The 57,671-nt window shown below is 30.9% G+C and carries 52 protein-coding genes and 1 pseudogene (2 of these 53 running past the window's edge); 47 read left to right on the top strand and 6 right to left on the bottom strand.

The window, feature by feature from the left end:
• The 7 genes from CLOPA_RS19050 to CLOPA_RS19015 form a co-directional block, all read left to right on the top strand.
• A protein-coding gene (locus CLOPA_RS19050; RefSeq protein WP_015617060.1) for a class I SAM-dependent methyltransferase crosses the window boundary here: on the top strand, positions 1-376 show its 3' portion. It extends 251 nt beyond the left edge of the window; only the last 376 of its 627 coding nucleotides appear in the window; its start codon lies off the left edge, out of view; it ends in the stop codon at positions 374-376.
• 171 nt (positions 377-547) lie between these two features.
• Positions 548-1,693, top strand: coding sequence for a bifunctional cystathionine gamma-lyase/homocysteine desulfhydrase (locus tag CLOPA_RS19045; protein WP_015617059.1), 1,146 nt, complete (start codon positions 548-550; stop codon positions 1,691-1,693).
• Between the two features lie 46 nt (positions 1,694-1,739).
• Positions 1,740-2,648, top strand: a complete 909-nt coding sequence (locus CLOPA_RS19040; RefSeq protein ID WP_015617058.1) for a PLP-dependent cysteine synthase family protein — start codon at positions 1,740-1,742, stop codon at positions 2,646-2,648.
• A gap of 369 nt (positions 2,649-3,017) precedes the next feature.
• Positions 3,018-3,773, top strand: coding sequence for a 5'/3'-nucleotidase SurE (gene surE, locus CLOPA_RS19035; RefSeq protein WP_015617057.1), 756 nt, complete (start codon positions 3,018-3,020; stop codon positions 3,771-3,773).
• Positions 3,774-3,832: 59 nt separating this feature from the next.
• Positions 3,833-4,252: a putative ABC transporter permease gene (locus tag CLOPA_RS19030; protein WP_015617056.1), complete on the top strand. Its 420-nt coding sequence runs from the start codon at positions 3,833-3,835 to the stop codon at positions 4,250-4,252.
• 771 nt (positions 4,253-5,023) lie between these two features.
• Entirely contained in the window at positions 5,024-5,497 is a 474-nt protein-coding gene (locus CLOPA_RS19020; protein ID WP_015617055.1) for a hypothetical protein, read from the top strand.
• Between the two features lie 167 nt (positions 5,498-5,664).
• The gene (locus CLOPA_RS19015; protein ID WP_015617054.1) at positions 5,665-7,707 is read left to right on the top strand and encodes a thioredoxin domain-containing protein; all 2,043 of its coding nucleotides are present in this window, start codon (positions 5,665-5,667) and stop codon (positions 7,705-7,707) included.
• Positions 7,708-7,900: 193 nt separating this feature from the next.
• On the opposite strand, the gene CLOPA_RS19010 is transcribed toward CLOPA_RS19015, so the two are convergent.
• Both CLOPA_RS19010 and CLOPA_RS19005 read right to left on the bottom strand, forming a co-directional pair.
• Complete coding sequence (locus CLOPA_RS19010; RefSeq protein WP_015617053.1) at positions 7,901-9,115, bottom strand: MFS transporter; 1,215 nt, start codon at positions 9,113-9,115, stop codon at positions 7,901-7,903.
• 488 nt (positions 9,116-9,603) lie between these two features.
• Positions 9,604-9,945 (bottom strand): winged helix-turn-helix transcriptional regulator, encoded by a 342-nt coding sequence (locus CLOPA_RS19005; RefSeq protein WP_015617052.1) that lies wholly within the window; start codon positions 9,943-9,945, stop codon positions 9,604-9,606.
• A 328-nt stretch (positions 9,946-10,273) separates the two neighbouring features.
• Between CLOPA_RS19005 and CLOPA_RS19000 the strand changes: the two genes are divergently transcribed.
• The 11 genes and pseudogenes from CLOPA_RS19000 (at position 10,274) to CLOPA_RS18960 (ending at position 18,767) form a co-directional block, all read left to right on the top strand.
• Positions 10,274-10,597, top strand: a complete 324-nt coding sequence (locus CLOPA_RS19000; protein ID WP_015617051.1) for a putative quinol monooxygenase — start codon at positions 10,274-10,276, stop codon at positions 10,595-10,597.
• Positions 10,598-10,604: 7 nt separating this feature from the next.
• Positions 10,605-11,003: an SDR family oxidoreductase gene (locus tag CLOPA_RS18995; RefSeq protein ID WP_080648348.1), complete on the top strand. Its 399-nt coding sequence runs from the start codon at positions 10,605-10,607 to the stop codon at positions 11,001-11,003.
• 65 nt (positions 11,004-11,068) lie between these two features.
• Positions 11,069-11,275: pseudogene (locus tag CLOPA_RS25685) on the top strand (radical SAM protein); the annotation flags it as partial.
• Positions 11,267-11,557, top strand: coding sequence for an acyl-CoA thioesterase (locus tag CLOPA_RS26280; RefSeq protein ID WP_278246065.1), 291 nt, complete (start codon positions 11,267-11,269; stop codon positions 11,555-11,557). The pseudogene CLOPA_RS25685 and the gene CLOPA_RS26280, both read left to right, overlap by 9 nt.
• Positions 11,545-11,670, top strand: coding sequence for a hypothetical protein (locus CLOPA_RS26560; protein WP_278246003.1), 126 nt, complete (start codon positions 11,545-11,547; stop codon positions 11,668-11,670). The genes CLOPA_RS26280 and CLOPA_RS26560 overlap by 13 nt, the downstream gene beginning before the upstream one ends.
• 440 nt (positions 11,671-12,110) lie before the next feature.
• Positions 12,111-13,238, top strand: a complete 1,128-nt coding sequence (locus CLOPA_RS18985) for a 4-hydroxybutyrate dehydrogenase (protein ID WP_015617050.1) — start codon at positions 12,111-12,113, stop codon at positions 13,236-13,238.
• A gap of 72 nt (positions 13,239-13,310) precedes the next feature.
• Positions 13,311-14,159 (top strand): transketolase, encoded by an 849-nt coding sequence (locus CLOPA_RS18980; protein ID WP_015617049.1) that lies wholly within the window; start codon positions 13,311-13,313, stop codon positions 14,157-14,159.
• 14 nt (positions 14,160-14,173) lie between these two features.
• On the top strand, positions 14,174-15,163 hold the full coding sequence (locus tag CLOPA_RS18975; RefSeq protein WP_015617048.1) for a transketolase family protein: 990 nt from the start codon (positions 14,174-14,176) through the stop codon (positions 15,161-15,163).
• A gap of 14 nt (positions 15,164-15,177) precedes the next feature.
• Entirely contained in the window at positions 15,178-16,212 is a 1,035-nt protein-coding gene (locus tag CLOPA_RS18970; protein ID WP_015617047.1) for a zinc-dependent alcohol dehydrogenase, read from the top strand.
• Between the two features lie 174 nt (positions 16,213-16,386).
• Entirely contained in the window at positions 16,387-17,058 is a 672-nt protein-coding gene (gene rpe, locus CLOPA_RS18965; RefSeq protein ID WP_015617046.1) for a ribulose-phosphate 3-epimerase, read from the top strand.
• Between the two features lie 275 nt (positions 17,059-17,333).
• Complete coding sequence (locus CLOPA_RS18960; RefSeq protein ID WP_015617045.1) at positions 17,334-18,767, top strand: aldehyde dehydrogenase family protein; 1,434 nt, start codon at positions 17,334-17,336, stop codon at positions 18,765-18,767.
• A 356-nt stretch (positions 18,768-19,123) separates the two neighbouring features.
• Here CLOPA_RS18960 and CLOPA_RS18955 read toward each other — a convergent pair whose 3' ends face one another.
• Positions 19,124-20,761 carry a PucR family transcriptional regulator gene (locus CLOPA_RS18955; protein ID WP_431602557.1) on the bottom strand — a complete coding sequence of 546 codons (1,638 nt, stop codon included), beginning with the start codon at positions 20,759-20,761 and terminating at the stop codon, positions 19,124-19,126.
• 524 nt (positions 20,762-21,285) lie between these two features.
• Between CLOPA_RS18955 and CLOPA_RS18950 the strand changes: the two genes are divergently transcribed.
• The 19 genes from CLOPA_RS18950 to CLOPA_RS18860 all read left to right on the top strand — a co-directional run bounded on the left by CLOPA_RS18950 (position 21,286) and on the right by CLOPA_RS18860 (position 46,098).
• The gene (locus CLOPA_RS18950; protein WP_015617043.1) at positions 21,286-22,719 is read left to right on the top strand and encodes an aldehyde dehydrogenase family protein; all 1,434 of its coding nucleotides are present in this window, start codon (positions 21,286-21,288) and stop codon (positions 22,717-22,719) included.
• 85 nt (positions 22,720-22,804) lie between these two features.
• Entirely contained in the window at positions 22,805-23,974 is a 1,170-nt protein-coding gene (locus CLOPA_RS18945) for an MFS transporter (RefSeq protein WP_015617042.1), read from the top strand.
• A 14-nt stretch (positions 23,975-23,988) separates the two neighbouring features.
• A complete protein-coding gene (locus tag CLOPA_RS18940) occupies positions 23,989-26,352 on the top strand; it encodes a pyruvate formate lyase family protein (RefSeq protein WP_015617041.1) in 2,364 nt (787 codons plus the stop codon).
• An 11-nt stretch (positions 26,353-26,363) separates the two neighbouring features.
• Positions 26,364-27,287, top strand: coding sequence for a glycyl-radical enzyme activating protein (locus CLOPA_RS18935; RefSeq protein ID WP_015617040.1), 924 nt, complete (start codon positions 26,364-26,366; stop codon positions 27,285-27,287).
• Between the two features lie 54 nt (positions 27,288-27,341).
• Positions 27,342-27,791, top strand: a complete 450-nt coding sequence (gene rpiB / locus CLOPA_RS18930) for a ribose 5-phosphate isomerase B (protein ID WP_015617039.1) — start codon at positions 27,342-27,344, stop codon at positions 27,789-27,791.
• A 78-nt stretch (positions 27,792-27,869) separates the two neighbouring features.
• Entirely contained in the window at positions 27,870-28,820 is a 951-nt protein-coding gene (gene pfkA, locus CLOPA_RS18925) for a 6-phosphofructokinase (RefSeq protein WP_015617038.1), read from the top strand.
• Between the two features lie 407 nt (positions 28,821-29,227).
• Positions 29,228-31,648: a glycyl radical protein gene (locus CLOPA_RS18920; RefSeq protein ID WP_015617037.1), complete on the top strand. Its 2,421-nt coding sequence runs from the start codon at positions 29,228-29,230 to the stop codon at positions 31,646-31,648.
• Between the two features lie 112 nt (positions 31,649-31,760).
• Positions 31,761-32,666 (top strand): glycyl-radical enzyme activating protein, encoded by a 906-nt coding sequence (locus CLOPA_RS18915; RefSeq protein WP_015617036.1) that lies wholly within the window; start codon positions 31,761-31,763, stop codon positions 32,664-32,666.
• Between the two features lie 225 nt (positions 32,667-32,891).
• Positions 32,892-34,106, top strand: a complete 1,215-nt coding sequence (locus CLOPA_RS18910) for an MFS transporter (protein WP_015617035.1) — start codon at positions 32,892-32,894, stop codon at positions 34,104-34,106.
• A gap of 123 nt (positions 34,107-34,229) precedes the next feature.
• Positions 34,230-35,357, top strand: a complete 1,128-nt coding sequence (locus CLOPA_RS18905) for a glycerol dehydrogenase (RefSeq protein ID WP_015617034.1) — start codon at positions 34,230-34,232, stop codon at positions 35,355-35,357.
• A gap of 162 nt (positions 35,358-35,519) precedes the next feature.
• Positions 35,520-35,804: a putative quinol monooxygenase gene (locus CLOPA_RS18900; protein ID WP_015617033.1), complete on the top strand. Its 285-nt coding sequence runs from the start codon at positions 35,520-35,522 to the stop codon at positions 35,802-35,804.
• Between the two features lie 520 nt (positions 35,805-36,324).
• Entirely contained in the window at positions 36,325-36,567 is a 243-nt protein-coding gene (locus tag CLOPA_RS18895) for an acyl carrier protein (protein WP_015617032.1), read from the top strand.
• Positions 36,564-38,030 carry an AMP-binding protein gene (locus CLOPA_RS18890; protein ID WP_015617031.1) on the top strand — a complete coding sequence of 489 codons (1,467 nt, stop codon included), beginning with the start codon at positions 36,564-36,566 and terminating at the stop codon, positions 38,028-38,030. The genes CLOPA_RS18895 and CLOPA_RS18890 overlap by 4 nt, the downstream gene beginning before the upstream one ends.
• Before the next feature lie 33 nt (positions 38,031-38,063).
• On the top strand, positions 38,064-39,176 hold the full coding sequence (locus CLOPA_RS18885; protein WP_015617030.1) for an acyl-protein synthetase: 1,113 nt from the start codon (positions 38,064-38,066) through the stop codon (positions 39,174-39,176).
• Positions 39,173-40,468 (top strand): acyl-CoA reductase, encoded by a 1,296-nt coding sequence (locus CLOPA_RS18880; protein WP_015617029.1) that lies wholly within the window; start codon positions 39,173-39,175, stop codon positions 40,466-40,468. Before CLOPA_RS18885 ends, CLOPA_RS18880 begins: the two co-directional genes overlap by 4 nt.
• A 561-nt stretch (positions 40,469-41,029) precedes the next feature.
• On the top strand, positions 41,030-42,475 hold the full coding sequence (locus CLOPA_RS18875; RefSeq protein ID WP_015617028.1) for a sigma-54 interaction domain-containing protein: 1,446 nt from the start codon (positions 41,030-41,032) through the stop codon (positions 42,473-42,475).
• 292 nt (positions 42,476-42,767) lie between these two features.
• Complete coding sequence (locus tag CLOPA_RS18870) at positions 42,768-44,225, top strand: 4-hydroxyphenylacetate 3-hydroxylase family protein (RefSeq protein ID WP_015617027.1); 1,458 nt, start codon at positions 42,768-42,770, stop codon at positions 44,223-44,225.
• A gap of 11 nt (positions 44,226-44,236) precedes the next feature.
• Entirely contained in the window at positions 44,237-44,515 is a 279-nt protein-coding gene (locus CLOPA_RS18865) for a NifU family protein (protein WP_015617026.1), read from the top strand.
• Positions 44,516-44,787: 272 nt separating this feature from the next.
• Positions 44,788-46,098, top strand: coding sequence for an acetyl-CoA hydrolase/transferase family protein (locus CLOPA_RS18860; RefSeq protein ID WP_041711609.1), 1,311 nt, complete (start codon positions 44,788-44,790; stop codon positions 46,096-46,098).
• A 349-nt stretch (positions 46,099-46,447) separates the two neighbouring features.
• Here the strand turns inward: CLOPA_RS18860 and CLOPA_RS18855 are convergent, their stop codons facing one another.
• Together CLOPA_RS18855 and CLOPA_RS18850 are read right to left on the bottom strand one after the other, a co-directional pair.
• Complete coding sequence (locus CLOPA_RS18855) at positions 46,448-46,849, bottom strand: hypothetical protein (protein ID WP_051115670.1); 402 nt, start codon at positions 46,847-46,849, stop codon at positions 46,448-46,450.
• Positions 46,850-46,876: 27 nt separating this feature from the next.
• Positions 46,877-47,227 (bottom strand): winged helix-turn-helix transcriptional regulator, encoded by a 351-nt coding sequence (locus CLOPA_RS18850; protein WP_015617024.1) that lies wholly within the window; start codon positions 47,225-47,227, stop codon positions 46,877-46,879.
• Between the two features lie 208 nt (positions 47,228-47,435).
• Between CLOPA_RS18850 and CLOPA_RS26275 the strand changes: the two genes are divergently transcribed.
• The 3 genes from CLOPA_RS26275 (at position 47,436) to CLOPA_RS24570 (ending at position 48,436) form a co-directional block, all read left to right on the top strand.
• Positions 47,436-47,645, top strand: a complete 210-nt coding sequence (locus CLOPA_RS26275) for a nitroreductase family protein (protein WP_242834229.1) — start codon at positions 47,436-47,438, stop codon at positions 47,643-47,645.
• Positions 47,646-47,711: 66 nt separating this feature from the next.
• Positions 47,712-48,104 carry a nitroreductase family protein gene (locus CLOPA_RS26270; protein WP_242834228.1) on the top strand — a complete coding sequence of 131 codons (393 nt, stop codon included), beginning with the start codon at positions 47,712-47,714 and terminating at the stop codon, positions 48,102-48,104.
• Positions 48,105-48,268: 164 nt separating this feature from the next.
• The gene (locus tag CLOPA_RS24570; protein WP_015617023.1) at positions 48,269-48,436 is read left to right on the top strand and encodes a small, acid-soluble spore protein, alpha/beta type; all 168 of its coding nucleotides are present in this window, start codon (positions 48,269-48,271) and stop codon (positions 48,434-48,436) included.
• Positions 48,437-48,608: 172 nt separating this feature from the next.
• Here CLOPA_RS24570 and CLOPA_RS18840 read toward each other — a convergent pair whose 3' ends face one another.
• Positions 48,609-49,367: a class I SAM-dependent methyltransferase gene (locus CLOPA_RS18840; protein WP_015617022.1), complete on the bottom strand. Its 759-nt coding sequence runs from the start codon at positions 49,365-49,367 to the stop codon at positions 48,609-48,611.
• Positions 49,368-50,103: 736 nt separating this feature from the next.
• Here CLOPA_RS18840 and CLOPA_RS18835 point away from each other — a divergent pair.
• The 7 genes from CLOPA_RS18835 to kdpA form a co-directional block, all read left to right on the top strand.
• A complete protein-coding gene (locus tag CLOPA_RS18835) occupies positions 50,104-51,396 on the top strand; it encodes an ABC transporter substrate-binding protein (RefSeq protein WP_015617021.1) in 1,293 nt (430 codons plus the stop codon).
• A gap of 156 nt (positions 51,397-51,552) precedes the next feature.
• On the top strand, positions 51,553-52,401 hold the full coding sequence (locus CLOPA_RS18830) for a carbohydrate ABC transporter permease (protein ID WP_015617020.1): 849 nt from the start codon (positions 51,553-51,555) through the stop codon (positions 52,399-52,401).
• 25 nt (positions 52,402-52,426) lie between these two features.
• On the top strand, positions 52,427-53,263 hold the full coding sequence (locus tag CLOPA_RS18825; RefSeq protein WP_155241942.1) for a carbohydrate ABC transporter permease: 837 nt from the start codon (positions 52,427-52,429) through the stop codon (positions 53,261-53,263).
• A 112-nt stretch (positions 53,264-53,375) separates the two neighbouring features.
• A complete protein-coding gene (locus tag CLOPA_RS18820; protein WP_242834342.1) occupies positions 53,376-54,350 on the top strand; it encodes a LacI family DNA-binding transcriptional regulator in 975 nt (324 codons plus the stop codon).
• Positions 54,351-54,605: 255 nt separating this feature from the next.
• Positions 54,606-55,982: a glycoside hydrolase family 32 protein gene (locus tag CLOPA_RS18815; RefSeq protein WP_015617017.1), complete on the top strand. Its 1,377-nt coding sequence runs from the start codon at positions 54,606-54,608 to the stop codon at positions 55,980-55,982.
• 545 nt (positions 55,983-56,527) lie between these two features.
• The gene (gene kdpF / locus CLOPA_RS26870; protein ID WP_080648392.1) at positions 56,528-56,605 is read left to right on the top strand and encodes a K(+)-transporting ATPase subunit F; all 78 of its coding nucleotides are present in this window, start codon (positions 56,528-56,530) and stop codon (positions 56,603-56,605) included.
• Between the two features lie 69 nt (positions 56,606-56,674).
• Positions 56,675-57,671, top strand: the 5' portion of a protein-coding gene (gene kdpA, locus CLOPA_RS18810; protein ID WP_015617015.1) for a potassium-transporting ATPase subunit KdpA. Its footprint extends 677 nt past the window's final position; 997 of the gene's 1,674 nt are visible here — the first part of the coding sequence; the start codon lies at positions 56,675-56,677; the stop codon falls past the right edge of the window.

The raw sequence follows: 57,671 nt of genomic DNA, 5'->3' as shown, positions 1-57,671 counted from the left end.
AAAAAATGTATATCCATTAAAATCCTCTCTTGATAATATAGCTCTATTTGATGAATCTTTAGATGCTGTATTTATAAATATGGCTTTGCATCATATACGTGATGCAGAAAAAGCTGTAAATGAAATGGGGAGGATATTAAAAAAGGGGGGAAGCGTAATTATATCTGATGTTATGGAGCATAATGGTGAATGGGCAAGAGAAGAGATGTTTGATGAATGGCTTGGTTTTTCAAATGCCCAAATAACTAAATGGCTTAAAAAGTCAAATTTTGAAAATATTAATATAGACAATACAGATTTAGTTTGTAAGGGATACTCCAGCAAGGGTGAATACACCCAAACAGGTATATTTATTGCCTCTGCAATTAAATCATAGTGAAAAATAACTAGTTAAGTATGTTAGTCTATTTTGCATCATATTCTATAAACAGAGACTTTTGTGGTTAAAATTTGTTTTCTGCTTGATACGAAATAGACTCACCATATTTAATATGTAATTTATCTTAAGATATCTAAATTTTAAAATACAGGGAGGAAGAAATTAATTATGAAGATTGAATCATTGGTAATTCACGGAGGAATAGATGGGGACGATAAGACAGGTGCAGTAAATGTTCCAATTTATCAGACCTCAACTTATAAGCAGCCAAGCTTTGGACACAATACAGGATATGAATATTCAAGAACTGGTAATCCAACAAGAGAGGCACTAGAAAAACTTATAGCAGATTTGGAACATGGATATGCAGGTTTTGCTTTTGCTTCTGGTATGGCTGCAATTACAGCAGTTATATCTTTATTTAAAACTGGAGACAAGGTAATAATATCTAACAATGTCTATGGGGGAACCTTTAGAGTTTTAGATAAAGTTTTTAATCATTTCAATATAGGATATAAAATTGTTGATACTACAGATTTAGAAGCAGTAAAAAATAATGTAGATGAAAATGTAAAAGCAATATATATAGAGACACCAACAAACCCACTTATGGATATAACTGATATAGAGGGTATATCAAAAATAGCAAAAGAAAAAGGAATTTTTACTATAGTTGATAACACTTTTATGACTCCATACCTTCAAACGCCAATCGATTTAGGTGTAGATATAGTTGTTCATAGTGCTACTAAATATTTGGGAGGACATAGTGATGTTGTTTCTGGCCTTGTAGTAGTAAATAGTGAGGAATTGGCTGAAAAATTACATTTTATTCAAAACTCTACGGGGGGAGTATTAGGACCTTTTGATTCTTTCTTGTTAGTAAGGGGAATAAAAACTTTGGCTGTAAGAATGGACAGACATAATGAAAACAGTAAAGTAATTTCAGAGTATTTGAGAAATAGGGAAGAAGTAGAAAAAGTCTACTATCCTGGATTTGAAGATCATCCAGGTCATGATATTCAGAAGAAGCAGGCAAAGGGATATGGTGGGGTAATATCCTTTGTATTAAATGATAAAATTGATTATAAGAAATTTTTGTCAAGCTTAGAGCTAATTACCTTTGGTGAGAGCCTTGGTGGAGTGGAATCTTTGATATGTCATCCAGCTTCCATGACCCATGCAGCAATTCCATATGATATAAGACAGGAAGTTGGAATTGTAGATAATTTAATAAGATTATCTGTTGGAATAGAAAATTCTCAGGATTTATTAGAAGATTTAACTGCAGCCTTAAAAGAAAGCAGCATATAAGATATTGTAAATTTTTCATATTTTATTATAAAGAAGGGATAAAATCGTGAAATATATAGAGGATATTAGAGATCTTATAGGAAATACTCCAATTATAAGGATTAATCATATAGTAAGAAAAAAAGGAATTAATATTTTTGCTAAACTGGAAACAAATAATCCAGGTGGAAGTGTTAAAGATAGAATAGGCGTTTATATGATAGAAGATGCGGAAAAAAAAGGACTTTTAAAGCCTGGTTACACAATAGTAGAAGCAACAGCTGGAAACACAGGAATAGGGGTGGCACTTGCTGCTATCAATAAAGGCTATAATGTTATTTTTGTTGTACCAGAAAAATTTTCTATAGAAAAGCAGACACTGATGAAAGCATTAGGTGCTAAAATAATAAATACACCAAGAAAAGATGGAATGCTTGGAGCGGTTGCAAAGGCAGATGAACTACTAAATACTATTGAAAACTCTACAAGTTTGCGACAATTTGAAAATGGTACAAATCCACTTGCCCATTATGAAACTACCGGACCTGAAATATATAGAGATCTAGATGGTAAAATAGATTATTTTGTAGCAGGAGCAGGAAGTGGTGGTACCTATACGGGTATTGTAAAATATTTGAAGGAAAAGAATTCAAATATTAAAGGGGTATTAGCAGATCCAGAGGGTTCAACTATGGGTGGGGGCATAGAAGGATGTTATGACATTGAGGGTATAGGAAATAATTTCATACCACATACTATGGATATGGAATTAGTAGATGAAATCATAAAAGTGAAGGATAAAGAAGCTTTTGACATGGTGAGAGAGTTGGCACTTAAAGAGGGTATTATAGTTGGAAGCTCATCTGGAGCAGCTATGGTGGCCGCATTAAGGCTTTCAGAAAAAATAGATAGTGGAAACATCGTAACAGTTTTTCCAGACAGAGGAGACAGATATTTCAGTAAAAATATTTATTAATACATTTTAAAGAATGACCTATTTGTAGCAATAAATTTTAAAGAAAAAATAATTTATTTTAAAGTAGTCATGTGAAAATAAATAGCAAGTCAAAGATACCAGGTGTATCCACTAGTTATTTATAATGACTCAATCATGGGGGAAATTTAAATATATATAAATAACTGTTTTAATTTATTTAAAGCAGTTATTTTTGTGTTCAAATGTTTATATATACAATATTATAATAATATCTGAAATATTATTTTGGGATGGTTAATGCTCTATGGAAAAATTATTTAATTTAATAAATTAATTGATTTTAGCACAAGAGTTCTTTAATATTATAATTATAATATTTCCAATCAATTAACTCGGAGGCTTGAAAATATGAGATTATTACTAGTGAATGATGATGGTATAAATGCAAAAGGGCTTCATACTTTAGCAAGAGAACTTGAAAAATATTATGAATTAACTGTTGTTGCACCAGATAGTGAGAGAAGTGCTTGTGGGCATTCTATAACTATTTCACAGCCTTTAACAGTAAAGAGAGTAAAAATAGATGATTTAAAATCACCAGCTTATAGTGTTACGGGAACTCCAGCTGATTGTGTGAGAATAGGAATGGTTAAATTAGTAGATAAAGATATTGATATGGTGGTATCAGGAATAAATATAGGAGCTAATTTGGGAAATGACATACTTTATTCAGGTACGGTATCTGCTGCCATTGAAGCTGCCATTAATAATATACCTTCTGTGGCAGTATCTGTCCATGCTGATAAAAATTTTAAAAATTATTCTACTGCTGCAAAGTATGCAAAAAAAATTTTAAATTTGGCAGAAAAAAATAATTCATATAAGGATGTAGTTTTAAATGTAAACGTGCCTGGATTAGTAGAAAATAATATAAAGGGAATTAAAATATGTAGAATTGGTGGCAGAGTTTATAATCATAATTATGAAAATATTAAAAAATCTACTGATACGGCAAGTTTTATGCTAAATGGAAAAATCAATCCCCTTCATGAAGATGATACTGATGTACACTTTTTAAGGGAAGGGTATGTTACATTGACACCACTACATTATGATTTGACAAATTTTAAGATTCTCAAGGATGTAGAGAAATGGATAAAATAATTTAAAAAATTATTTTTATTATTTAGAATATTTTATGGATAAATACAAAATATATATTTATGATAAAAAAATTCTTAATATATGGATTCTTAGGACTAAGTGCCGAAATATTCTGGACGGGATTTGGATCACTTATGAGAGGAGATATCAAGCTTACAGGATACACTTATATATGGATGTTCTTCATATATGGATTGGCTGTTTTCCTTGAGCCCATGCATGATATGATTAGAAGTTGGCCCCTTGTATTAAGGGGAGGCGTTTACATGGTAGTTCTATTTTCTATTGAATATTTAAGCGGCTGGCTTTTAAGAGACATTATAGGGGTATGTCCATGGAATTACGGCAATGGTCCATTATCTATTAATGGGTTAATTAGACTGGATTTTGCACCTGTCTGGTTTTGCTGTGGTCTTGCTTTCGAAAGAGTCCACGATACTATTGATAGGTTATTTTTTTTACTGGGAGCTCATGGCTAAAAATTACTAATCTACTAATGAAAACACTATATTTTTAAAGTGTTCATGATCTGAAAACTTTCAATAATACTTTTTAAAACATGTAAAAATCCTATTCTGTTTAATATTTTATATCAAACGGAATAGGATTTTTTTATTTTTTAGGATTTATGCGATGACTAGCCGCTGTAAAACTCCACCTCCTAAAGGTGGAGTTTTACAGCAACATGTCTCTGGATAATTCATCTAAAATTAGTGGGTTTACAAACTTCCACTAAGTAAGATTCATTGATACTTTATAAGTGATCTAATTGCTTCATAAAATATATATAAAACGTGATGTTCCCACCAAATGTTTTGTTTCATAATCACAAATAGTTCCATTATCTAAAAAACAGTTGAAATAACCTCCATTTTTGTAATCCATACATCTTGGATAATAAAAGTTGAGAATGCTGTAAACTTGACCTTTTAACCACTCAGGATCTTGAAAATGGAAGCTTGACCTTGATTGAGCGCTCAATGTATCACCTCTTTAATATTTTGCATACAATAAGTATATTCTTATACTAATAAATGTATTCATTAATTAAAATAGCAATCTACAAAAGCTGTGATAATAAAATGTCAGTAAATTAGAAGGTAAATGAATTCTTTAATTAGTCATGAAATACTAGAGGGTTAACAGAAATAGACCTCAAAACAGTTATCAAATAGAGGGATTATTGGAATAATATAGAAATAAAGAAAGAGAATATCAATAAATAAATTATAGAGAAGGAGATAAATAAAATGAAAATAGGTACGAAAGAATTATTCAGTACAGTGGAATTAAAAAATATATTAACAAAGTTTCAAAATAAGATAAATAAGCAACTAGAGAAAAAATCAAAATATGAAGAAGAGATAAAAACACTTCAAAATAAATTGGAAAAAGCTATTGAGAAAAATATTTTAGAAGGTAATAATGAAGTTGAGATTACAAGGATCACAGCCCGTATTACCAACACTAAGATATTATTAAATATTGTAGATGACAGTATAAATAATATAAAGAAGGTAAGAGCAGAAAGACTTGCTGAAGAATTACCTGCTGCTAAATATTCAGATGAAGTACCAGATATGATTGAAAGAAATAGAGAAGAAGCAAATGCTGTAGCTAACAGAGGTAAAGTGGCAGAAGAAATGGTACAAATTGCTGATTGTAATAAATTGGAGGATGTAGACTTAGAAAATTTTTTAAAGGCGTTGAAGGTAAGTGAGTAATAATAATCCGGAAGATATTTTAAATATCTGGCAGAATTTACTGGTTATATAAAAGATAGGACATTAGTAGAGATTACCTCGCTAGTGTCCCTTTTTTTTAATTTTGGGGACTGAAAACAATTATCTAGGTTATACTATAACCAAGAATAAATAAAGGAGGTGGTGTTATGAACTCAAATAGTAAGCCTAATAGATTGATTAATGAGAAGTCGCCATACCTACTTCAACACGCTTATAATCCTGTAGATTGGTTTCCTTGGGGTGAAGAAGCATTTCAGAAAGCAGAGAAAGAGAATAAACCAGTATTTCTTAGTTTAGGTTATAGTACTTGTCATTGGTGTCATGTGATGGAAAAGGAATCCTTCGAAGACAATGAAGTAGCAGAATTACTAAACAAATATTTTGTAGCAATTAAAGTTGATAGAGAGGAAAGGCCGGATATAGATAATATCTATATGTCAGTATGTCAGGCTATTACAGGCAGCGGCGGATGGCCTCTTACAATTATTATGACCTCAGATAAAAAGCCATTTTTTGCAGGGACATATTTACCTAAGAAAACTCAATATGGGCATATGGGACTTATGGAGTTATTAGATAAAATAAATGCAATGTGGATAGAGAAAAAAGATGCATTATTAGAATCTAGTAATAACATTGTTGAATTTTTACACAATCAGACAGTGGATAATAAAAAGGGTGAAATTAGTGAAAATATAATAGAAGAGACCTATAATTCATTAAGAAATAGTTATGATCCAGTATTTGGTGGATTTAGTAGTGCACCTAAATTTCCAACACCTCATAATTTAAGTTTTCTTTTAAGATATTATAAAGTAAAAGGTGATAAAGAGGCATTGGAAATGGTAGAGAATACGTTAGATTCAATGTATTCTGGTGGAATTTTTGATCATATAGGCTTTGGATTTTCTAGATATTCGGTGGATTCAAAATGGTTAGTACCGCATTTTGAAAAGATGCTCTATGATAATGCACTTTTAGCTATTATATATACGGAAACCTATCAATTGACTTATAAAAATAGGTATAAAGAAATAGCTACAAAGATAGTAGATTATATATTAAGAGATATGACTCATGAAGAGGGAGGATTTTATTCTGCGGAAGATGCTGATTCAGAAGGGGTGGAAGGAAAGTTTTATATATGGGATAAAACGGAGATAGAGAATGTTTTAGGAGAAGAGGCTAGTTTTTTTAATGAGTATTATGAAACTAAAGAGAAAGGTAATTTTGAAGATAAAAATATAATTAATTTAATAGGAGAAGATTTAGAAGAACTTGAGAATGAAAAGATTAAGAATAGATTGAAAGAATCAATAGAGAAACTATTCAACTACAGAGAAAAAAGAGTACATCCACACAAAGATGATAAAATACTCACAGCATGGAATGGACTTATGATAGCAGCTATGGCATATGCTGGAAGAGTGTTTCAAGTAGAAAAATATAAAGAGGCGGCAGATAGGGCTATAAACTTTATCTTTAATAATCTGGTTAATGAACAGGGGAGATTGTTATGCAGATATAGAGAAGGAGAAGCTGTTAATTTGGGATATTTGGATGACTATGCCTTTTTAGTGTTTGGATTAATTGAAATGTATGAAACAACTTTTGAATCATCTTATTTAAGAAAAGCTATAGAACTAAATGATGATATGCTTAAATACTTTTGGGATGAAGAAAATAGTGGATTATTCTTTTCCGGTAAAGATAGTGAAGAGCTCATTTTAAAATCAAAAGAAATATACGATGGGGCTATTCCATCTGGAAATAGTGTGGCAGCAATGAATATCATAAGGTTATCAAGAATAACTGGAGACAAAAAACTAGAACAAAAGGCTGGGGAAATTTTTAATACCTTTGCAGAAAAGATAAATGAAATACCAGCAGCTCATATAAATACAATCTCTGCTTTCTTGACTAGTATAACTCCAGAAACACACGTGGTTATTGCAGGCAACATAAATGATAATAATACAAAGGCTATGATTAGTGAAATAAATAAAAAATTCTTACCTTTCTCCGAAATTATATTTAATGATGAAAGTGAAGAAATTTATAAGCTTATACCTTTTATAAAGAATAATATAATGGTTAAGAATAAAACTACAGCTTATGTTTGCAAAAATAATTCATGTTTAGCTCCAACTAATGATTTGGAAGAATTTCATAATCTGATAAGCAAATGAGAATGTATATTTTATTTTTTATCCATCATTAAGTTTTTATATATTCCTTCATTTACGATTAATGACTAAATCTTTAAAATATTTTAGGCACTTAAAATAGCTAATATATTTTAAGTGCCTAAGTTATTATCTAGAGAAAACCACTCGCTAGCAATATATAATGATGTATAAGTTTAGCTTTCACTTGAGAACTCTATATACTTGATTTAGATTCTAACCTTATACTAACTAATGTAAGAAAAACAGCTCCTAATACCATCAAAGCACCAATCCAAGGAGTTGCAAGTAATCCTAAGGAATTTACTACAATACCGCCTATAAAAGCACCTAAAGCTATGCCTAAATTGAAGGCTGCTATATTAATAGCAGAAGCCACATCTACTGCAGAAGGTACATATCTTTTAGCAAGCTGAACAACAAAAGCTTGAAGACCAGGTACATTCATGAATGCAAATAATCCCATTATCATAACTGTTATTGTGCCAGCAACTTTAAAAGGGGCAGTGAAAGTTAGTATGAAAAGTACAATAGATTGAATAATAAACATCCAGAATAAAGCTTTTATAGGACTTTTATTAGCAGCTTTTCCTCCAATAGTGTTACCAATAGCGATGGCAATACCATATACTAGTAAAAGTAAACTAACTGAACTAGGGGCATACCCTGTAACTCTCTCTAATATAGGACTTAAAAAAGTAAATGTAACAAAAGTACCACCATAGCCTAATGCTGTTATGAGAAAAGCTAGAAGTAAACGTCCATTTGTTACTAGTTTTACTTGAGCTTTAAAAGAAACAGGTAAAGCTTCCTTTAAATTTTTAGGAACTAGGATTGAAGTGGAAACTAATGCTATAAGACCTAAGATCGCTACACACCAGAAGGTAGACCTCCATCCAAATTGTTGTCCGATATAAGTTCCTAAAGGTACTCCTGTTACTGTAGCTATAGTTAAACCTGTAAACACTAGTGCAATGGCACTGGCCTTTTTATTTTCAGGTACTAAATCAGAGGCAATTGTAGAAGCTATGGAAAAAAATACTCCATGAGAGAAAGCCGTAACTATACGTGCTATAAGTAGTAAACTAAAGCTGCCGGATAAAGCGGCAATAATATTACCAGCAACAAACACAATCATTAAAGAAATCAGCAATGATTTACGAGACATTTTACTAGTTAATGTTGTTAATATAGGAGCACCAAAAGCCACTCCAAGTGCATAACCGGATATTAAGAGTCCAGCTAAAGTAATAGATACATTTAAATCTCCTGATACAGAAGGTAGTAGACCAACAATAACAAATTCAGTAGTTCCTATACAAAATGAACTTATGGCTAATGCTATTAGTGCAAGAGTACTATTTTTTTTATTTGAACTTACATTTATATTAGAATTAAAATTTGTTTCCATAATATCTCCTCCATAATAATTTCTATATTTTCCAATTGACTAGATATACTTTAAAGGGCCCTTTTAAAAGTTATCCAGTAAGTTAAATTATAGTTTATCCGATGACTACCATCCGTAATACTCCCATCTTCTATCAAAGTGGGAGATAACGGTTGCTACGTCCCTGGATAACGATTTCTAAGTTTTAGATGGAGAAAAAAACTCCACCTGAAACAAAGAACTCTGTTTATGTATGTTATTGTGGCATATAGTTTTAAAAATATAAAGAACGCACTTTAAGGTAAGGTACTAACTGGAGAGTATGAATTTTGATAACAAGAAGGATATCTAAGATAAAAAAATTGAAATAAAAAATAAAGCATATTTATATATGCTTCTTAATAAGTGATTTTTAGAAACTAAATTTTTTATGTAACCATTTTAGTTTTTAAGAAATTTGTAATTAAAAAGACTGTTGACATATTATGTATGCCAACAGTTTAATGGTATTATTCACTCTCTTTTTTAGAATCAGGGAAATGTTTAATAGACCAGCTTTCTACTATTTTTAGAGCAGGAACTATTTCGTTTCCTTTTTCAGTAAGATTATATTCAACTCTTGGAGGAACTTCTGGATATATGGTTTTAGTAATAAATCCGTCTTCTTCAAGCTGTTTTAACTGTTCATTCAGAACTTTTTGACTTACATTTCCAGTAATTCTTTGAAGTTCAAGAAATCTTTTAGAACCTTCAGATAAATGGCAGAGTAATACAGCTTTCCATTTGCCTCTTATGAGTTCAAAGCCCCAATCTAAATGACATACATATTCCTTATCTTTGTAATTTATCAAATATCAATCACCTACCACTAAAAAATAAATTTACATTGTAACTATATTATAATATAGATTTATAGAATTTCAAAACAAAGTATAAATGTGTGCTTCCTTTAAAATTCCATAACTTACTTCTATGTAAGTTATCTTACCCTAAAGTGCCTACTTGTTATCTGTTATTTTCGAAAATATAATTAGTAATAAAAGTATATATTTTTATTGAAATTGAATCTAAATATTTAGATTTAGGCGCAGTGTGGCTTGGAGTCTACCCAGAGAAAAGTAGATATAATCAAGAGAAAATTCATTTAAATGAATGGTAAAAAGAAAGGAAGCTGTTTTTATGATTAAAATAGTTGCTGAATGCTATGTTAAAAATGAAAATGTTCAGGAGTTTAAAGAGATTTGTTCTAAAATGATAGATTTAACAAGAAAAAATCAGCCAGGGAACATAAGGTATGAACTTTTTGAGAGAAATTTAGACATAGATATGTTTGGTATTGAAAAGCTTGATGGAGTAACAATGTTTTCTTTTATAGAGGAATGGAAAGATTTAGATACATTAAAGGGTCATTGTGATTCCGATTATTTAGCTGAGTTATTGCCTAAAATGAAAGCAACCTTAGCAAAAGATATGAGGTTGACATTATATAAATTGGTAAAATAGAAATTGAATATTCCAAGGAAAGATAATAAATATATCTAGTGAAGCTGGACTAAGACCAAATAAAGATTTGGTACATTATTCAACAACTAAGGCAGCTATATTAGGTTTAACAAGGGGTATGGCAGAAACAACAAAGGGTTCAAATGTGACAGTAAATAGTGTATTACCCGTAACCACATGGACAGAAGGAATAGCTAAATATTTTGAGGAACTGGCAAAGAAAAACGGAAATAGCATAGAACAAGAAAAAATTAACTATTTTCAAAATGGTAATGACAGAGACTCATTACTTCAAAGATTTGTAACTGTAGCAGAAGTTGCAAAGACAGTTCTATTCGCAGCAGCTAATGATGGGGTAAATGGTAATTCTATATTAATTGATGCTGGAGTTATAAAACATATTTAATTTTATCTTAAAGTTACATATATTTTTTATTCTTTTGCTCTAAAAATCTTATAACTTACTTTATTGATGAAGAAACCGCAGATAGATTAAAAAAATTAGGAAATGTAATACCTATGTTGTCTATAGATGGTTCAGAAGAAGACACAGATGAAAGAAGAGGAAAAGGCATTTACAAGAAAGTAATGCATGCTATGGAATTACTTAATGAAAGAGGAATATTGTTTGGAGTGTCTACAGCAGTTACAAGAAAAAATATTGACACTGTGTTAAATGTAGCTGGACATGTATTTGGAGGAGAAATATTAAAACTTATGGATTCCGTAGCCTATGCGGTAGCTACAAAGCATGCAGAAAGTAATGTGGTTACAGCAAGAATTGATGAAATCATGTTCCATAAACCAGTGTTAATAGGTACGGTAGTAAAATGCAAAGGAAAAGTTGTTTTCACAGGTAGAAGCTCAATGGAGGTATATATTTCTATTGAAATTGATGATATACAAAATGGAAGAGTTTGTATAATGCTCTATCAGCCTACTTTACTATGGTGGAAGTAGATGAAAATAATAAACCTAAAGAAGTACCAAGATTAGAACTAAGTGATGAAGAAGAAATAATAGAATTTAAAAAGGGCATAGAAAGATATGAGGAAAGAAAGTTAAAAAGATAAAAATACTCCTTCAGCCATTGGCTAGATATAACTTTTTTGAAGAAACGGTTCATGAAGTCCTTGAAAAATAAAACCGCACCTTAATTCAATTTAAGGGTGCGGTTTTATTTTTTTATTTAATTTTAAATTATAATATAGATTTACAAAATTTGAAAATAAAGAGGATATATTTTTTATAGGATATCTACAGATATATATCTAATTTAAAACCAATTGCACGAGTTTATTTTGGGCTTAAGAGATAGGATATGAAAATAGTGTAATCAAGATAGATATAATAACTAAACCTTTTAATGTAAAATATTTAGAATATGAACATTCGTACAATAAAAAATCATTAATATTATATTATTGTCCGATGTAAACGTATCTAGCAGGTAATATAATTATTTACATAAAGAGATATATCAATTGAAAACAAAACAAGGGAGAAGATGTTTATGTTATTGTTCAACTGTAAACCCAAAATTCATAATTTTGAAGCATTTAGAGAATTTGCTGAAGAATTTAATATAGGTGAAGGGGATCTTGTATTCACTTTAGGTTCTCTATATGAACCCATATTTAAACCATTAAATTTAAAATGTAACTATATACTCCATAAACATGGTCTTGGAGAACCAACAGATGAAATGGTAAAGACCATATTTGAAGAAGCTGAAAAGTTCAACTATAAAAGAGTTATAGCTGTTGGAGGAGGTACTATAATTGATATAGCCAAATTAATGACTCATTCAGATATATCTAAAGATATAAATTTATATGATCTCTTTACAAAAAAAATTCCTTTTAATAAAAACAAGGAACTGGTTATTGTTCCAACTACTTGTGGAACAGGTAGTGAGGTTACCAATATTTCAATAGTAGGCTTTGTGGAGAAAAATACAAAGTTTGGATTAGCCATTGAAGAACTTTATCCCGATGATGCTGTATTAATAACAGAATTATTAAAAACCTTACCTTTCAATCCATTTATAACAAGTTCTATTGATGCTTTAATACATTCTATAGAATCTTATTTGGCACCAAGATCTAATCCTTATACAGAATTATATAGTTTAGAAGCAATTAAAATTATATTAGAAGGATATTTAAAAATACTTGAAAAAGGTAAAGATTACAGAAATGAAATTATGAATAATTTTGCCATAGCTAGCAATTATGCAGGAATAGCTTTTAGTAATACAGGAGTCGGCGCCGTACATGCTATATCCTATCCGCTAAGTGGAAAATATCATGTAGCACATGGAGAAGCAAATTATCAATTTTTAACAGAGGTTTTAAGAACTTATTATAAGATAAATAGTAAAGGAAAAATCAAAGAATTAAATGCCTATATTTCAAAAATTTTAAATATTAAAGAGGATGCAGAGGTAATATACGATAAAATAGATGAAATATTAGGGGGATTTTTACACAAGAAAAAGCTTAGTAAATACGGTATGCAGCAAAATGAAATAGATGATTTTTCAAAACTGGTAATTGAAACTCAACAGAGATTACTTAATAACAACTATGTTCCTTTTGATAAGGAAATTGTATCTTCTGTATATAAAAATTTATTCTAACAGAATAGCAAATTTTAAAATAATAATAATAAATTCAATAAGAATGATATAAAAATTAAGGGGTGAAGAAAAATGTTAGTTAAAAATAAAGTTAAAGAATTAAATATTTTTGCTACAAGAATGAGAATAGAAACTATAAGACAAATTGCTACAAGAGGTTTTGGCCATATTGGTGGGGCTATGTCAATATGTGATGTGTTATCAGTTTTATATGGTGATGTCATGAAAATTGATCCTAAAAATCCTAAAATGGAGAATCGAGATTGGTTTATATGCTCTAAAGGACATGCAGGACCAGCAGTATACTCTGCTTTGGCTTTAAGAGGTTTTTTCCCAGTAGAAGAGCTTAAAACGTTGAATCAACATGGAACAAATTTCCCTAGTCACTGTGATAGAACAAAAACTCCAGGAATTGATGTAACCACAGGTTCTTTAGGGCAGGGATTGTCTGCAGCAATAGGAGTTGCATTAGGACACAGACTGGATAAAAAAGATAACTATGTTTATGTAATATTAGGTGATGGCGAGTGTGATGAGGGACAAGTATGGGAAGCAGCATTATATGCAGCTCAAAAGAGAACTAGTAATTTGATTGCATTTGTAGATTATAACAAACAACAAATAGATGGATATACAAAGGATGTAAATGATTTAGGAGATATGCGTGAAAAATTTGAAAATTTTGGCTGGTACTCATTAAGTATAGATGGTTCAAATGTAGAAGAAATAGAGGAAGCAATTCAAAAAGCTAAGGAACAAAAGGAGAAACCTTCAATGATAATATTAAATACAAGAAAAGGTGAAGGCTGCAGTTTTGCTGAAAATACTTTAAATAATCATCATGTAAATGTATCAATGGAACAGGGAAATGAAGCTATTAAAATATTAGAAAAAAAATTAAATACTTTAATAAATAATTAAGGATGGTGAAAATTATGAGTATGAAGACTATGAGTATAATATTAGCAGAGGAAAATGTAGCAGATTCAAAAGCTATGAGGGATGCTTATGCAGAAACTCTTATAGATTTAGCAGAAAAGGATGAAAGAGTAGTAGTCCTAGATGCAGACTTGATGTCATCTATGGGTATGAAACCTTTTGCTAAAAAGTATCCGGAAAGAACTTTCAATGTAGGTATAGCTGAAGCAAACATGATAGGAGTAGCTAGTGGATTGTCTTTAACTGGGAAAATACCTTTTGCACATACTTTTGGGGTTTTTGCGTCAAGAAGAGCTTGTGATCAAGTTGCTATATCTGGATCATATCAAAAAGCAAATATAAGAATAGTAGGGAGTGACCCTGGAATTACAGCAGCTTACAATGGAGGCACACATCAAACCTTTGAAGATTTAGGTATAATGAGGGGTATCCCTGAAATGACTGTTATGGAGCCTACAGATGTTACTATGTTAAAGGATATTTTAAGACAAGTTAAAGATAAATATGGAATGTACTATATAAGACTTGTAAGAAAAACTTCCACAAAAATATATGAAGAAGGATCAACTTTTGAAATAGGAAAGGCTGTAGAAGTAGCTGAGGGAAATGATGCTACAGTAATAGCATCAGGTTTATTAGTAGCTGAAGCTATAAAGGCAGCAAAAATTTTAAAGGATAAAGGTATATCTATTAGAGTACTTAATATGTTTACTGTAAAACCTATTGATAAAGAAGCTATTATAAAAAGTGCAAGGGAGACTGGTGCTATTGTAACAGCTGAAAATCACAATATATTAAATGGTCTTGGATCAGCAGTGGCAGAAGTACTGGGAGAAAATATACCTGTACCTATGGTGAGAATAGGAATGCCGGATTGTTATGGAGAAGTTGGATCAGTAGATTATTTGAAGGATAAATATGGATTGAATTTTTCTAATATAGTGGAGCAAGTAGAAAAAGTTATAAAGAGAAAAAATATTAAATAATGGGGGTTAATTATATGAAAGCAGCAGTTATTGAAGATTTTAATAATATAGTTATGAAAGAGGTACCAGAACCAGAATTGGGATATGATGAGGCTCTAGTAAAGGTTGAATATGCTGGAATCTGTGGCACAGATGTTCATATATTTTCAGGACATCATAAGCAGGCTAAACCACCATTGATACCGGGTCATGAATTTGTAGGAAGATTAGCTAAGGTTAATACTGATAAACCCATAGATTTTAAAATAGGGCAAAGAGTTGCAGCACAGCCTTTAACTGGCTGTGGTAAATGTGAATTATGTATCCAGGGAAGAGATAATGTTTGTGTAGACTTAAATATATTTGGTGTTCACAGTAATGGATGCTTTGCAGAATATATAAAGGTACCTTTAAAAAAGGTTTATGCAGTACCAGAAGATATAGATCCTAAAATTGTAGCATTAGTAGAACCTTTAGCCGTAGCTATGCATGATGTTAGAAGAAGTAATTTAATGGTAGGTCAGACAACATTAATAATAGGTGGAGGACCTATAGGTATCTTAATAGCTATGGTTGCAAAACTTAACGGTGCATCCAAAGTGGTTATAAGTGAAATAAATGAAAAACGTATTAAATTTGCTGAAGATATGGATATGGGATTTGATATGATTAATCCTTTGAAAGATGACGTAGATGGAAAAATTAAGAATTTAACTGATAATATGGGATTTGATATAGTCTATGAAGTTTCAGGAGTTCAGGCAGGAGCAGATTTAATGACTAAAGCTGCTAAAATAGGTGGAACTATAATGATGATAGGCATCCCAAGTAAAAATTATAATGTAGATACAGGAGCTATAACTTTAAAAGAACTAAAAATGGAAGGAGTAAGAATACATGCACAAATAAATTTTGCAGCTGCATTGGATGTCATTATTAACAATGTATTTAATGATAAATTAAAGAGACTTATAACTAATGAATTTAGTATAGAGAATATAAAAGAGGCTATGGAATTTTCTATAAATGACAAAGATCACTTTAAGGTTTTATTGAAAATGGATAAATAGAAATAACTTACTAGTAGTTGTAATTATATAATTATAACTACTAGTATCAAAATATTATGGGCTAACATCACAGAAAACAGTAGACACTATAAAATCTTTATTTATATAAACAGAGTTCTTAGTAAATATAGTCTATCGAAGAACGTGTACTAGTTCATATGGAGGGGACAAATAATGACTTTATTAATAAATCCTTCATTGCTATCAGCAGATTTTTGTAATTTGGAAAGAGATATAAGAATACTTGAAGAAAGTAATATAAAAGCTATTCATATTGATGTTATGGATGGAAACTTTGTATCTAATCTAGCTTTTGGAGTAGATCAAATTAAAGCTATTAATAGAATTACTAATATGAAACTAGATGTGCATCTCATGATAAATAATGCAGAAAGATATATAGAAACTTTTGTTGAAGCTGGAGCAGATTGCATTACAGTGCATGAAGAAGCTTGTAATCATCTATATAAGACAATACAGCATATTAAAAGCTTTGGAATAAAAGCAGGTGTTGCGTTGAATCCATCAACTAATGTTGATAATTTAAGGTACGATTTTAATTTAGTAAACAAAGTACTTATTATGACTGTAGAACCAGGATTTGGTGGACAAAAATTTATAAGTTGTATGAAAGAAAAAATTGTAGATACAAGAGTTATTAGAGATAAAAATCTGTACGACTTTGAAATACAGGTAGATGGTGGAATAAATTTTGAAAATATTATGGGAGTAGTAAATTGTGGAGCTACAAATATTGTCATAGGTTCAGGGATTTTTAATGGTGGTAATATAAAAGAAAATATAAATAAATTTCATAGTATTCTTGATCCTAGCTGTATAGTTTAGGTGAACGTGGAATTAAAAGATATAGATAGCTTTATTTATACTAAGATTACTTAATATAGATTAAATTTAAAGGTCATTAAAACTGATAATAAATTTATAATGTATAATAATTTTAAAAGTTGTAGAATTGCATATAAAAATCTATTAAAAAGTATTAGAATAATAATTGTAGAATTTAGTAGTATATTTTAGGAATCTTTGAAAAGGTTTTAATTAGGGAAGAGATAAGGTGTTTAAAAATTCAGAATAGTTGAATAAAAACGGAGGTTTGTATTATGAAGATGATTATTAATGGGGAAAAGGTTAATTCAAGTGATGAAAAGGTAATACAGGTTTTAAATCCTGCTACACAAGAAGTTTTGGATACTGTACCAAGTGCCACACCGGAAGATATACAAAAAGCTATACAAGCTGCTCAAGGTGGTAAGAAGGTTTGGGGACAGACACCGTTATATGAACGATCTACAATACTTAAAAAATATGTTAAATTGCTGGAAGAACACAAATCAGAACTATCAAAATTAGAATGTAGTGAAACTGGTAAAATAATAAAGGAATGTGAAGGAGAAGTAGGTACAGCCGCAAAAATATTTACAGGCTTTATCGAAAGAGCCAATCACCTATGTGGTGAAGTAATGCCTGATTGTCAATCAGAATGTGGTAAAGATTTAATATTTACAAGAAGAGAACCCTTAGGAGTAATTGCCTGCATAGTACCATTTAATTATCCCGTGGAATTATTCTTTCATAAAGTAGCACCGGCTCTTGTAATGGGAAATGCAGTTATTATAAAGCCAGCTACGGATAATCCTCTGACAGCTATAAGGCTTGTGGAGCTTTTATTAGAGGCAGGGGTACCTAAAGGTGCAGCGCAAATAGTAACGGGAAGAGGTTCTGTAGTAGGAAATCACCTTATAGAGAGTCATAATATAAATGCTGTTAGCTTAACAGGAAGTACTGAGGTTGGTATTGAAGTAGCTGAAAGATCATCAAAATATCTCCATAATGTATTTTTAGAGCTGGGTGGAAACGATGCCATGATAGTATTGGAGGATGCAGACATAGATTTTGCAGTAGAGGAAACTATCCTTGGGAGAATAACAAATACTGGACAGACTTGCTGTGCCACAAAGAGAGTAATTATTAGTAATAAAGTTAAGGAAGAGTTTACAGAGAAACTTATAAAAAGACTTGAAAAAGTAAAAAGAGGAAATCCAGCTGACTACAGCACAGATATAGGATGTTTGATAAGTGAAAGAGCAGCTATAGATATTGAAAAACAAGTTAAACATACAATTGAGCAGGGTGCAAAATGTGTATACGGAGGAACTAGAAACAAAGCCTTTTTTGAACCTGCTGTATTGGTAGATGTAACACCAGATATGGATATAGCTAAAGATATGGAGATATTTGGGCCGGCAATACCTATAATTGGTTTTGACACTGAAGAAGAGGCTATTGAAATAGCAAATGCACCTATATATGGTCTTCATTGTGGAATTGTAACTAAGAATACCAAAACAGCTATAAATATAGCGTCAAAAATCCAAGTGGGAAATGTTGTAATAAATGGAACAGGAAACTATAGACATACAGATATGGCTTTTGGTGGAACTAAAATGACTGGTATAGGAAGAGAGGGAGTCCAATATACTCTAGAAGAAATGAGCAATGTAAAGAGTTATATATTAAAGAACATTTTTAATTAATATAAATTTTTGTAATATAGGTAGTATATACTCCATCGGAAAAGTTTTGGAGATATGTATTATCAAATTTAAGTATAAGACATGGAGACAAATCAATAAGAAAATGATAAAGTTTTTTTGTAAATAGCCTTTCATGTCTTTATTAAAATATAGTTATAAGTGTACTGCATGCCAAGAACGTCCTTATAAAATGGTCGTTTTTGACATGCTATTTACATTTGCTACTGAAATTATTCTATGAATAGTGTTTTGGTATAAATAACTACTTTTAGAATATGTTATATATATTTATGTACATCTGTATTATATATTTTGTGTATAATTTGTAATACAGGTGTATTTTAATTTATAATTATTTAGTCAGTAATAGATTTATTTATAAATGGTAAAAGCTTTAATGAAAGCTCCAGTTCTAATAAATCGTTTTCTGAAGTTATATCTATACAGCACAATTCTTCTATCTGTTTTAATCTATATCTTATGGTATTGTGATGAAGGTTCATTTCTTTTGCACAACTTCGAAAGCTTCTATGGCATTCAAAAAAATTTTTTAAAGTTGTAAGTAATTCAGAATTATTTTTTTTGTCAAAAACCATTATGGGATCTATATATTTATTGGCAAAGTTTTGGATGTCTTTATTGATGCCAGGATTACTCAATATAGAGTAAATTCCAAGATCATTAAAATTTATAATAAAGTTATTATCAAAAAATTTTTTGTAAGAATCAAATGCTCTTACTGCTTCGTTGTAGCTTGTCTTAATTCCATCTATGGAAGTATGGTATGTGCCTATTCCAAAACTAAAATTATTTATATGGAAAAAATCTTCAAATTCCTTTTTAATTTTTATAATTTTTAATTTTGTATTTTTATAATTTTCCATAGGAGAAATATTCTTGTTTACAGGATTAAATATAATGTAGTTTCCATTGAACTCAAAGGCACTTAATACTTTATATTTAAGATTAATGTTATTTTCAATAAATGTGTAAACCTTATCTAAATCTTCATATTCAGATATAGGTAGATTTTTAGATACAATTACTATATAGTCCTTATATAAATCTATATTTAGTTCATTAGATTTATATAACAAAGTGTTTTTATCCATAATCTTATTAGTAACTAATTGTAGTAAAAATTTGTTTTGTCTTGGACTAAATTTTCTATTAGAGTTTAGAAATCTATTTACATAAGATTGAACGCAAATCACAATATATTGTAACAGAGATATATCTTCAGGTTTAAGTTCATCATTCTTTTCATAGAGAAACATGTAACCATAACAACTCATTTTGTGATTTAAAGAACAAAATAAAATTGATTGGTTTTCAAAAATAATTCTTTTAATATTATTTATTATAAGATTATTTTGTGTATTCTGAAATTTTTCAATTAACTCTGTTATTGATACTTCTGATATAGGAGATTTGGGGGGATAGCTAGCAGATATATTATTGTAATTTATATATATATAACAGGGTATATTAAAAATTTTATATATGTGGTTAGCAATTTCGTCAAAACTATTACTATTTAATATAGTATCCGATAATGTGGTCATTTTATTTAAAATATCTTTATTTGTTCCCAATTGTGTTATGTGCATTAAATGGAGGAGAGGAGAAAAAAAATCATACCATCCATATTCATTGGGAATATACATTAGAGGGAAATTGTGAGTATTACAAAAATCTATAGTTTTCTGTGAAATTTCATCTATATATCTATTTCTTTTAATTCCTAAAGCACAAACACCTCTATTGTATAATTCCTTTACGATTTTGTATTGAAGTTCAGGATTGTCCTTAAACATGTATCCTGTAGTCATAAGAAATTCATTTCTTTTTACAAAATGAAAGGAATCTGGAGCTTCAAGTACTCCAAATTGGTCTATTGGACGCTCTAAACCATTAGAACCTGCAATTACCTTTGATTTATTAAGTGGATGTAGTTTTAAAGCTTCATTTAAAATAATCTGCAAAATAATCACTTCCTCAGTAATGTATAATTAAATATTTATCCGATAACTAGTCGCTGTAACACTCCACCGCACTCTGTGAAAGTGATTCACACCAAATTAAAATTTGGGTTCTCTACTTTTCTATAAGGTGGAGATGACAGCGACACGTTCATGGATAATTCATCTAAACTTAAGTTGGAGTACAAACTCCAACTAAGTGAGATTCATTGATAAAGCATGAATGAAAAGGAATACAATAATTAAATTATGAAGTTATTAATTATTTTTGTCAAGCTTATAAAAATGAGCACAGTTAAATTATGAAATTTACTCAAATGACTAGTAAAAATATGAAGGTTATGAACTGTACAAATGTATAATAATAATTGAAAAAAATTGTAAAATTGGTCATATAAAAATCTATTAAAAGGTCCTAAAATAGTAATTGTAGAATTTAATAGTATACTTTAAGATTCTTTGAAAAGGTTTTAGTCAAGGTAAAGATAAGGTGTTTAAAAGTTCAGAATAATTAAATAAAAATGGAGGTTTGTGTTATGAAGATGATTATTAATGGGGAAAAAGTTAATTCAAGTGATGAAAAGGTAATACAGGTTTTAAATCCTGCTACACAAGAAGTTTTGGATACTGTACCAAGCGCAACACCGGAAGATATACAAAAAGCTATACAAGCTGCTCAAAGTGGTAAGAAAGTTTGGGGGCAGACACCGTTATATGAACGATCCACAATACTTAAAAAATATGTTAAATTGCTGGAAGAACACAAATCAGAACTATCAAAATTAGAATGTAGTGAAACTGGTAAAATAATAAAGGAATGTGAAGGAGAAGTAGGTACAGCCGCAAAAATATTTACAGGCTTTATCGAAAGAGCCAATCACCTATGTGGTGAAGTAATGCCTGATTGTCAATCAGAATGTGGTAAAGATTTAATATTTACAAGAAGAGAACCCTTAGGAGTAATTGCCTGCATAGTACCATTTAATTATCCCGTGGAATTATTCTTTCATAAAGTAGCACCGGCTCTTGTAATGGGAAATGCAGTTATTATAAAGCCAGCTACGGATAATCCTCTGACAGCTATAAGGCTTGTGGAGCTTTTATTAGAGGCAGGGGTACCTAAAGGTGCAGCGCAAATAGTAACGGGAAGAGGTTCTGTAGTAGGAAATCACCTTATAGAGAGTCATAATATAAATGCTGTTAGCTTAACAGGAAGTACTGAGGTTGGTATTGAAGTAGCTGAAAGATCATCAAAATATCTCCATAATGTATTTTTAGAGCTGGGTGGAAACGATGCCATGATAGTATTGGAGGATGCAGACATAGATTTTGCAGTAGAGGAAACTATCCTTGGGAGAATAACAAATACTGGACAGACTTGCTGTGCCACAAAGAGAGTAATTATTAGTAATAAAGTTAAGGAAGAGTTTACAGAGAAACTTATAAAAAGACTTGAAAAAGTAAAAAGAGGAAATCCAGCTGACTACAGCACAGATATAGGATGTTTGATAAGTGAAAGAGCAGCTATAGATATTGAAAAACAAGTTAAACATACAATTGAGCAGGGTGCAAAATGTGTATACGGAGGAACTAGAAACAAAGCCTTTTTTGAACCTGCTGTATTGGTAGATGTAACACCAGATATGGATATAGCTAAAGATATGGAGATATTTGGGCCGGCAATACCTATAATTGGTTTTGACACTGAAGAAGAGGCTATTGAAATAGCAAATGCACCTATATATGGTCTTCATTGTGGAATTGTAACTAAGAATACCAAAACAGCTATAAATATAGCGTCAAAAATCCAAGTGGGAAATGTTGTAATAAATGGAACAGGAAACTATAGACATACAGATATGGCTTTTGGTGGAACTAAAATGACTGGTATAGGAAGAGAGGGAGTCCAATATACTCTAGAGGAAATGAGCAATGTAAAGAGCTATATATTAAAGAATATTTTTAACTAATATAAATTTCAATATTAATATAGGACTAATATACTCCAGCGGAAAAATTTTGGAGGAAATAAGTTATTAAATTAGGGGGTGGATTATGGAAGTAAAGCAGCAAAAAGTCAAAAATTGGCCAATAGTGTTACTGCTGGTGCTTATGTATATAGTAGTTGCAATGAGTGATAACTTTAAAGGAATTTTTGTGCCCTTTTTCAAAGGTGAATTTAAAGTAAGCAATACGGAAATTGGATATGTATTAACTGCAAGTTTGTTTGCATATGCAGTATTTCAATATATAGGAGGCATCCTTATTGAAAAATATGGTTACAAGAAGATAATTGCATCTGGCTTTATTAGCAGCATAGTAGCATTATTAATCTTAATTAATTGTCCGAGTTTTTTGGTACTGATTGTAGGCATGTTTTTATTAAATGCAGGTATGGCAATGTTTAATATTGGTGTAAATACATTGGGACCGGTTCTTACAGTTGCATCTACTGCAATATTAATGAATTTTATTAATTTTTCATATGGTGCAGGTAATACGGCGATTCAAAAAATATCAGGAAATCTTTTAGCAGCTGGTATCCCCTGGAGGAGTTTCTATATCTTTATGTTAGTTGCTGCAAGTGCTTTATTCATATATCTATTGGTTATTAAAATACCATATAAGCCCAAAGTAGAAACAATACAGTGGAATAAGAAAGATTTATTTTCCAACAAGATGCTTTATCTTTACATTGGAATATGCGGTCTTTATCTTGCAGCAGAGTATGGAATTGGAAACTGGTTTGTAAATTATATGAATGAATCCTTTAAGTTTACTGCAGATAAAAGTGCCTTCTATGTGGCTTTGTTCTTTGGATGTGAGACTATCGGACGTTTATTTGGCGGCTTTATTGTAGATAAACTAGGGCATTTAAAGAGTATACTTATTTATGGAGTGATTGCAACTTTAATGTCATTTCTAGGCATCATAATGGGTGAACAAGGATTATTGATTTTTGGTTTAGCAGGTTTTGCTTATTCTATTATTTTTCCAACAATTATTACAACAATCGGTAGAGTATTTAAGGAAGCTACATCTTATGCAACTGGTTTAATACTGATGTGTGGAACTTTGATTGCCATGTTAGCCAGTATGGGAATAGGATTACTTAATGATATAATTGGTGCTCAAAAAGCATTTTATGTTATTGCAGCAGCTGTTGCATTAACAACAATATGTGCTCAAATAATTAATAAAAATATTTTAAAAGAAAACGATTAAAGGAGGAATATGTTATGCTTACAAAAAGACTTGAAAAAATAAAAGAAAGAATTTTCACAAAAGAATTCAAAGATCCTGGAACATGGTATTTTAACGGTGTAAACGTTTTGACAGACGAAAATATTAATGAACCTATTGTTGTACGTAAAGGTATGGCAACACGATATATGGGCGAAAATTTACCAGCCTATATAAAGCATGATGAATTGATTGTTGGTAATCCCAATATGAACAGTGTAGGGTTTGGTACAGTACTTCCTATTTATGCAACAGAGGATGAGCTTAGAAAAGCTAAGGAGTACAAGATGAATGAAAATTCTGTATGGGGTCATCATCCACCACACTGGGAGAAGGTTCTTAAGATTGGATTTGTAGGGATTATAGATGAAATAAAGTCAGCTATGGACAAAATTTATGAAAGTGATATTCCAGACCAGTTAGCTATTGATGAGTATAGAGCAATGCTGATTGCTATAGAAGGTGCTATAAGTTTTGCAAATCGTCATGCAGAGGAAGCACTAAAAGCAAGTTCATTGGAAACAAATCCAATTCGTAAGAAAGAGCTATTTGAAATATACAAGGTATGCAGTCGTGTTCCATATCACCCAGCAGAAACACTACATGAAGCAACCCAAGCCTATTGGTTCGCGTATTGTATGGTAAATAGCGGCGGCGAATATGTTCCTCTTGGACGTGTGGATCAACATCTATATCCATATTATAAAAGTGATATAGAAAAAGGTATTATTACAGATGAATTTGCAACTGATATTATAGGATCATTTCTTGCCAAATGTAATGAGAGGATTTGTACGGATATAAAGAAGTGGGAAAATCATTATGATTTTGGTTTATTTTCTCAGGGAATGAAACCTGAATACACAACAGGCATGGAGGAAACAGGCGGACATGAATCTGGCGGTTATGACATCAGAGCACTGAGCTGGCAGGAAGATGAGGATGATAATAGTGAAGCAAACTTTAATTTTGGTCAATCTGGTAATGACTGGCTAATGAATATGATTATTGGTGGACTACGTCCAGATGGTGAAGATGGAACAAATGAAATTAGTTATAAGCTATTAAAGCTGCGTTTTGAAATGAGTCTTCTAATGCCAACGCTTTCGGCACGTGTATCCAGTAAAACACCAGGTAAATTCTGGAGAGAGCTTGCAGTGTGTTTAAGAAACAGCGAAGGTGAGCCTGCAATTTATAATGATGATGCAATTATACCTGGTTTTGAAGAAATTGGCATTCATACAGAAGAGGCAAGAGATTATTCAAATGACGGATGCTGGGAATGTTTGATACCTGGTAAAAGCCATTTCAGCTATGCACACATTATGAATCTAAGATGCCTTGAATGGGTATTTACAAGGGGAATCACGTTGCAGTCTGGTGATATGGAAGGTATAGATACAGGTGACATATCCTCATATACTGATTTTGATAGTTTTTATGCAGCATACTGTAAACAGGTTGATTCTCAGATTGATTTCCAAATTCAGCGTCGTTTGGATAATCTGGGTCTATCTAAAATGATTGCTCCAGATCCATTAATATCTTCTATCATGGATGGATGTATAGAAAAGGGACGTGATATTACAGATGCCAACGCTGTAAAGTATACATTCCATTTGTTACTTATTACAGGACTTTCAAATGTAGTTGATTCACTGTCTGCAATAAAAAAGCTTGTATTTGAAGACAAGGTAGCAACACTTGAAGACTTCAAAAATGCTATTACAAATAACTGGAAGGGATATGAAAGACTTCGTTTAATGGCATTAAATAAAGCACCTAAATATGGAAATGATGATGATTATGCAGATGAAATTTTATCAAAGGTTATGAAGGACTTTGAATCTAAAATTGAAATATGGAGAACTAAACAGGATAAACTATTAATTCCATGTGGTATAGGTACATTTGAAAATTATGCAGCACTTGGCAGAACTTTAAATGCAAGTCCAGATGGAAGATTGAATAAAGAATCACTAGCTCCAAACTATGCACCAACTCCAGGTGTTGATATAAAAGGGCCTACGGCAGTTATAAAAAGTGCAACAAAGCCAGATTTATTAAGATACTATTGTGGATGTCCTTTAGACATATCTCTTAATAAAAATGAATTTTTAGGTGATGTTGGTATGAAGAGAATGGAAAGTGTTCTTAAGACTTTTTGTAATCTTGGAGGTCAGATTGCTACTTTTACAACCTGCAGTGTAGAAGAGATGAAAGAAGCAAAAATCAATCCTGAAAAACATAGGAATTTAAAAATAAGAATGGGCGGATTATCTGCATACTTCATAGCGCTATCTCCAGTTCAGCAAGATAATATAATACAAAGATTTTCCAGAGGAGCACTTGTAAAATAGGGAGTGATAGTATGTCACAAGCGGCCTATATATCAAATATACAGAAATTTTGTGTTCATGATGGACCAGGCATTAGAACAGTTGTATTTTTTATGGGATGTCCTCTTAGGTGCAAATGGTGCCAAAACCCCGAAAATCTTACTGCAAAGCAAGTTTTAATGACAGATCCAAGTAAATGTGTTGATTGTAAAGCTTGTTATAAAATATGTGAAAATACATCTAATGAATTAGATTCAAATGGAAATATTATTATAAATATTGATAGAGAAAAATGTGAAGGCTGTGGGAAGTGTGCTGAGGCATGCCTAACTGGTGCAAGAACCCTATGCGGCAGGAAAATGACTGTAGAGGAAGTCTATTCAGAGGTAATGAAAGATGAGTCTTTTTTCAAGGAAAGTGGAGGAGGAATTACTTTGAGTGGAGGAGAAGTAACCCTCTACCATAGCTTTGCCAAAGAACTTCTTCAAAAAATTAAAGAAAAAGGCATAAGTACAGCAGTTGAAACCTGTGGATATTGCAGCAGAGAGGCTATAGAAGAAATTGCATTAAATACAGATGTATTTTTATATGATATCAAACTTATAACTAGTAGTAAGCATAAAATTTGGACTGGAGTAGACAACAAAAAAATACTTGAAAATTTTGAATATCTTTTAAGTATAAACAAAAATATTATAGTACGTATTCCGTTGATACCAAACGTAAATGATGGTAATGAATTTATAAAGATCATAGAATATCTAAAAGAATGCCATAAGCTTAATAAAGTGCATGTATTACCATTCCATCAAATAGGTTCAAGTAAATACAAATTAATTGAAAAGTATTATGATATGGAAGATTTAGAGGAATGCCCCTGGGAAACAGCAGAATTATGTAAAAAATTAATGGAAGAAGAAGGAATTAAAGTAAATATAGGTGGATGGGATTGTTAAGTAATTCCATCATCAAGGAATATTACTAACGATTTTTAGATGGGAGAGTTTAAAATGAAAATATCTATAGGCAGTGATCATGCTGGATTACCATTAAAGCAGCAAATAATAAACCACTTGAAAGATAAAAGTCATGAAATAAATGATTTTGGAACTTATACAGGTGAATCCTGTGATTATCCTGATTATGCACTGAAAGTTGCAGAAGATATAAAAAATGGAAATTCTGATTTGGGTATTCTTGTTTGTGGTACTGGTATAGGAATTTCTATAGCTGCAAATAAAGTTCCTGGAATACGGGCAGCACTTTGCAGTGATACTTTTAGTGCTCATGCTTGCAGAGAACACAATAATGCAAATATATTAGCTTTAGGACAAAGGGTAGTTGGTGAAGGTGCTGCCTTGGATATTGTAGACACCTTTTTAAAGTCTAAATTTCAAGGTGGGAGACATGAAAAAAGATTGGATAAAGTTGCTAAAATAGAAGCTAAATATTCTAAATAAAACTAAAAGAAATGGAGTGCCTATTGGCAGTTCGTTTCTCTTCTACATGCCAAAGTTTATATAAAGTAGGTGGAATAAATGAAAATAGGAATTTTAACCAGTGGGGGAGATGCACCTGGAATGAATTCTGCCATAAGAGCAGTAGTGAAATCGGCAAGTTATAATAATGTTGAAGTCTGGGGTATAAAATATGGTTATAAAGGATTGATAGATGAGAAATTAATAAAACTAGAGGATTCAATTGTAGATAACATTTCAGAAAAAGGAGGAACTATACTTAAAACTGCAAGGTGTACAGAATTTATAAAAGAAGATGTAAGAAAAAAGGGATTGGAGACACTGAATAAATTTGGTATAGATAGTGTAGTTGTAATTGGAGGAGATGGTTCCTTTAAAGGAGCAGAGAAACTTAGTAAATTAGGAGTAAAAGTTATAGGTTTACCAGGAACTATAGACAATGATTTAGGTTACACAGATTATTGTATAGGCTTTGATACAACATTAAATACGGTATTAGAATGTATAGGTAAGATAAAAGATACGGATGCTTCTCATGAAAAGACTACTATTGTAGAAGTGATGGGAAGGTATTGCGGGGATTTAGCTTTGTACTCTGCTTTAGCAGGAGGAGGAGACATAATATCTACTTCTGAGAGAAAGTTGGATTTTGATACTATATGTGATAAACTAAGTAAAAATATAAATAAAGGGAAAAGTGATAATCTAATAATAATAACTGAAAGAATATATGATATACAAGAACTGCAAAAATATATTGAAAAAAAGCTAAATATTAGTATAAGAAATACAGTTTTGGGATTTATACAAAGAGGAGGCAGCCCATCTGCTTTTGATAGAATATTGGCAAGTAAAATGGGCGCTAAAGCTGTGAAATTGCTAATGGAAGGTTGTACAGGGAGAGTTGTTGGAATTAGAAATAATGAAATAATGGATGTAAGCTTTAATGATGTAAATAATACAAATACCAATAAAGATAGAGAATATGACTTACTTAATATGCTTTTATGATTCTATTATAGTAAGTAACTATTCAATCATATATATTATATTTTTTTAAACATAATATACCAGATATCATGTTTTTAAGGGGGAATTATTTATTAAACACGCTAATTTAATAAATTTTAAGCACTTTAAGAACTTATTAATTTATAAACTGGCTATATTAGAGTCTTGGCAACAATTTTAGATGTATTAATGGTTGGATAGTTACCAAATATACAATAAAAAACCATAACTTTTGTATGATTGGTCATATAAAAAAGATTAGTATATATATATAATAAAATATGTAATACTGAAGTACAAGACTAAACTTTAAAATGTAATCGTAAACATGAAAATTTGTAATGCTGAAAGCTAGATATTCAAAGCTTAAATGAATTTTAAATTATAATTTATGGAGGGAATAATTTATGGAAAATTTAGTTGTTTGTGAACCTGTAGAAAATCCTTATGGAATAGTTTCCGATTTTTGGAGAACTGTTAAACTTAACAACGAATTATTGCTAGTTAAACCTGAAATGTGTATTGAAAGAGCTAGAATAGTAACGGAATCTTACAAGCAAAGTGAAGGCGAACCTATGGTAATAAGGCGTGCTAAATCTATCGCAGATGTACTTAGAAAAATGACTATATTTATTCAAAAGGATCAGCCAATAGTAGGTAACCAGGCTAGCAAATTAAGATCAGCGCCTCTTTTCCCAGAAACGGAAGCAGGTTATCTTGAAAAAGAGATAGATTTATTTGAAAAGAGAGAACAGGATAGATTAGTTCTTCCACAGGCTGTAAGGAAAGAATTACTAGAAGAAGTAATACCTTATTGGAAAGGAAAAACAATACAAGAAATAGCTCTAAAAGCTATGCCGGAGAGAACAAGGGAACTTGTTACTTTAGAGAATCAAATTTTCTCTGTAGGCATTCATTTAGCTGGAAGTATAGGTCATATTATAGCCGATTATGAAAAGGTTTTAAATAAGGGTTTTAAAGGATTAAAGCAAGAAGTTATAGAAAAATTAGAAGCATTGGATATTACAGAACCAGATTATGGGGAAAAGTATGATTTCTATCAGTCAGAATTGATTTTATGTGATGCTATGGTTGATTGGGCTCATAGGTATGCAGAAGAAGCTAGGAAATTAGCAGAAAATGAGACTGATGAAAACTGGAAAAAAGAATTAGAAAATATAGCAGATATTTGTAGTAGAGTTCCAGAAAATCCTCCAACTAACTTTAGAGAAGCAATCCAATCTTTTTGGTTAGCACATTTAGTTTTATATATAGAGCAAAATGGACTTGCTGTTTCCGTTGGAAGATTTGATCAGTATATGTATCCTTTCTATAAGAGTAGTATAGAAAAGGGAGAAATGACTAAACATGAGGCTCAGGAATTATTAGAATGTTTATGGATTAAATTTACAGAGGTTATGAGAGCCTATGATTATGAAGGCGCTAAATATTATGCTGGATTTTCTATATCTGAGAACATGGTAATAGGCGGGGTGGATTCACAGGGCAATGATGTTACTAATGAATTATCCTATATGTGTTTAAAAGCAGAGGCTGATACTAAATTGTCTCAACCAAATTTATCTGTAAGAATACATGAAAATACTCCAGAGGAATTCTTTATGGCAGCTGTACGAGTTTCAAGTACTGGAAGGAGTAAACCACAATTCTTTAATGACAGGATAGCTGTACCAATGTTGGTTTCTTTGGGAGTGCCTTTAGAAGAAGCTAGAGATTATAGTATATCTGGCTGCGTTGAAGCAGTACCACCTCACTGTAATGGTATGACTAATGCTGCTATGAGTAATATAGCAAAGGCATTAGAACTTGCTTTAAATGATGGTGTTTGCAGGTTAAGTGGAAAACAAATTGGACCAAAAACTGGAGATCCAAGAAAATTTAATAGTATAGAAGATGTATTTAAAGCATTTAAAGAGCAAGTGTCTGCTTACGTAAATGAAATGGTTTCAGCTTTAAATATAATAGAAAAAACTCATGCTAAATATCATCCATTGCCATATTTTTCATTATTAATGGATGATTGTGTAGAAAAAGCTTTAGATATTACAGCTGGTGGAGCAAGATACAATTATACAGGACCTCAAGGTGTTGGTCTGGGAAATGTAGCTAATTCTATGGCTGCAATTAAAAAATTAGTATTTGAAGATAAAAAAATCTCTATGAAAGAGTTAATTGATGCATTAGATAAGAATTTTGAAGGACAAGAATATTTAAGGCAAATACTTATAAATAAAGCTCCTAAATGGGGAAATGATGAGGATTATGTTGATAGTTTGGGAAAAGAAGTGGCAAATATATACTGTGAAGAAGTTTCAAAACACAAAAATACAAGGGGCGGAGTATATAGACCAGGTATATACTCAGTATCAGCTAATGTACCTCTAGGTTTACATGTAGGAGCATTACCGGATGGAAGATTGGGCAAGGAAACTTTGTCCGATGGCATTGCACCACAACATGGTACCGATTTAAAGGGACCTACAGCTGTTACAAAATCTGCATCTAAATTAGATCATTTAAAAGTATATAATGGAACTATTCTTAATCAAAAATTTACTCCAAAGCTAATGGAAACGGAGTCTGGTAAAACTGCTCTTAAAAATTTAATAAAATCTTATTTTGATATAGGTGGATGGCATATTCAATTTAATGTGGTTGATGCAGCAACTTTAAGAAAAGCTCAGGGAGATCCAGAAAAATACAAAGGAATAATAGTAAGAGTAGCAGGCTATAGTGCTTTCTTTGTAGAATTAGATAAGGCCGTTCAAGATGACATTATAGATAGAGCTGAGTATGCAAATTTTTAAATTTATCCAATATATTTAGTTGAAGTATAAACTCCAACTAAGAAAGATTAATTGATGTTAGAGCCGCAGCCTCTAAGGCTGTAGCTTTATTTATAGAATGGGAGATGAGGTTTTGGAGAACACAGCACTTATATTTAATATACAGAGGTATTCTATTCATGATGGCCCGGGCATAAGAACAATAATATTTTTTAAAGGATGTCCTCTGAGTTGCTTATGGTGTTCCAATCCAGAGTCCCAAAGTATAAAGCAACAGGTGGTAACTACACCTAATAAATGTATAAATTGTGGGGCTTGTGTTGAAAAGTGTAAATTTGGTGCTTCTATAGTAAAGGATGGGAAAGTACAATTTCACATGGAAAAATGTACTAATTGTGGGGAATGCTTAGAAGTATGTCCTACAAACGCTAAGGAAATTATAGGCAAAACCATGACTGTAGATGAAGTAATCAGCGAAATAGAAAAAGATAGTCAATTCTATAAAAACTCCAGTGGTGGAGTTACCTTTTCTGGGGGAGAAGCAACTCTATATTATAAATTTTTACAAGAAATTGTTCCTAAACTTAAGGAAAAAGGTATACATGTAGCTATAGAAACTACGGGATATTGTGAATGGAAAAAATTTTGGGCATCAGTTAAGGATATGGATTTAATATTGTTTGATTTAAAACAAATGGATAATGAAAAACATAAAAAATATACTGGGGTTAGAAATGATATTATACTTGAAAATGCAGAAAAAATATCAAAATTAAAAGAAACTATATTTAGGATACCTATCATTCCGTCATATAATGACCAAGAAGAAAACTTTATAGAAATAGCAAATATGCTTAAAAGAATACAATTCAAGGGGAAAATTAATTTGTTACCATATCATTCCTATGGGAAAGCTAAATATGAAAAAGTAGGGAAGAAATATATCTTATCTGAAGTACAAACCCCATCAAAAGAAAAGATGGACTCTATATCAGATATTTTAAAAAGAAATGGAATAAATAATATTGTTATTCAATAAAAAATAGGCTTTATCAGATGACTACCAGCCGTAATACTCCCAACGCACTCTGTACAGCGACTAAAAACAAAATGAATTTTATTTTGTCTGCTTGCACGCTGCGAAAGTGAGAGATAACGGCTGTTACGTCTCTGGATAACGATTTCTAAGTATCTAAAATACAGATACTAATAACTCTGTTTATCATAATTAAATAGGAATAATTATTTGGAAGAGGTGGAAATTATGCAAAATTCAGACCTAAATTCTAAGAAGAAAATAAATTATACCAACGTTTCTATTATACTACTACTTGTAATGATGTACCTTATAGTGTCTATGAGTGATAACTTTAAGGGGATATTTATACCAATTTTTAAAGAGCAATTTGGAATAGATAATACACAAATAGGATACGTACTTATGGCCAGCTTATTTGCATATGCTGTTTTTCAATATTTGGGTGGAATACTTATTGAAAAGATGGGATCTTACAAAAAAATTATAGCTTTAGGATTTATAATTGAAATTATTGCATTATTAGCATTAATATTTTGTAAGAATTATGTACTTTTAATAATTGGTTTATTTGGAGTAAATGCTGGTATGGCTATGTTTAACGTTAGTATTAATACTTTAGGGCCAACCTTACCAGTAGCATCTACAGCTGTATTGATGAACTTCTTAGTTTTTGCTTATGGAGTTGGTACAACTACAGTGCAAAAAGTTACTGGTAACCTGCTATTTAAAGGAGTACCCTGGGGTAATTTTTATTTGTTCATGTTCATAGTTAGCATAGTTTTGTTTGTGTATTTATTAATAATAAAAATACCTGAAAAAAAGATAGAAGAAAATATCAAAGAAGACATAGAAGAAGGTAACAAGGAAAAGGTAAATATATCTAATATTATTGGAAACAAAGTTTTAATATTATATATACTAGCAGCAGGATTTTACCTATCCTGTGAATATGGTACTGGTAATTGGTTTGTAAATTATATGAATGAAGCGTATGCCTTAAATGCAGACAAAAGATCTTTATATGTAGCTTTATTCTTTGGAATTATGACGGTAGGAAGAATATTTGGAGGATTTGTAGCAGATAAATTTGGATATTTTAGAAGTATTATATCTTACGGTGTAGTAGCTGCTGCTGTTACTATACTGGGTATGCTGTTAAAGGAAAATGGACTTATCTTGATAGCCATATCAGGTTTATTCTATTCTTTGATATTCCCGGTTACAATTACAACTATAGGTAAAGTATTTAAAAAGAAGGCATCATATATTACTGGATTGATATTGATGTGCGGTACTTTGATAGCTATGGGAATTAGTATGCTAATAGGTGTTTTAAATGATTTTATAGGGGTATATTATTCATATTATACAATTGGTATATGCCTAACATTATGTACTATATTTATGTGCCTAATAAGAAAAAATGTTGAAATAAATTAGATTGATTCTAAGTGATTAAAGTTTACGGTTATTAACGAATTAAGTTTAATTATAACGAATAAAACGAAAACGTTTTGAAGTATTTTTAAATTATTTACAATGTGTAAGAGGAGGGAATTTACTATGGGACAGATTAAAAAAAGTACAAGAGCATTTTTATCCCCGGCAAAATATATTCAAGGATACGGGGAACTTAGTAATTTAGAAAGCTATACTGATATTTTTGGAAAAAATGTTTTGGCAGTTATAGATGGATTTTTATATAATTCTATCTCAGAGAAGTTAAGAAATATATATAAGAATTCAAAAATATCATCAGAAAAATTTGAAGGACAGGTATCAATTGAAAATACAGATAAATATACGAAAATTGCAAAAAAAGGTGGATATGATGTAATTGTTGGTATTGGCGGAGGACGAACACTTGATACAGCTAAACTAGTAGCCAATACACTGCAATTACCATTAGTAATAGTACCTACATCAGCATCTACAGATGCGCCTACCAGTGCATTATCAGTAATTTATTCAGAAACAGGTGAGCATATTAAAGAAATATTCTATGATAAAGGTCCAGATGTAGTTCTTTTAGATACAGAAATTATTTCTAAGGCTCCAGTAAGATTATTGGTAGCAGGAATGGGAGACGCTCTTGGCACATATTTTGAAGCTAGAGCGTGCAAAGAATCTGATTCTTTTAATAATATAAAAGGAGAATTTAAAAGAACTATTGCTTCCTATGCCATAGCAAAGGAATGTTATAAAGTTCTTATTAATGAAGGATTAAAAGCAAAATTAGACGCTGAGGCTGGAGCTTGCAGCGTGGCTTTAGAAAACATTATAGAGGTTAATTCTCTTTTAAGCGGAATAGGAGCTGAAAGTAATGGGGCATCAGGGGCTCATGCTTTTCATGACGGGCTTACAGCTCTGGAAGAATGTCATAGTTATTTTCATGGAGAAAAGGTTGGTTTTGGAGTTTTATGCCAACTAGTGCTGGAAAATAGAGATAAGAGTGAAATAGAAGAAGTGGTTAATTTTAGCTTAACTGTTGGACTGCCTGTAACTTTAAAAGAAATTGGAGTGAAGGAAATAACAGAGGAAAAAATAAGAGTGGCAGCTAAAGCTGTAATGAAATCACCGCTAATACTAAGAGAACCCATTGATGTTACTGAGGAAATGATATATAGTGCAATATTATCAGCAGATGCTTTAGGAAGATACTATAAAAATAAGGCATGTGAAAATAAATAGTAAGTCAAAGATGCGACGAATATTTTGAATCCAACAAGGAAGCAGGTTCCGATGATAGTAGGCTATCTGAGGGTTCTGCTGACGCAGTAGGATTCAAAATAGGCTAGCATACTGACTAGTTATTTATTTGAATATGCCTAAGGTGAAATAAGAGGTAAAAAAATGATTATTATTACTGCTAAGTCTATTGTTAAACAAGACAAGATAGATGAATTTATAAATCTTGCAAAAGAACTAGTTAAAAAAAGTGTAAAGGAATCAGGTTGCATATCTTATAATTTATACCAAGACATAAATTATGAAAATATGTTTACATTTATAGAAGAGTGGGAAAGTAAGAAAGCTATTAAAAGTCATAATGATTCTGATCATTTTAAAACTATAGTTCCTGAATTAGAAAAATTGCGAGAAAAGAGTGCAGATATTAACTTATATAAAAAAATATAAGTATAAGCTTAAGAGAAAATTTAGTAAATAAATAAGTAAAAAAATTTTTCATATATTACTCATTATAAAAAACTTGTAAGGGAAATAGGATTACGTCTTGTTTCCCTTATTGTGTCCATTATGGGAATTTGCTTGTATTCCTAATATATAAGAATAAATATTATTTTGTTGCAAAAGAGAAACAAAGTGCATATTTGCAACATGTATATTATATATGTTGAGTACTGTTATTATATATAAACGTCAGATATGATTGTTGCATTGATGCAGCAATTATATCTTAAAAATTTATCCTATGACTACCATCTGTAATACTCCTCCCATTGCACTCTGTGAAAGTGGGAGATAAGGTTTGCTACGCCCCTAGATAACGATTTCTAAAGTTTCAGAGGTCGGAAACAAAAAACTCCACCTGAAGCAAAGAACTCTGTTTATGTAACCTTTTAATATCAGGTTATAATATATTGGTATGATAATTGCTTTTTATATATTTAAAAATATAAATTTGGAGGAATATACTATGAAAAATTTAGATAAATTCAACAAGATAATCTGCGATATATTAAATATAAAAGATATAGGTGGTATTAAGGATGAAATGGGTCCAGATGAAATAAAAGGCTGGGATTCACTGGCACATGTAGAGCTTGTTTCAGCATTTGAAGAGAAGTTTGAAATAAATCTTGAGGTAGTGGATATATCGAGAATGTACACTATAGGAGATGTGAAGAAGATATTAAATAAATATGGAGTAGAAATATGACATTTACGGATTATATATTTGAGAAATCTAGAAATTTAGAAAAGACTGCTGTAATAGATAAGAATAAAATGATAAGTTACAAGAAAATTTACGAAGGTATAAATTATATAGTAAATCTATTGCAGAAAGGAAATTACTCAAAAAAGGATAGTGTACTTGTAATTTCTGATAATTCAGCTTTTTTTATAAAAGCTTATTTTGGAATAATTAAGAATGGAAGTATATGTGTCCCCATAAATCCAGCTATATCTGAAAACGATATAATATATATTGTAAGTATTTTAAAAATAAAATTGATATTTTGTCAGGAAACATACAGAAGTAAAATAGAAAAATTAGTTTCTAAAGATATTGTAATATATAGTGAAGAAAATTTAGGAATAATTGAAAAGGAACCTATTTTCAGTAATTCTATAAGTATAAAAGAAGATACAGCACTTATCATGTTTACATCAGGATCTACTTCAAAACCTAAAGGAGTGATGATTACTCACTACAATTTGATGTATAATACGGATTCTATAATAAAGTATATGGATTTAACTGAGAAAGATAGAGTGGAAGTTGTACTGCCATTTTATTATTGCTATGGGACATCTCTTCTGAATACACATTTTAGATGCGGTGGGAGTGTGGTAATAAATAATAGATTTATGTTTCCTCAAACTGTTATAGAAGATATAAACAAATATAGTTGTACTGGTTTTGCAGGAGTGCCTAGTACTTACCAAATACTGCTGAGAATAACAAATATTAAAGATTCTAAATTTCCGTCTTTGAGATATGTAACTCAGGCAGGAGGAAGACTTCCTGAGGTGTTTATATTGGAATTATGTGAGGCATTTGAAGGTGCTGAAATATATATTATGTATGGACAGACTGAGGCTACAGCAAGATTATCCTATCTTCCGCCATTACAGCTTAAGAATAAATTGGGTTCTATAGGAAAAGGCATTCCTGGAACGGAATTGATAATATTAGATAAGCATGGACAGCCTACTAGAGTGGGAGAAGTTGGAGAAATAGTAGCCAAAGGTGGAAACATAATGAAGGGATATTTCAATGATGAAGAGGAGACAAAAAAAGTAATTAAAAATGGATTTTTGTATACTGGTGATCTAGCCTTTAAAGATGAAGATGGATATATATTTGTAGTTTCTAGAGAGAAAAATATAATAAAATGCGGCGGAAATAGAATAAGCCCTAAAGAGATAGAAAATACTATATGCGGCATACAGCAGGTAGTTGAATGTACTGTTATAGGAGTGGAAGATGATATTCTAGGTGAAGCCGTAAAAGCTTTTGTAGTTTTAAAGGACAAGGATGAAGGCATAGATTCTAAATATATATTTGACTATTGTTCAGGCAGATTACCTAGACATAAAGTGCCTAAATATATAAAATTTTTATCATCACTTCCAAAGAATTCATCAGGAAAAGTACTGCTGAGGAACCTAAAATAGATGTAAAAATAATATGAAACAGGTGAAATATATATGGAAATAAACCATTTAATAGAGGAAATAGTGTTAAATGACCAGTTTCAAATATTTCAAGAAAAAAAAGAAGGTATGCTGCTGGATATAATTAAGGAACAGCTTGAATCAAACAAAATTAATCCTAATATAAAGAGCATGTATAAAAAATTTTCTGTAGATATCCATAAAATTTCAAAACTTGGTGAAGTTCCATTTATTCCAGTAAACATGTTTAAAAAATTTGACCTTTTGACATGTGATAGTAAGGATGTAATAAGAATACTGAATTCCAGCTCAACAATTTCGGGAATACCAAGTAAAATATATCTGGATAGAATTACATCCATAAGACAGTCCCAAGCGTTGATGAGTACTTTAAAGGGCTTTTTAGGAGGAAAGAGAAGACCACTTCTAGTCCTTGATACAGAATCTGTAAATAGAAAAGGAGAAGTATTGAGTGCAAGAGGAGCAGCTATCAGGGGAGTCAGTAATTTTGCAAGCAGCATAACTTATGTTATGGATGAGAAAGACAATAATTTAGTAATAAATCTGTCTAGATTAAAAAAATTTGAATATGAGAATAGAAACAATGAAATACTGATATATGGATTTACTTATATAATATGGAGTAAGTTTGTAACAGAATTAGAAAGAAAGAATATTAAATTATCGCTGCCTAAAATGAAACTTCTGCACAGCGGTGGATGGAAAAAACTTGTCTCTGAAAGTGTTGTGAAAGAGGAGTTTAACAGGAGAACAGCTGGAGTATTTGGAACTGCAAAAGAGAACATAATGGATTTTTATGGAATGGTAGAACAGCTTGGAGTTGTGTTTGTAGATTGTGAGTATGGATATAAACATGTGCCAGATTTTACAGATGTTATAATAAGGGATTTTAATACCTTGGAAGAGGTAAAGCCTGGACAGCGTGGAATCATAGAAGTTATGAGTATTTTAGGGTCAAGTTATCCTTCACAAGGTATTTTAACAGAAGATGTGGGAGAATTGGTTGGAATTGATGATTGTAAATGTGGGAGACGGGGCAAATATTTCAAATTTAAATCTAGAATGGAGAAGGCTGAAATTAGAGGCTGTGGTGATACTTTTGCAGAAGAGGAGAATATTAAATGATAAATTGTTATTTATTGAATGGATGTCTTTATAAAAAAGGGAAAACTTTCAAGGATTTCGATGAAATAAGCAGCAGTTTAAAGGTGAATTGGAAACTTCTGAATTCAATACCGGTACAGGCCATTATTCTTATACTAGATGAGTACAGTAGAAGGCTGTCAAAAGATAAACAGCTCATTGGAATTGAGGGATCAGCCTACCTTTCATTTTACTTTAAGAGATCGAATGTAGAAAAATTGATAGAAATCAGCCTTGGAGATAAAAAGTATTTAGATGAATTTCTATACAAGGGAAATGGTAAGTTCATAAAAGCTCAAGGCAGGGGAATTAGCTGTCAATGGATAGCGGGAAATGTATATACACTTGCATTCTATTCTATTTTTCAATCACTGATAGCTAAAAATTCAAACCTTGTAAGAGTACCTGAAGGAAGTATTCCAATAGTTTTAAAATTGCTAAAACCTCTGTATGATATACAGATTATTTATAATGATAAAGTATATTCCTCTCAGGATATACTTAAGAATATATCTTTAGTATATTTTCCTAGTGAGGATGAGTTTTTAAATAAGTCCATGTCAATTACTGCGGATTCCAGAATCATATGGGGAGGAAAAGAGGCAGTGGATCACATTACCTCCCTTCCGAAGAAAACTACATGCAAGGATATAGTATTCGGACCTAAATATTCTTTTGCTGTATTTGATAAAGCTGCTGTTGAAAGTGATAGATGTTATGCATATATGGATAAGTTGGTAATGGATGTAATTTTATTTAGACAAAAGGCATGTTCTTCGCCGCAGGTACTATTTGTAGAGAAAAGTAATATTGCATTAGATGATGTTGTTAAAATATTGAAAAAGTCTTTTGAAAAAGTAGGGAGAAGATATAAAAATATTCTAGATGAAGCCCAATGTGCAAGGATTATAAATGAAAGAGGAATATATAGCCTTAGCCTGGATAAAGATATCTGCTGCAGCAAGGGATTGGAATATACCATTTTAATCAATGATGATATAAAATTGGAGGAACCAGTAGGTGGGAACTGTATTTTTGTAAAGCAAATAGACAGTATATTTGATATAGATGATTTAATAACCCATAGGATTCAAACTATAGGTTATGCCATAGAGGATAAAAGTAAAGTTTTAAAATTTGCAGATATAGTTACAATATATGGTGTAGGCAGAGTGGTAAATATAGGTTCCATGAATATTTATGATTCCCCTTGGGATGGATGTTTTATGATAAATGAACTTGTAAGGTGGTGCAATTTAGGTGTAGACTTTTAAGATAATAATATAGTGAAACCTAAAACTATTTGTATTAATGATAAAGGGCATAGAGTTTTAATTGGCGAAGCTTTTGTTATGACTTCCTTAAAATAATAGAACTTTCTATAAATAATTAAATATTTAAATAAATTGCAGTTAGAGTATAAAGAGATACTATTCATAGCTGTAATTTTTTTGTATTTTTTAAAATTATAATATTAGTACAGTGTATATTAAATATATGATATAATTTTTATTAGGACATATTTATCTAATGACTAAATCCGTAATACTACCAGCATACTCTGTGAAAACGATTAATATAAAATTAAAAATTTTGGTTTTCTGCTTACACTTTGTGAAAGCCACCAAATACAAAATAAATTTTGTTTTGTCTGCTTTTCTATCAAAGTGGGAGATAAGGTCTGCTACGTTGTTAAATAACAATTTACCCTAAAGGACAACGATTTCTAAGTATCGAAAATACCGATACTAAGAAATCTGTTTATGATATGCATTTTATTGCAGTCTAATTAATATACATTGTTATATTCTGTGATTTTAAAGGAGGATTATATTATGCAAAGTAGAGAGTTATTAAAATTTGATGATTTGTCACAAGAAGATATGGATACCTTACGATTTAGAATAAAGCAGCTGTATCAGGTTATTGAGAGCTCCTATGATGGTATATATATAACAGATGGAAATGCAAATACTATATTTCTAAATAGATCCTATGAGGAAATTACAGGAATGAAGAGAAACGAAATGATTGGGAAAAATATGGAATATTTAGAAAACAACGATTATATTTCCCAATCTGGCACACTCATGGTACTTAATAGTGGGAAAAATGTGACAATTGAACAGGAATTTAAAAGTGGTAAGACGGTACTTGTTTCCAGCAGTCCTATTTTTAATGACAAAGGCGATATAACAATGGTAGTTACCAATGTAAGAGATGTTACAGAATTATATGAATTGAAGGAACAGCTGAAGAAAAACAAGGAACTTACTGAAAAATATTATTCTCAGGTGGAAGCTATGAGAAATCAATTATTAAATTTTTCAGATTTAGTAGCTGAGGATAATGAAATGCTCTATATACTGGAAATAGCAGAAAAGGTTGCTAAAGTTGATACTACAGTACTTTTACTAGGTGAAACAGGAGTTGGAAAAGAAAAAGTAGCTAAATATATACATAAAAATAGTACTAGAAAAAGTAGAAGCTTTATAAAAATAGATTGTGGAGCTATACCTGAGAATCTTATAGAATCTGAACTTTTTGGCTATGAAAAAGGAGCATTTACAGGGGCTAATAGATATGGGAAAATTGGACTTTTTGAATTAGCGAATGGTGGAACAATTTTTCTAGATGAGGTAGGTGAACTGCCTTTGAATATGCAGGTAAAACTTTTGAGAGTACTTCAGGAAGGTGAAATTAAAAAAGTAGGAGGAACTGACACCATTAAAGTTGACGTGAGAATAATCGCAGCTACTAATAGAAATTTAGAAGATATGGTAAAGAAAAATACTTTTAGAGAGGATTTGTATTATAGATTAAATGTAGTTCCCATTACAATTTTACCTCTTAGAAAGAGAAAAGGTGATATTGAACCATTAATAAACCATTTTTTAAACACCTTTAATAAAAAATACCATTTTAATAAGGTTATTACCTGTGGTGCGATAAATTGTTTAAAGGAATATAGGTGGCCGGGAAATGTTAGAGAATTGAGAAATATAATAGAGAGAATTGTAATTATGAGTTCAGGGGATAATATATTGAAAAGTGATCTCCCTATTAAAGAAATATGGAACAATCAGCAAGTTAAATCTCAATTCCATAGTGATAATATAACTCTAAAAGAAGCAGTAGAAAATTTGGAACAATCATTGATAGAAAGTGCTTTTGAGAAATGTGGAAATGTAAGATCAGCAGCTAAAGAACTGGGAATAGATGCTTCTACATTAGTAAGAAAAAGAAAAAGGTATAAAAACAAACATATGTTGCAAAAATGAAGTCTGTTGCATTTTTGCAGTTGATTTGAATTTATTATAAATTATTTAATCTCCAGCCAATATTAGTAGCCTAAAGCAGTAATATAACCGTAAAGAAAACGTTTCCTGATGCAATAATGCATCAAATAAATAACTTATATAAAAAAATTTTAAGCTTATTTTAATAAATATAAGTGTCCAATGTAGATAAAAAGGGCATTTATATTTATTTTTTTCAATTTAAAGAATTTGGCATTAGATTTGCTTTATATAATTATATAAATAAAAATATATTTTGAGAGGAATGATTTTAATGGCTTTAATGACAGGAGAACAATATGTAGAAAGTATACGTAAATTAAAATTAAATATTTATATGTTGGGAGAAAAAATAGATAGCCCTGTAGATGATCCGATCCTTCGTCCATCATTAAATTCTGTAAAGATGACTTATGATTTAGCTCAGCAAGCAGAATATGAAGATTTAATGACAACGATTTCAAATTTAACAGGTAGAAAAATAAATAGATTTACGAATTTGCATCAGAGTTCAGAAGATTTAGTGAAGAAAGTAAAAATGCAAAGATTATTAGGACAAAAAACAGCTGCCTGTTTCCAGAGATGCGTTGGAATGGATGCATTTAATGCAGTATATAGTACTACGTATGAAGTAGACAAACAGTGTAAAACTAATTATTTTGAAAACTTTAAGAAGTTTTTAACATATGTACAAGATAATGATTTGACTGTAGATGGAGCTATGACAGATCCTAAAGGTGATAGAGGACTTTCACCAAGCAAACAAGCTGATCCAGATTTATATTTAAGAGTAGTTGAGAGAAGACCAGATGGAATTGTAGTAAGAGGTGCAAAAGCTCATCAAACAGGCATGTGTAATTCTCATGAAGTTCTTGTATTACCTACAATTGCTATGAGACCAGAAGATAAGGATTATGCCGTGGCATTTTCAATACCAACAGATACAGAAGGAATAACTATGATAATTGGCAGACAATCCTGCGATACTAGAAAATCTGAAAAAGATGCTGATATCGATGTTGGGAATAAGGTATTTGGTGGAGTAGAAGCTTTAGTTGTATTTGATGACGTATTTGTGCCAAATGACAGGATATTCTTAAATGGTGAAACCGAATATGCAGGTATGTTGGTAGAAAGATTTGCGGGATATCATAGGCAGAGTTATGGTGGATGTAAAGTAGGAGTAGGTGACGTATTAATAGGAGCTGCTGCATTGGCTGCCGATTATAATGGAGCAGCAAGAGCATCTCATATAAAGGATAAAATAATAGAGATGACACATTTAAATGAAACTTTATATGCTTGTGGAATTGCCTGCTCTGCTGAAGGTCATCAAACAAAAGCAGGAAATTATGAAATAAATTTATTATTAGCTAATGTATGTAAACAAAACGTTACAAGATTTCCATATGAGATAGTAAGATTAGCAGAGGATATAGCAGGTGGAATAATGGTTACTTTGCCATCTGAAAAAGACTATAACAATCCTGCAACTAGAGAATATGTAGATAAATATTTAGTAGGGGTTGCTTCTGTAACTACAGAAAATAGAATGAGAATACTCAGATTAATAGAAAACTTAAGTCTTGGAACCGCTGCAGTAGGTTATAGAACTGAGTCCATGCACGGGGCAGGTTCACCACAGGCTCAAAGAATAATGATAGCAAGACAAGGTAATATCCCTGCCAAGAAGAAGCTGGCAAAAGCTATAGCTAGAATACAAGAAGAATAGAGGAAAGAATTATGAGAGAAAAGGTACTTAAAGTAATTGAAGAAAAAATAAGACCATACCTTAATAGTCATAATGGAGATATTGAACTTTTAGATATAAAAAACGGTATAGTTAAAATAAGACTTTTAGGACAGTGCAGTGGTTGTATTTCTGCAAAGTATACTGTACAGGATGTAGTAGAAACTTCTCTTAGAAATGAAATCCCTGAGATCAAAGAAGTGCAGCTTATAGATTATGTAAGTGAAGAAACCATATATATGGCAAAAAAAATATTGAGTAAAAATATATAGATATGTTTACTTTGAGTATAGGGATTAAATACTGTGGAGGATGTAATCCTAGTTACGATAGAAAAAACTTTCTGTGGAAAATAAAACAACTTATTAATGCAGATTTTGAGAATGCACAAGTTGATAAAATTTATGACATAGTTATAGTTTTATGCGGATGTGATATCTGTTGTGCAGATCATAATAAGATTAAATATAGATTTAAAAAAATATTAGTTACATGTGCAGAAGATTACTATGAGATTAGAAAATATTTTAATTATATAGAAAGGATGGTATTTGTGAACTGGAAAGATGTATATAAAAATAGATTAGTTAGTGCAAAGGAAGCAGTTTCAAAAATAAAATCTAATAGTAGAGTAGTTGTCTCACATGCTGTTGGAGAGCCTTTAGATCTTATTGATGCACTGGTTGAAAATAAAAATCAATACGAGAATCTAGAAATAGTTCATATGGTAGCTATGGGAAAAAGCGAATATGTTAAGCCAGAAATGGAAAAATATTTTCATCATAATGCCTTATTTGTAGGTGCCAGTACAAGGGAAGCTGTGGAGTCTGGTAGAGCAGAATATACACCTGGTTTTTTTTATGAAGTACCTAGATTATTTAAAGAGGGTTATTTATCGGTAGATGTAGCACTAATTCAAGTAAGTGAGCCAGATGAATACGGATATTGCAGTTTTGGTGTATCTAATGATTACAGTAAGCCTGGAGCAGAAAACGCTAAAATTGTTATTGCTGAAGTAAATAAGAATATGCCTAGGACTTTAGGAGATTCCTTTATACATGTTTCGGATATTAATTATATTGTAGAATCTTCACATCCACTAATAGAGTTAAAACCTCCCAAAATAGGTGACATAGAAAAAGCTATAGGAAAGTATTGTGCTTCATTAATTGAAGATGGTTCAACACTCCAACTTGGAATAGGTGCTATTCCAGACGCAGTACTATTATTTTTAAAAAATAAAAAAGATCTTGGAATACATTCGGAAATGATATCTGATGGTGTTGTTGAATTAGTAGAAGCTGGAGTTATTAATAATAAGAAAAAGACTCTTCATCCAGGAAAAATAGTTGTAACTTTTTTAATGGGGACAAAGAAGTTATATGATTTTGTGAATAACAATCCTATGGTTGAATCGTATTCAGTTGATTATGTAAATAATCCATTGGTAATTATGAAGAACTACAAGATGGTTTCTATAAATTCCTGTGTTCAGATAGATTTAATGGGACAGGTATGTTCTGAAAGTATTGGATTAAAGCAAATAAGCGGAGTTGGAGGTCAGGTTGATTTTATAAGAGGAACTAGTATGGCTGAAGATGGAAAGGCTATTATTGCAATACCTTCAACGGCAGCTCACGGTAAAGTTTCAAGAATAGTTCCATTTTTAGATGAAGGGGCTGCAGTTACAACTTCTAGAAATGAAGTAGATTATATAATTACAGAGTATGGTATTGCACACCTTAAAGGGAAGACTTTGAGGGATAGAGCTAAAGATTTAATAAATATTGCCCATCCTGATTTTAGAGAATCATTAATAATAGAATTTGAAAAAAGATTCAATTGTAAATTTTGATGATGGTACAAAACAGGAAATATTGAGAAGAACAATCATATATTACACAAATTCTTTTATACAAGTAAATTCACAGATAATGTGAATTTGCTTGTACTTTTATTCCATGTTTCAAAAGTTGAACCTATACTGCCATCAGCTCTTAATGTAGTTATTATAGAAAAAATTTATCAAAAAACATTAATGATATGTATTTAGATTATTATAATTTATCAAAAGAAATAATTAAGGAAGTCTATAGAATAACTTTAACTTTGTCTACCGTCAGAATAAAAGTTATTCTATAATCAATACTTAGTTTACTAAATTCAATTAGCACTTTATTAATTTAATTTTCATGCCTTTTAATTTATTTTAGATTTAATATACACCTTTTACCAGGTGTGTAATAGCACTTATTGTATGAGACACATCTTGGCTTTTTAGTATCTCCTGAAGCCCAACGATTTACTAAATCTGGCTCACAAGTCAAGGGTCTTCCCAGTGCAAAATACTCAATATTAGAGTTGTTTAAAATTTCTTCCATTAAATCAATGTGTCTGTTACCACCAACTAGAATAACAGGAATAGAAATTCTTTTAGATAGTTCTATGGCATAGTCTTTAAAATAACTTTCTTTTTCTATACTGCCCGCTATACCTGTTCTTGCAGTGGTTAGATTATTTTCTATTGATTCTGTAATGGATTCATTACCACCACCTACATTTAAAATTATAATGACATATGATCCTGGCAGAGTAGCCCGGATCATTAATGATGTAGAATTTATAATTTTACTCTATTCTTCTTTGTCCTGAACAAGTTCACCCCAATTAAAAAGTGCAACAATAATTGGCTTTATTGAGATTCCAAATTCCGTTAATTCGTATTCAACCTTTGGTGGAACCTCAGCATAAACAGTTCTCTTAACTATACTATCTTTTTCAAGCTCTCTTAATTGGAGTGTTAACATTCTATGAGTTATCCTAGGCATCTCGCGTCTTAGTTCATTAAATCTTTTTTTACCATTGAGCAAACGATAAATAATTATACCTTTCCATTTTCCACCTAAAATATTAAGGCTAGTTTCCACAGGACACTGAATATTAGTACATTCTTCATTTATTTTAGATTCAACACAATCTTTCACATTATCACCTCAGTATAAAAAGTATACTTAAGTACCTTTTCGTATATTATATATAAAAAATGTGCATACTTCAATATATTTAATTTTACATTTATAATTATTTTATAATGAAAATTTAGGGATTTGAAAATAAATAACAAGTGAAAAAGGTTAGCTATTTTTTGAAGATGCCTCATTATAATATTGAATTTGAAAGGTGGAAAAATACATGTCAATTGAAAAAGAAAAAATTATAGAAGCCTATAATTTTAGACACGCTTGTAAGGAATTTGATGCAGATAGAAAAATATCTCAGGATGATTTTAATTTTATTCTTGAGACAGCTAGATTATCTCCAAGTTCTTTTGGTTTTGAACCATGGAAATTTGTAATTGTACAAAATGAAGCATTAAGAGAAAAACTCAAAACTGCAGCTTAGGGAGCTCAAGGGCAGCTGCCTACAGCAAGCCACTTTGTAATAATTCTTGCCAGGAAAAAAACTGATATGATTTACAGTTCTCAGTATATTTCTGAGTTTATGGGCAAGGTGCAGCATCTTCCTGAAGATGTTATCAAAGGAAAGAAAGCTGCCTATGAGGGTTTCCAAAAAAATGATTTTAAGCTGCTTGAAAGCGACAGAAGCATTTTTGACTGGGCTTCAAAACAGACATATATAGCTCTTGGTAATATATTGACCTCAGCAGCTGAAATAGGTATTAATTCTTGTCCTATTGAAGGTTTTGATAAAGAAAAGATAGAAGATATACTTGAAAATGAAGGCATGCTTGATAAAGATAAGTTCGGGGTTTCTGTAATGGCTGCTTTCGGATACAGAAAAGCTGATCCAAGACCAAAGACAAGACAATCGCTAGAAAAAATAATAGAGTGGATTAAATAAATTTACTATATATATTTTTGGTTGAATAATACAGTATTTTATTTCTTATTTTTCCAAAATCGTCATCTTTTAATTTTAAATCCCATGTTGCCCGCTAGTTCCCTATAATAAGATTATTAAAACTGCATAAATATAATAGTGTTATTAAAAAGGAGGTATTGTATATGGTAAAGAAAGATGACAATAAAATATCAACACCAACGGCAAAAGAAACTTTAAATAAGCTTAAAATAGAAGCTGCGCAAGGAGTCGGAATTCCACTTAAAGAAAGAGCTAATGAAAATGTTACTCCAAGACAAAATGCTTCTGTAAGTATAACTAAAGATTCCTAAAAAAATTTAAAATGATTTCTATACTGTCAATGAATTTATAGTACAAATCCTTCTTATACAGCACATAAGTTTAGGCTTGTGTGCTTAATTTATTATATAAAAATACCTCTTTACACTGGTGTTTTATATTGTATACTAACTCGGTGCGAAGAGGATTTACAACTCTATAAATTTAATTTTTACTTCCGCCAATTATACTCCATAAATGGTACTTTACAAATAAATCAACATTGACGAATCCTGCATCTTTTAGCCATTCAATCTGACTAAGAAAGCTTTCATGTAGGTCATCACCATTTACTTTAGGGGTATCAACATGCTTAATATTTCTTTCCTGCCATTTGCCAAAGGTAGATGTCCAACTTTCGTAATATTTTAGTTTATCTGCTGGAATTTGTGACTTAGCATTGTTAACATGATCCACCCAAAAATTCATGCTATTTATGTAGGAATCTGTATACAATGTCTTCATTTCATCACAGTTAAAAAACCAGCCACAAGGTTTAAGCATATTGTAACAGTTTTTATATAGTGCTTTTTTCTCCTCGGTTTCCAAATGGTGAATAGCTGACATTGAGAAAATTAAATCTGCCTTTGCATTTATTTTACTTTCTAAATTATCTTGCAGAGTAGTTATTACGTATTCTACTCTATCAGAGTAAGCGCTTAGTCTTTTCTGAGCAGCTTCCATAAAATCAGTAGAATAGTCAATCCAGTAACATTTAGCTTTTGGAAAATTACTTAGAATTCTTTCTAAAAATATTCCACTGCCTGCACCTAAATCAAATACTGTTATTTCATCATCATCCTTAAAAGGGGTTGATTTTATTGCTTCATTCTGAAGAAAATCATATTGTGGTAGTACATACTTAATCATTTCATTATAAGTTTCAGCCATTGAAAAAAATCTGTCTTTGTCTTTATAATCCATTATTTTTCTCCTCCATATCATTAATGGTAAAGTTAATACATAATAATATTATAGGGTAAAAATAACTATAACTAAAATGAATATTAGTTATGATTGTTATAATTTTAAGGAATGATAAAAATTATAACAATAAATATTGACAACCAATTTTTACCATGTTACAATTTAATTATGAGTTGAGAATACGTATTCATAAATTTCTTAAAGCTAGGATCTTAAATAATGCATTGCATTTTAATTTTGCAAATAAAACGTAAGACTATTAACAATTAATAAACTTATCTTCATTTATCCGATGACTACCATCTCTAATACTTCCACCACTTTTCGTAAAGTGGGAGTAAAGAGTGGCTACGTCCCTGGATAACGATTTATCCTAAAGGACAACGATTTCTAAGTATAAAAAATACTGATACTAAGAACTCTGTTAGTAAGCATCAGGTGGAATAAAAACTCCACCTGATGCCAAGAACTCTGTTTATAAATAAACCTTACTTGATTAAAACTTTTATTATACTAACACTAATAAATATAGTGTAAAGGTAGGTGGATTATAGAATGAGAAAATTGTATGCCTAATTAGATAAAATAGTAAGCAGATAGTTTTAGTTTATTATGTAAAGGTTTTCTTAATCTTGATTATACAGATTTAGCATGAAAAGCTATTGCCATTTCATAATTTGATAGGAATTATGATTTCCATTTGTTGATTATCATATATGTAGGGGGAATATTTATGAAAAAAAAATTATCACTTTTATTAAGTGTATTGTTGGTTACTGGACTTTTAAGTGGTTGTGGAAGCAGTACAAGTTCATCAAGTAATTCAGGAAATGGAAAGGAAGTAGAAATTACAGCATGGCAGCCTGATCCTGGGCCTGGCTCTGAACGTGATTCTTTTGTAAATGCAGTAAAGGGTTTTAATGATGCTAATAAAGGTAAAATTAAAGTAGATTTAAAACTTTTACCAAGAGGTAATTCTTATGAATATGAGAATAAGATAAGTGCAGCTGCGACTTCACATACAGAACCAGATATTGTAAAAATGGATGGACCTAATGTTGCTAACTATGCAGATGCAGGAATTATAATCCCGTTGGATGAGTATTTTACATCAGAAGAAAAAAGTGACTTTGTACCATCTATTATTCAGCAGGGTACTTATAATGGTAAGCTATATGCCTTGGGAGAAACTGAATCAGATGTTGTGCTTTTCTATAATAAAAAATTATTGGATGCTGCAGGAATAAAACCTCCAACTGATTTGAAAGATGCTTGGACATGGGATGATTTATATGATGCTGCAAAAAAACTAACAACTAACGGTGTTTATGGTATTAATATGTCCTGGGATTTAGGGGAAGGGCAAATTTATGGATTTGCTCCATTTATCTGGTCTAATGGAGGAAAGCTGATTTCTGATGATGGAAAGAAAGCTGATGGCTATATAAATAGTCCACAATCCGTAGAAGCACTTACTTATTTGCAGAAATTTGCAAAAGAAAAATTAATGAATCTTCAGGCAGTACCAAACGAATTTGAAAATGGAAAAGCTGCTATGCTTTTAATGGGAACATGGGAGCTTTCAACATTAAAGAAATTCCCTAATATTGATTATGGTATAACATATTATCCTGCAAGTCCAAAAACTAAGAAAGTTGTTTCACCTTCAGGTGACTGGTGCTGGGGAGTAACTTCTGATAGCAAACATCCAAAAGAAGCTGCGGAATTTATTAAATGGATGACTTCAACAGATATATCATATTCAGTAGCTAGAGGAGCAGGGAAACCAGCTGCTAAGAAATCATCACTTGACAAAATGTCTGAGTATAATTCTTATCCTATGTCTGTTATAAAAGATCAAGTTTTAAATACGGCTCATCCAAGACCACATACAACATCATATCCTGTTTTATCAAAGGAATTCTCCAATGCAACGCAGGATATTTTTAAGGGAGCTGATGTTAAAACAACTTTAGATAGAGTAGCTAAGAGAGTTGATGATGATTTAGCAAATAATAAAAAGTAATAAATAACTTGTGTAAGTAAGTATGTTTTAAACTAAACCATACTTACTTACAGAATATGAAAGGAGAATATACATGCAAACAAATACTAGCTCTATTAATATGAAAAAGTCAAAGCTTAATGATAGTTTGTTAAAATATAAAAATAAAAAGCTATTTTGGGAATTTGTTTTGTACTCCCTGCTCTTATATTAATATTTGTGTTTTTAATATTGCCAGCTATTCTAGCAGCTACTTACAGTCTGCAGAATTATAATATGCTGAAGCCAGGACAGAGAACTTTTGTTGGGCTTAATAACTTTAAATTAATTTTGTCAGATAAAACCTTTTATAAAGCTCTTTGGAATACATTTTATTTTACAATAATTGTAGTACCTTTACAAAGTGGTGTTGCATTATTGCTTGCTATATTAGTAAATAAAAAAATTAGAACTTCCAATTTTGCAAGAATTGCTTTTTTTAGCCCCGTAATCACATCCATAGTAGTAGTTTCAATTTTATGGACAATTTTATATAACAAAGATAGCGGCTTAATAAATGGAATTTTACAAATGTTTGGTATAGCACGGCAGCCATTTTTACTAAGTGAACATCAAGCTATGAATTCAATTATTGGTATGTCTGTTTGGCAGGCAGCAGGCTTTCAAATGATGATTTTTCTTGCAGGACTTCAGGATGTACCGGAAGAATTGTATGAAGCAGCATCTATTGATGGTGCCAATGCATGGGTTAAATTTAAGAATGTTACACTTCCAGGTATAAGTAATGTATCAAAATTTATTATATTGATTACTACTATACAGGCATTTAAATTATTTTCTCAACCCTATGTTATGACAGGGGGTGGGCCAAATGAATCCACGAAAACATTGGTATATATGATCTTTGAACAAGGTTTTCAGTATAGAAATGTGGGGTACTCTTCTGCAATGGCTGTAATATTTTTCTTCATTATTTTATCTGTTTCTGTAATAATGCAAAAATTTCTTTTGAAAGAAAAACAATGAATTAGTTGAGGTGATATTAATGAATATGAAAGCTAAAAAAAGATTAATAAAAATTGTACTTTATGTTTTACAGATTACTGCATCAATCATTTTTATTGTTCCGCTATTATGGATGGTAGAAGCTTCATTTAAGCCTGAAAATGAAATTTTTAAAAATGTGGGCAGCTTAAAAGGATTTCTTATAAGTAATTTTACACTTCAAAATTATCATGAAATGTTAATAAGAATACCTTTTATGGGATATATACTTAATAGTTTTATTTATATAGGTGTTATAGTTGTACTTGGCATAATTGTAAATTCTCTGGCAGGATATGCACTGGCAAAGCTTCATTTTCCAGGCAGTAAAATAATATTATTAGTTATTATAGGATTATATATTGTTCCTTTTGAAACCGTTTTATTACCACTATATTTAATAACAAATAAACTTGGATTGATAAATCATTACTCAGCATTATATTTACCATTTATAGCTGAATGTTTTAACATATTCTTGTTTAGACAATTTTTCATAGGATTTCCAGTAGAATTAGAAGAAGCTGCTGAGATTGATGGAGCCTCTCCATTAAAAACTTTTATAAAAATTGTATTACCTAATTCAAAACCTGTTATTGCTACTTCAGCAGTTTTAACTATTGTGGGACACTGGGGGGATTTCATGTGGCCATTGATGGTTACTACAGATGATTCATTACGTACAGTACAAGTTGGTATTCAGCTATTCTTTACTGATCCTCCAGTACATTATGGGCCTATAATGGCTGCACTTACTTTTACTACTTTACCAATGATTATAATTTTCCTTGCATTACAGCGTTATTATGTTCAAGGTATAACTTCCACTGGTCTAAAAGGTTAAATATATAATCTACTCAATAGCTATTATTGACTGACAATTCTTAGGATGATAAAATTAGACTTATATATAAATACGTTTTGGAAAATCAAAGGAGGATATGCTGTTGGTTACAATGAAAGATATAGCCAAAAAAGCGGGAGTTTCTCAGGCTACAGTATCAAGAGTTATAAGTGGAAATTCTTCAGTAAATCCAGAAATAAAAAGAACGGTAATGGAGTGGGTAAGAAAGCTTGAATATAAGCCTAATCTTATGGCACAAAGTCTTGTTGGAAATAAATCCTTGCTTATAGGTGTAATAATAACAGACATATCTAATCCATTTTTTTCAGATATAATTAAATCAATTGAAAGTGAAGCTGCAAAATACGGATATAGCATTATATTATGCAATACAGATGATAATTTAGGAAAAGAAAAGAAATATATAAGTATACTTAAGAGTTATAATGTTGATGGTATCTTGATAGTACCAAGTAATTCTGGAATCAACGTTTCTAAAAACCTGAGAAATATTAATATACCTACTGTTGTTATTACCCAAGATGTTGGCGGATTTAGTTGCATTTCTATATCTCATTATATAGGTGGAAAAGAAGTAGCAAAACATTTAATAAATATGGGATACTCAAAATTTATTTTTGTAGGTGAAGAGGATGAAAAGTATAGAGGATTTAAGGAAGAAATAGAGTCTTTTGGTTTTGATATAGATAAAGATTTATTTCTTATTAACTATAAATTAGTGAATAAAAAATTGCCAAAATTTTTAAAATCTATTATTGAGGATTCCGATATTGGAATATTTGCATGTAATGATATAGAGGCTCTAATTGTACTTGATATTTTAAAGGAGATGAGGGTTGGAATACCAGAAAAAGCAGCTTTAGTGGGATTTGATAATACCTTTATAAGTAAGGAAGTAAGTCCAAGTTTAAGCAGTGTAGCTCAACCTATAGAAGAGATAGGAAGACAGTCTATAGAGACATTAGTTGATATTATGTGTCATAAAAAAGAATTTAAAGAAAGACATGTAATAATAGAACCTAGACTTGTAGTAAGGGAATCAAGTGTAAAGTCCATAGAGTATTAAATTATAAATTTTAATGTAAACAGTTAAATTTATAATTTAATACTTATATTTAAATAATTTAAGAATACGTATTCTTAAATTATTATCTGTTACTTGAGCAATGTAAGTAAGATTTGGGTATTATTGAATGAATCAAGTATAGTCTTATTTTATTCTAAAGGGTGTATCATTTCAGCTTCTAAAAATTAGATTATTACTTTCAAATGAGAGTAAGGATTTCTAAAAATAAAATTAAAAATTTGGAGGAGTTTATTTATGAATCTTTATAGACCAATTTATCACTTTATGCCAGAAAAAAATTGGATGAATGATCCTAATGGACTTGTTTATTATAAGGGAGAATATCACATGTTTTACCAGTACAATCCTAATGGTATTGAGTGGGGAACAATACATTGGGGGCATGCGAAGAGTAAGGATTTAATTCGATGGAAACATTTACCTATTGCTCTATATCCATCTAAAGAAAAAGGTGAAACACATTGTTTTTCAGGTTGCTGTGTAGTTAATAATGAGGAACCTACAATTTTTTACACAAGTATAGGAGAAGATGAAAGAAACCCTAGAATTGGAGCACAGCAGTGGATGGCCATAAGTAAAGATAATATGTATACATGGGAAAAATATGATAAAAATCCTGTACTTTCTTTAAATTTACACGGTGATATGGATGTAAAAGAGTGGAGAGATCCCTTCCTTTGGAAAGAAGGAGGGCTTTGGTATATGGTTCTTGGTGGCAGCCATAATGATAAAGGCTGCGTTTTTATATACAAATCTACAAATTTAAAAGAGTGGAAATTTCTAAATGTTTTAGATGAAGGTAATGAATATGCTTGGGAATGTCCTAATTTTATTAAATTAGGCGATAAATATGTTTTAATTTATTCACCCTATGATGAAGTCAAATACTCCATTGGTACTATAAATAGTGATTATAAATTTATGGTGGAAGCAAGAGGTATTGTTGATAACAGTGGGAAAGAGGGATTCTATGCTCCAAATTCATTAGTAGATACTACAGGCAGACGTATAATGTTCGGATGGCTGAAGGAAACTGCCAGAGGTAAACTTAAAGTTGGAGAATGGGCAGGTGTCCAATCTGTACCTAGAATATTAACTATTGAGGATAATAAGCTCCATATGGAGCCAGCTGAAGAATTGCAAATCTTAAGAAAAAATCATAAAAAATATGAAAATATAGATATATCAGAAAGCTGGAGACCAGAAGCAAAGGGAAAAGCTTTAGAAATAATTGCTGAATTCAATATTGATAATGATATAAATGAATTTGCTATAGATCTTTTAGCTTCTAAAGACAATGAAGAAAAAACTTCTATAGTATACAGTACTGAAAATAATAGTTTATCTGTAGATAGAAGCAAGTCAAGTGCATCTAATTTAACTGACAAATCCAAATTGGAAACTGATTTTTCACTTAAAGACGATGAAACACTAAAATTACACATTTTTATTGACCATTCTACTGTTGAAGTATTTATCAATTACAGAAAGTGTATATCTGCTAGAGTATATCCAATAAAAGTAGATAGTGAAAATATTAAAATTTCTGTATTGAAGGGGGATAAACTTAAACTTAAATCTCTTGACATTTGGGAAATGAATTCAATCTAGTAATAATCAATGAATCTTACTTAGTGGGAATTTGTACTCTCAACTCCTATCAAAGTGGGAGATAACGGCTGCTACGTCCCTGGATAACGATTTACCCTAAAGGACAACGATTTCTAAGTATCGAAAATACCGATACTAAGAACTCTGTTAGTAAGTTTCAGCTGGAGAAAAAAACTCCACCTGAAACAAAGAACTCTGTTTATGTGAATTGCTTTCACTGAGTGTAGTGGAGTATTACAACTATTAGTCAAGGGATAAAATATAAGTAATGTGGAAAACTAATTAATATTTTAGTTTTTCACATTACTTTTTTATTGTAATAAATATTTACAATCTTTATACAATCTTTATACAGATAAGTACAATCTTAACTACAACTTTATATGTAAGATGATAATATTAAGTTTGAAAAGAACAGGGGGTGGAAATATTATGCTGGATATGATATTTATAGCTGTAATTTTGATTGGATTTATAGCTTTAAAATACTTTACGGATTGGTGTGAAGGCCAGGTAAGTAAAAAATAGTACTGGAGGCGTTATTTATGATTTTTTTAGGTATAGTGATAATTTTATTGTTTATTTATTTATTCTATGCATTATTTAATCCTGAAAAATTTTAATTAGGTATATGAAAATAAAACTCACTGGTTATTTATTTGAATATGCCAAAATACAAGGAGGTTATTAATATGGAAATATTGCAAATAGGTATTATACTTTTAGTATTTGTACTACTTTGTATTCTTGTAGGTAAATACATTTATAAAGTGTCAGAACATGAAAGAACTTTTTTAGATCCAGTATTAGACAGAGTAGATAATTTTATTTACAGAATTTCAGGAATAAAAAAAGAGGATATGAGCTGGAAACAGTATATTTTTGCATTGATTTCATGTAATGCTGTGGCAGCTTTTCTTGCCTTTTTAATTTTAAGGCTTCAGTCTATTCCTATTTTGAATCCTAATCACATTGGAAGTATGGAACAGGGACTTACCTTTAATACGGTGATAGCTTTTATGACTAATACAGATATTCAGGATTATAGTGGTGAGTGGGGCCTTTCCTATTTTAGCCAGATGATAGTAATTACATTTTTTATGTTTTTTGCTGCAGCAACAGGGCTGGCAATAACTTTAGCATTTATAAGAGCAATTTCAGGAAGGAAAAAGGAAATAGGAAATTTTTATGTAGACCTTGTAAGAATTATAACTAGAATATTACTTCCTTTGTCTATTATAGTAGCTGTATTTTTTATTCAGCAGGGAGTTCCACAAACTTTAGCATCTAATAAAACAGTAACTACTATAGAAGGAAAGCTTCAGGATATTCCGATGGGACCTGTTGCAAGCTTGGAAGCTATAAAGATGCTGGGAACCAATGGAGGAGGATTTTTTGGTGCTAATTCAGCTCATCCTTTTGAAAATCCAACACCACTTACAAATGCTGTTCAGTCGGTTTCAATATTGCTTTTGGCAGGAGCGGTAGTAGTATGCTTTGGATACATGCTGAAAAAGAAAAAACAGGCAATTTCCATATTTGCTGCCATGGGAGTGCTTCTAATAATAGGAATAACAATAAGCTATATGGCTGAAAAGGCTGGCAACCCTGTTCTTGCAGGTTTGGGACTTAATCAGCTTATGGGAAATATGGAAGGTAAAGAAGTAAGATTTGGCGTAGGCTTATCTT

This window comes from Clostridium pasteurianum BC1 (assembly GCF_000389635.1).
Taxonomy (GTDB): domain Bacteria; phylum Bacillota; class Clostridia; order Clostridiales; family Clostridiaceae; genus Clostridium_I; species Clostridium_I pasteurianum_A.
The sequence above is the reverse complement of the archived record's forward strand: the minus strand, read 5'-3'. Positions and strand labels throughout refer to the sequence as shown.

Coding starts and splice junctions, on each gene's coding strand:
- CLOPA_RS19045 (WP_015617059.1), top strand. CDS start 548: ATGAAGATTGAATCATTGGTAATTCACGGAGGAATAGATGGGGACGAT.
- surE (WP_015617057.1), top strand. CDS start 3,018: ATGAGATTATTACTAGTGAATGATGATGGTATAAATGCAAAAGGGCTT.
- CLOPA_RS19030 (WP_015617056.1), top strand. CDS start 3,833: ATGATAAAAAAATTCTTAATATATGGATTCTTAGGACTAAGTGCCGAA.
- CLOPA_RS19020 (WP_015617055.1), top strand. CDS start 5,024: ATGAAAATAGGTACGAAAGAATTATTCAGTACAGTGGAATTAAAAAAT.
- CLOPA_RS19015 (WP_015617054.1), top strand. CDS start 5,665: ATGAACTCAAATAGTAAGCCTAATAGATTGATTAATGAGAAGTCGCCA.
- CLOPA_RS19010 (WP_015617053.1), bottom strand. CDS start 9,115: ATGGAAACAAATTTTAATTCTAATATAAATGTAAGTTCAAATAAAAAA.
- CLOPA_RS19000 (WP_015617051.1), top strand. CDS start 10,274: ATGATTAAAATAGTTGCTGAATGCTATGTTAAAAATGAAAATGTTCAG.
- CLOPA_RS26560 (WP_278246003.1), top strand. CDS start 11,545: ATGGTGGAAGTAGATGAAAATAATAAACCTAAAGAAGTACCAAGATTA.
- CLOPA_RS18985 (WP_015617050.1), top strand. CDS start 12,111: ATGTTATTGTTCAACTGTAAACCCAAAATTCATAATTTTGAAGCATTT.
- CLOPA_RS18980 (WP_015617049.1), top strand. CDS start 13,311: ATGTTAGTTAAAAATAAAGTTAAAGAATTAAATATTTTTGCTACAAGA.
- CLOPA_RS18975 (WP_015617048.1), top strand. CDS start 14,174: ATGAGTATGAAGACTATGAGTATAATATTAGCAGAGGAAAATGTAGCA.
- CLOPA_RS18970 (WP_015617047.1), top strand. CDS start 15,178: ATGAAAGCAGCAGTTATTGAAGATTTTAATAATATAGTTATGAAAGAG.
- rpe (WP_015617046.1), top strand. CDS start 16,387: ATGACTTTATTAATAAATCCTTCATTGCTATCAGCAGATTTTTGTAAT.
- CLOPA_RS18960 (WP_015617045.1), top strand. CDS start 17,334: ATGAAGATGATTATTAATGGGGAAAAGGTTAATTCAAGTGATGAAAAG.
- CLOPA_RS18950 (WP_015617043.1), top strand. CDS start 21,286: ATGAAGATGATTATTAATGGGGAAAAAGTTAATTCAAGTGATGAAAAG.
- CLOPA_RS18945 (WP_015617042.1), top strand. CDS start 22,805: ATGGAAGTAAAGCAGCAAAAAGTCAAAAATTGGCCAATAGTGTTACTG.
- CLOPA_RS18940 (WP_015617041.1), top strand. CDS start 23,989: ATGCTTACAAAAAGACTTGAAAAAATAAAAGAAAGAATTTTCACAAAA.
- CLOPA_RS18935 (WP_015617040.1), top strand. CDS start 26,364: ATGTCACAAGCGGCCTATATATCAAATATACAGAAATTTTGTGTTCAT.
- rpiB (WP_015617039.1), top strand. CDS start 27,342: ATGAAAATATCTATAGGCAGTGATCATGCTGGATTACCATTAAAGCAG.
- pfkA (WP_015617038.1), top strand. CDS start 27,870: ATGAAAATAGGAATTTTAACCAGTGGGGGAGATGCACCTGGAATGAAT.
- CLOPA_RS18920 (WP_015617037.1), top strand. CDS start 29,228: ATGGAAAATTTAGTTGTTTGTGAACCTGTAGAAAATCCTTATGGAATA.
- CLOPA_RS18910 (WP_015617035.1), top strand. CDS start 32,892: ATGCAAAATTCAGACCTAAATTCTAAGAAGAAAATAAATTATACCAAC.
- CLOPA_RS18905 (WP_015617034.1), top strand. CDS start 34,230: ATGGGACAGATTAAAAAAAGTACAAGAGCATTTTTATCCCCGGCAAAA.
- CLOPA_RS18900 (WP_015617033.1), top strand. CDS start 35,520: ATGATTATTATTACTGCTAAGTCTATTGTTAAACAAGACAAGATAGAT.
- CLOPA_RS18895 (WP_015617032.1), top strand. CDS start 36,325: ATGAAAAATTTAGATAAATTCAACAAGATAATCTGCGATATATTAAAT.
- CLOPA_RS18890 (WP_015617031.1), top strand. CDS start 36,564: ATGACATTTACGGATTATATATTTGAGAAATCTAGAAATTTAGAAAAG.
- CLOPA_RS18885 (WP_015617030.1), top strand. CDS start 38,064: ATGGAAATAAACCATTTAATAGAGGAAATAGTGTTAAATGACCAGTTT.
- CLOPA_RS18880 (WP_015617029.1), top strand. CDS start 39,173: ATGATAAATTGTTATTTATTGAATGGATGTCTTTATAAAAAAGGGAAA.
- CLOPA_RS18875 (WP_015617028.1), top strand. CDS start 41,030: ATGCAAAGTAGAGAGTTATTAAAATTTGATGATTTGTCACAAGAAGAT.
- CLOPA_RS18870 (WP_015617027.1), top strand. CDS start 42,768: ATGGCTTTAATGACAGGAGAACAATATGTAGAAAGTATACGTAAATTA.
- CLOPA_RS18865 (WP_015617026.1), top strand. CDS start 44,237: ATGAGAGAAAAGGTACTTAAAGTAATTGAAGAAAAAATAAGACCATAC.
- CLOPA_RS18860 (WP_041711609.1), top strand. CDS start 44,788: ATGGTATTTGTGAACTGGAAAGATGTATATAAAAATAGATTAGTTAGT.
- CLOPA_RS18855 (WP_051115670.1), bottom strand. CDS start 46,849: ATGATCCGGGCTACTCTGCCAGGATCATATGTCATTATAATTTTAAAT.
- CLOPA_RS26275 (WP_242834229.1), top strand. CDS start 47,436: ATGTCAATTGAAAAAGAAAAAATTATAGAAGCCTATAATTTTAGACAC.
- CLOPA_RS26270 (WP_242834228.1), top strand. CDS start 47,712: ATGATTTACAGTTCTCAGTATATTTCTGAGTTTATGGGCAAGGTGCAG.
- CLOPA_RS24570 (WP_015617023.1), top strand. CDS start 48,269: ATGGTAAAGAAAGATGACAATAAAATATCAACACCAACGGCAAAAGAA.
- CLOPA_RS18840 (WP_015617022.1), bottom strand. CDS start 49,367: ATGGATTATAAAGACAAAGACAGATTTTTTTCAATGGCTGAAACTTAT.
- CLOPA_RS18835 (WP_015617021.1), top strand. CDS start 50,104: ATGAAAAAAAAATTATCACTTTTATTAAGTGTATTGTTGGTTACTGGA.
- CLOPA_RS18825 (WP_155241942.1), top strand. CDS start 52,427: ATGAAAGCTAAAAAAAGATTAATAAAAATTGTACTTTATGTTTTACAG.
- CLOPA_RS18820 (WP_242834342.1), top strand. CDS start 53,376: ATGAAAGATATAGCCAAAAAAGCGGGAGTTTCTCAGGCTACAGTATCA.
- CLOPA_RS18815 (WP_015617017.1), top strand. CDS start 54,606: ATGAATCTTTATAGACCAATTTATCACTTTATGCCAGAAAAAAATTGG.
- kdpF (WP_080648392.1), top strand. CDS start 56,528: ATGATTTTTTTAGGTATAGTGATAATTTTATTGTTTATTTATTTATTC.